Consider the following 43797-nt stretch of genomic DNA (forward strand, 5'->3'; position numbering starts at 1 on the left):
CGGTTTCGATCATTCCGCCGGGCACCGGGTAGTCGTCGCCGCCGGCGGTGAGGCGGCCGCGGACGAGACCGTCCTTGAGCTCGATGTTGCCGCCCTTGACGCCCCAGCGGATCTCCTCATTGAAGAACGGTGCGCGGCTCATCGACTCGACGCCGCCGGCAACGACGAGGTCGGCGAAACCGGCCGAGATCATCGCGTGAGCGTCGGCGATCGCCTGCAGGCCGGAGCCGCAGCGACGGTCGACCTGGCGGCCGGGAACGGTGATCGGCAGTCCCGCATTGAGCGCGACGACGCGGCCGATCGCCGGAGTCTCCATGTGCGGATAGCAGTTGCCGAGGACGACATCCTCAATGGCCTCGCCCGGCAGGTTTGTCTTCTCCAGCAGAGCTGTGAGGACCTGTCGGCCGAGCTCCTCATGCGGCACGTCCTTGAACTGTCCGCCGAATCCGCCCACGGGGGAGCGGAGAGGTTCGCAGATGACGATGTCTTCGGACACAGAGTCTCCCTTGGGTTGTGATCGAGCCGTCCTGCCGCGGCGGTGGGGCATCGAATTTTTCGGCATCACTGCCGATGCTGATATCAATACATTCTGATTGATGAACATATCCGAATAGATCGCCGGAGACAAGAGGTCGTCTCAATGAATGGGTATCCCGAGGCGCCTCAGATGGTCGGCGGACGCGTGCGCGGCGAACGATGGTGGGCTCGGTCGCATGGGCGACGGACGTGAAGATCCTCCGAACGGCAGTGAGACCGGCCGAGCTCAGCGGACTGTCGGCAGGACCGCCTCGGCGACATCGAGGACCGTGCTCAGGGCTGCATCCTGCTGGTCGAGGCGGTACGCGAGGTGCAACTGAGTGGCTTCGTTCGGCAGGTCGAGCGGCACCGCGGAGACCCGCGAGTCGTAGCCGGCGGCGACGGAGTCGAACGTGATCGTCACACCCATTCCGGCGGCCACGAGCGCAGAGATCGACTGCGAGTCGGGAGCCTCCTGGACCGTGCGCGGGCTGAACCCGGCATCGAGGCACAGTCGCATGGCGGTCTCGCGCAGGTTCGAATTCGGCCGCGCGGGCAGTAGGACGAAGGGCTCATCGGCGAGCTCGGCGACGCCGATCTTCTTTCGCTTCGCCAGTCGGTGTGAACTCGGCATAGCGACGCAGGGTCGCTCGATCGCCACGGGGCGTCCGGCGATGAGCGGGGGCCGCCGGCGCCAACGGACAAGGGCGAGATCGAGCGTGCCGTCCATGATCCTCTCGAGACCCTCGTCGGCATAGACGGTCGACTCGAGGTGGAAGGTGATTCCGGGACTGCATTCGTGTGAGGCGGCCACGAGGGTGGCGGCCAGGTCGCGGGAAGACGGGTGCGAATACCCGAAGCGAACCCGGCCGACCTCACCGCTGGAGGAGCGGTGGACGGATTCGATCGCGGCCTGTTGGGTCGCGAGCATGTGTTTGGCCGGCTCGAGCAGGGCCTCGCCTGCGGGGGAGAGGCTGACCGAGCGGGTCGTGCGTTGGAACAGGGAGGCGCCGAGTTCGGTCTCCAGAGAGCGGATGGTGCGGCTCAGCGGGGGCTGGGCCATGCCGAGGCGCTCGGCGGCACGGCCGAAGTGGAGTTCCTCGGCGACGGCGACGAAGGCGCGGATCTGCTGCAGCTCCATGGACGATCTCCCTCGTCGGGCGTTCAGGCGGTCGGACATGCGGATGGCCATCATTATTGCACGCTGGGTAATCAATGACTGAGCTGTTTTGTAGCGGTCGGCAATGGGGTGTGCGGCGCATACTCGAGCACGTCCGAAATATCGGACAGAACTTGATGCGGGCCACTTCCGCAATCTGGTTCAGCCGACAGAATGGATGGTGTAGTCAGAGCCGACAGCGCAGGGGAGTCCACACCTCGGCGCGACGGCGAAGCGGCAGCCAAGCATCCGCCTCGTCGGACACAGCGACAAGGAGAATCCCATGACCACCAAGCCGTCGTTCACCCAGCACGATCCGTCTCGCGTCATCCGCGCCGACCGCGGAACCGAGATCACCGCGAAGTCGTGGCAGACCGAAGCGCCCAAGCGCATGCTCATGAACAACCTCGACCCCGAGGTCGCCGAGCGTCCCGAAGACCTCGTCGTCTACGGCGGCACCGGCCGCGCCGCCCGCTCCTGGGAAGCCTACGATGCGATCGTGCGCACCCTCGACGACCTCGAGGACGACGAGACCCTGCTCATCCAGTCCGGTAAGCCCGTCGGCGTCATGCGCACCCACGAATGGGCCCCACGTGTTCTTATCGCGAACTCCAACCTCGTCGGCGACTGGGCCGATTGGGAGCACTTCCGCGAACTCGAAGCTGAAGGCCTGATGATGTACGGCCAGATGACGGCCGGCTCCTGGATCTACATCGCCACCCAGGGCATCCTCCAGGGCACTTACGAAACCTTCGGCGCCATCGCCCGCAAGCGCTTTGACGGCACCCTGGCTGGCACCCTGACCATCACCGCCGGCTGCGGCGGCATGGGCGGAGCCCAGCCGCTGTCCGTGACGCTCAACGGCGGCGCCTGCCTCATTATCGACGTCGACAAGACCCGCCTCGACCGCCGCAAGGGCAAGCGCTACCTCGACGAGGTCGAAACCGACCTCGACACCGCACTGGCCAAGGTCATCGAAGCGAAGAAGAACAAGCAGGCCCTGTCGGTCGGACTCGTCGGCAACGCTGCCGAGATCCTCCCGCTCATCCTTGACCGTCCCGAGGCTGCCGAGGTCGACATCGTCACCGACCAGACCTCGGCCCACGACCCGCTGTCCTACCTGCCGGTGGGCGTGAGTGTCGACGACTGGAGTGATGAGGCCGAGCAGGATGCGGAGAAGTTCACCATCCGCGCCGAGGAGTCCATGGCCACGCACGTGAAGGCCATGGTCGAATTCCAGGACCGTGGTGCCGAGGTCTTCGACTACGGCAACTCGATCCGCGACGAAGCCCGCAAGGCCGGCTACGACCGTGCCTTCGAATTCCCCGGCTTCGTCCCCGCCTACATCCGCCCCCTCTTCTGCGAAGGCCTCGGACCCTTCCGCTGGGTGGCTCTGTCCGGCGACCCGAAGGACATCGAGGTCACCGACAAGGCTCTCAAGGAACTCTTCCCCGACAACGAACACCTCCACACCTGGCTCGACGCCGCCAACGAATACGTCGAGTTCGAAGGCCTGCCGGCACGCATCTGCTGGCTCGGCTACAAGGAACGCCACCAGGCCGGTCTGCTGTTCAACCAGCTCGTCGCCGAAGGCAAGATCTCGGCCCCGATCGTCATCGGCCGTGACCACCTCGACTCCGGTTCCGTCGCCAGCCCCTATCGCGAAACCGAATCGATGCTCGACGGTACGGACGCCGTGGCCGACTGGCCGCTGCTCAACGCCCTGGTCAACACCTCCTCGGGTGCTACCTGGGTGTCGATCCACCATGGCGGCGGCGTCGGCATCGGCCGTTCCATCCACGCCGGCCAAGTGTCCGTGGCCGACGGCACCGAGCTGGCCGCTCAGAAACTGGCACGCTTGCTCACGAACGACCCGGGCATGGGCGTCATCCGCCACGTCGACGCCGGCTACGACCGCGCCTCCGAAGTGGCCGAAGAGCGCGGCCAGCGCGTGCCGATGATCCCGGAGCTCGACAAGCGCGACGAGGATTCCGCCGCGCAGTAAGGGCGCTGAATAGCTCGGAAAAAGTCGAGCAGCACACGTTTGAAACTGTGCTGCTCGACTTTTTGTGTGCCGCAGCGACTCACCGATAGCGGGAAGTCGGGTGAGTCGCCGATCGCGAGCAGTCGGCTGCGCCGCTGGAGCCTTGAGAGCTGCGCCTCTACCCGTCGAGGAAGAGGTCGAGTTCGAGGTCGTCGGGGCCGTGGCCGACCGAACCCGACCGCGACGGATCATGCGCGTAGACGGAGAAGTCCGTGACGCCCTGAGCCTGCAGCACCTCGTCGTCGATGAAGAAATTGCCGGTGACCTGGCGCGGATCCGAGGTGAGGATCGCCCACGCCGCCTCGGCCATGATCTCGGGCTTGCGGCTGCGTGCCATGAGCTGCTCGCCGCCGAGGAGGTTGTTCACAGCGGCCGTGGCGATCGTCGTCCTCGGCCACAGGCTGTTCGCCGCGACTCCGGCTTCGCGCTGCTCCTCGGCCAGCCCGAGCGTGACCAGGGACATCCCGTACTTCGCCATCGTGTAGCCCAGGTGCCTGCCCGCCCACACAGGGTTGAGGTTGAGCGGCGGCGAGAGAGTGAGGACATGAGCTGCGTCCGAGGCCTTCAGATGCGGCAGCGCGGTCGTGGCCAAGAGATAGGAGCCGCGTGAGTTGATCGAGTTCATGAGATCGAACTTCTTCATCGGCAGGTCCTCGACCGGGGACAGGTCGATGGCGCTGGCGTTGTTGACGACGATGTCGATCCCACCGAATGTCTCGACGGTCTTCGCGACCGCCTCGGCGACGGATTCCTCACTGCGGACATCACCGGTGATCGGCAGGGCCCTGCCGCCGGCCGCCTCGATCTGCTCGGCTGCCGTATAGATCGTGCCTTCGAGCTTCGGATGCGGTTCCGCGGTCTTCGCCAGCAGCGCGACGTTCGCCCCGTCGCGGGCGGCACGCAGCGCGATCGCCAGGCCGATTCCACGGCTGCCGCCGCTCATGAGAATCGTTCGTCCGGCCAGTGAGCGTCCGGGTTCTCTTTCTCCGAGGATGCTGTCAGTGGTCATCGTTCGTCTCCTTTGTCGATGGTTCGAAATCGGGGTGTTTGTGATGCAGACTATTCGGTGATTTGGCTCAATGGGGCGGCAGAGGCGGTGGGAGCATCCGCGCCGCCTCCCGCGCCCGCGGCCGCACCCGCGCCGACACTGTCAGCCAGGCTCGCATGACCGCCGAGGTCGGCGATGGCCCGCTGTGCGGCGAGGAAGCCGCACATTCCATGGGCGCCGGGACCCGGCGGCACCGCAGCCGAACAGAGATAGATCCCGTCGTCCGCACCGCGCGGGCTCAGCCGATATGGGTCGAAGCCGGGGGAGGGGCCGAGCACGAGCTGCAGCGGGTTCTTCCGCCCGGTGAGGATGTCCCCGCCGACGAAGTTCGCATTCAGCGCCTCGATCTCCGAGGTCCCGCGCGGCGTCACCGCCAGGATCCGGTCCCGGGTGCCGGGGGCGAAGCGCTCGATCTGAGCGAGGATCGCCTCGGTGGCATCGCCGTCGAATCCCTGCGGGACATGCGCATAGGCGTCGATGGGCACGACCGAACCCTGCCCGCGGCCGGGATCGGCCAGATGCTGCTGCGCCAGGAGCGCATACGGACGTTCGGGCATCCGCCCCCGCGCGACGGCCTTCTCCGCCGCGGCCACCTCGGCGTAGGTGCCGCCCAGATGGACCGTTCCCGCCAGCCGCGACGGTTCATGGGTCCAAGGGATCCCGCCCTCGATCGCGAGGGCCACCTTGAACGCTGCCGGGCCGGACTTCCACCGACCCAGTCCTGCGCGGGCGGCCCGGGTCAGGCACGCACCTGCGATCCGGTTCGCCTCCTCGGGGCCGGTGTCGAGCATGAGGATGTCAGGGGTGCCGAGATCGCGGACGTCGTCGATGCGCCGTCCGGTTTCGATCCGCCCGCCGAGGCTGCGCAACAGGGAGGCCATCGCCTCGGTGATCGTCCCGGACCCGCCGATCGCCACGGGCCAGCCGAAGTAATGGGCGGCCGAGGCCAGCGAGGTGCCGATCGCCGCGGACAGCGGCAGATCGAAAGGGCCGAAGGTGTGGGCGGCGACGCCGGCCCACAGGGCTTTGGCCTCCTCGGTGCGGAAGAGGCGGGCGACGGCCGCGGCGGGCAGAGCCGCGCGCATGCCGAGCGTGGCGAGGTGGACGGGGTGGCGGGGGATGTGGATGAGGGATTGGAGGAACTCGTCGGCCACGGTGGGCATCCGTGAGGCGACGGGGGAGAAGAAGCGACGGTACGAGTCGGCATCGGCACCGAGGCCGAGTGAGGTCTCGACGACCGACCGCAGGGCAGTGGCACCGCGGCCACCGTCGAGGGGATGGGAGAACTCGACCTCGGTGAATCCCCATTCCAGGCCGTGGGCGGCGAGGTCGAAGGTGCGGGAGAATTCGGCGGCGAGGCCGAACGGATGGTGGCTGGAGCATTCGTCGTGGATGAGCCCGGGCAGGGTGAGCTCGGCGCTGCGTGCGCCTCCGCCCACCCGGTCGGCGGCTTCGCAGACGGTGACCGAGACGCCGGCGGCGGCCATCGTAATGGCCGCCGCCAGTCCGTTCGGGCCACTGCCGATCACAGCAGCGGTCATCATTGTTCACTCCTCGGTCGGAATCCGGACCGGTGGTCGCCGGTCTCTGCAGACTATCGTCTTGCGGATTGTCGGTCTCTGTGTCGGGCGGGCGGTGGACGAAGTTTCCACCGGCCACGCCCGGGTGTGTCGGTCGGGCGGTGCCTTTCCGACGGTGCCGATCGAGCAGGTCCCTTCAGGACCGACCCGATCGGCGGCTGCCGATCAGCGCTCTGCCGGCATCAGCCGTTGCGGTCGGCCACCGAGGTCTCTGCAGCTGCCTCGGCGCTAGAGCTCACTGTCCTCTCGGTCGGCTGCTGAGCCGGACGCTCCGAAGCGGGGGTGTAGTTCGGATCCCGCCAGGTGACGTGAGTCGGGATGGGGCCGTTGGGCAACCAGGGCTGCTCGGCGACCGCGTCGGCGACATTCCACGTTCCGCGCTCCACGATACCCACCGCGGCGTCGATGACCATGTACTCCTGCGTGTTCTTGTGGATCGGCTGCGATTCGACCCACGCGACGATGAACTCGCCTGGCTCGAAATGGCACCGGCGCTGCAACTCGGCGATCAAGTGGTGATTGTGCAGATGACCGTCACCGAAATTGAACCCGACGAGTGAGTTGCACGCGAACTCGGCCTCACGGATCGTCGCCCGGTCAACGTCGCTGACGTGCATGTACATCAGGGACAATAGGCCGCGGCCCTGGCTGTGCATGGTCCTCCATCCCAGTGTCTGCTGAAGGGTGAGCTCAGCGGCTTCCTGCGGGAAGCCCATCTGCTGCAGCTGGTTGACCTGGTTCTTCGTGGGACGCGTGACGACTTCGAGTTTGTCCTCAGCGCCGGGCTGGAAGGCCCACAGGGCCGACGCCCAGTTACCTGCGTACTGACGCATCGACGGTGTGAACGCGACGAGGTCGGGGCGCAGATTGCCGAGCACGGGGAAGAAGAACAGCCCGGCCAGTGACACGATGACCAGCCATGGCGACGAGGCGTCATAGATGCTGTAGCCGTCAGCGTTGGGAAATCCGATGAACAGGAACCCAGCTGTGTAGGCGAACAGCAGGTTCCACTCCAGCGGGACCGCGAGCGGGAAGGTGGAGGTGATGAAGAGGTGGAAGCAGATCATCAGTCCAGCAGCGAGCAGTGCGACTGTGAAGTTCGTGGTGAAGAGCAGGACGATCGGGGTCGCGATCTCGACGAGGGTGCCGAGTCCGTGGCCGACGAGGACACCCATTCCGCCGGGACGCACATCCTCGGGGGCGTTGCGGTAGTGCATCCGCTTGACCATCTTGGACGGAATGAACGGCGAGTTCGAGATCATCGGTGGGATGACGAACGAAAAATGCTTGCCGAACTTTGACACACCGGCACCGACCCACACGGAGAAGATGAGCAGCTTGAGCATGATGATCATGTCGACGAAGCCGCCGGCGAACACCGGGACGAGGGCGAACATGAGTACAGCGGGGCCGTACTGTTCGGCGCGGGCAGCGATGAAGATGACCTTGTCGCGCAGTCCGATGAGGACGAGGAGCACGAGCGGAGCGATCATCATCACCGGAGAGACGAGATTGCCGAAGCCCTCGGGGTAGTTCGAAGCGACCTGCGCGCCAGGGGCTCCGGGCAGGATGATCGGCACGAACGTGGCCACGAGCAGCAAGGCGTAGAGTACGACATCGACGATGGTGCGGTTGAAGCCGTTGGTTCCCGGAAGTTTGCCTGGCCAGGGTGGCATCCGTATGGTGCCCGGACGCAGCCAGAACAGGTAGCCGCCGGTCATCGGCTTGAACTTGCCGGCCAGGGGACCCCAAGAACCGGCGACGCCGATGGTCTCGAGCAGCAGCGTCCACAGGACGAGTTTCTGGTAGACGATCGGTTCGTTCCACCACTGCATCACGTGCCAAGGAGCGCCCAGGCCCGACGTCAGTGTTGCCAAGGTGACGCCGAGTCCGATGTAGAGGACGGCGAGCTTCGCGATGTAGATGCAGTGGAACAGCAGCGGTGAGCCGAAGCCGAAGTCGACCCAGTGGAGGACGACGGCGCGGACGCGGTCAGACAGCGATTGTGACTGGAATGTCTCCATGTCGACCGGAGGTGGCACGGGTGTAGAGAACCCCATGGCGCTTCCTTTCTCGGCAGGTGCCCGACCTCGATGTCGAGCAGTGGACCTGAACCCAGATTAGGAATGATGTGACGCAGATCCCATGGCTGGAGAAGCCGAACCTCAGCGGTCCGCTTGTACCCGGAATACAAAGACGCGGTGAGGCTCAGTGCTCTGTGGGGATGAGGTAATGGTGTGCGCAGAGCGCGGCTTCGACCGTAAGGCGATCCACGCTCACGGCCATGCCGAGTTCGGCCTCGGCCATTTCGATGCGGTAGCGGATCGAATTCTTGTGCATCGACATTGCCGCTGCGGTCGCTGTGTAACTGAGGTCGTGGCGGAGGAATTCGCGCAGTGTCCGGCGATGTCGGGAATTGGCCTCAGTGTCTTCGGCGATGGGGCCGAGGACTGAACGCGCCCACGTTCGCGCCGCTTCGAGATCACCTGCGAGGAGGGACACGACACTCATTCCCCACTGGTCGTGGGAGACCAGCGGGGCATCGCATGAACCGGCGATCGACACGTGCTGCACTCGGACGGCTTCCTGGTGAGAGAGCCTGAACCCGGCTGTCCGCGGATGGGCCGAACCGATGGCAAGCTGCACCGATCCGTGTCGCGCGGTCAGTGTCCCCGAGGAGCCTGTTGTTGCTCTGCCGGTGAAGCCGGCGAGCAGGGCTGCGTCGAATGACCAGTCATCGGGCACGGAGATCCATCCCCACGCAGTGTTCTGATCCCGGCCGATGATGAGTACCGGACGCTTCGTCCCCAATGCTTGACCGAGAGCGCGGATTGCGGCTGTGAACCTCCCGAGCTGATCGGCCGTGTGATCGGCGCCCGGTGGAGTCCACGCGATGACCCCGATGTGCCGTGCAGACAGTCCGTAGCCGAGGATGCGTTCGGCCGATGACGGATCGACGTCGTCCCCGTTGATGATCCTGCGCACCTGCGTCTCACGCGCCGTGGCGCGGTTGGCCAACCACGATTCGCGTTCGACCTCATAGTGGTCGGCGACCTTCTGAGAGATCCAGTCGATGTATTCGGAGACCTCGTCGACTTGGAACTGGAAGACCGCTGTCACCAGCTGCGGCGGCAGATCGTCTTCGGCGATGACGACTTCGTAGACCCGTTGGAGGAGTCGCTGCTGCCCTAGGCGGTACGCCCTGACCAGGGCATTGACCGAGATTCCTCGCTGAGCCAGGGCCTTCGCATAGTCGAACGCTGCTTGTGGGGGGCGGAGATGGTCGGGGGAGAGTCGCTGTTCGAGAGCGGCGAAGACCGTTTCGATGTTCGACTCGATGCTTGCTCGCAACAGCTCCAGCAACGCCGTTTCCTTGCTCAGTTCTGTGATTCGGGTGGCCAGATAGTCGTAGACGAGTGCAGTGAACTCAGTGATGTGCGGTCGCATCTGCGCGGCCATCCGTGAGGTGTAGAGCTCCACCTCGGTCACCTGCCCGTCTTTGGGCGGGTACTTCTGCGTTTCGGCCATAGGAGCACCCTAGTGCGCCAGATCCCGATCAGTGAATGAATCTGCGCGCGGATCGGAAGGATTTTGTACTCTCGAACGAAAATGCTGGAGCTCTTTGGACGCCGCGGCCGGTGCTCGGGAGGGGTGATCGGCCTACGGTGTTTTCATGGCAACGACGGCATACAGCAATTCCCGCCCCGAGGCGGCCCTCGACCCTACGACGGAAGCGGCGCAGACTTTCAGTGTCGCCGAGGTCGTCGGCCTGCCCTTCACCCGTGCACACAGTGACCCGACCGGTCCGTGCCTGAGCTGGCCCGAAGGTCGACTCGACAACTCCGAATTCGCTGCGGCTGTGGCTGCGACCGCGCAGACCCTGCGCGATCGCCACGGCATCACCAGCGGCTCGGTCGTCGGTGTGCTGCTGCGCAACGTTCCCGAACTCATCACCACGATGTTCGCCACCTGGTCACTCGGCGCCGCACTGACGCCGATCAACCCGGCGCTGACCGATGAAGAAGTGCTCTTCCAACTCGATGACTCCGGGGCAAAAGCTCTCGTCGGTGAGGAGCGTGCGGATACGCTGTCCTTTGAACTCGGTCTCGGGCACCTGTCAGTGACTGATGAGTGCTTCCGCGCCGAGCCGGGCGCTGATCTCGCTGATGCTCCCGATGGCTCGGCAGTTCGGGATGACGACGCCGGGCTCATCGTCTACACTTCAGGTACCACTGGCCGGCCGAAGGGCTGTGTTCTCGAGCAGTCGAACCTCGCGGCTATGGTGTGGTCGATTCTCAACGGTCTCGACTTCGGTGACGATGTCCGCAGTCTGTTGGTCCTTCCGCTCTTCCATTGCAACGGCCTGCTGGCCGGAACGGTCACCCCGCTCATGCTCGGTGGCAGCGTCCACGTGCTGCCGAAATTCGAGGGTCGGACCTTCTGGGACGTCGTCGAGGAGGAGCGTCCCACCTATTTCTCCGCCGTTCCCACGATCTTCTCCGTCCTCGAGGCGCAGACGACCCGCGAGGTCGATACCAGCTCGCTGCGCTTCGTCATCTGCGGGGCGGCTCCGATGTCGAAGGACGCGATCGCGCGGTTCGAGACCAAATTCGACGTCGACATGGTCGAAGGCTATGGGCTGTCCGAATGCTCGGTCTGCGCCACCCTCAACCGCAACGACGGCACGGCCAAGCCCGGCACCGTCGGGCCTGCGCTGCCCGGCTTCGAGGTCGGCATCAAGGATCCCGACGGGAACCTGCTGCCGGCAGGGGAGGCCGGTGAGGTCGTCATCGCCAGCCGCACGATCATGCGCGGCTACCTCGGTCGCCCCGACGCCACCGCCGAGGTGCTTCGTGATGGTTGGCTGCATACGGGCGACGTCGGTTTCCTCGACGACGACGGCTACCTCACGCTCGTCGATCGGATCAAGGATCTCATCATCCGCGGCGGCGAGAATATCTACCCGAAGGAGATCGAGGACGCTCTGCTCGGCCATGATCAGGTTGTCGAAGCGGCCGTGGTCGGCGATCCCGACGAGAAGTACGGCGAGCTCGTCGTTGCCCATATCACCCTGCGCGAGGGGGCGACCACCACCGAGAGCGAGCTGCTGTCGTTCCTCGAGCCCCGGCTGGCTCGATACAAGCTGCCGACGACCATCCACATCCGCGACGGTTTGCCGAAGAATTCGGTGGGCAAGATCGTCAAGGGCGAACTCCGAGCGAGCTGAGCGCCCCGTCGCTCCTCTGTCCGAAATATCGGACGAATATCTGCGGGAGAGGTTCTGCCCCGCTTGCGGTCGGGCCATACTGAGAGGGACTCATTCTCGATCGGAAAGGCCCGACTCGCCATGCAGCTCATCACCGGCATCAGCGAACTCGTCGTCAACTACCTCGACACGCTCGGCGAATTGGGTGTCATCACCGACGCCGCGCTGCTCATCGACGACGGTCGGGTCGTCTGGTCGGGACCGTCCGCCCAGGCGGACACGGCAGTGGAGAGCCACCTCGGTGATGGAGGACTGAGCCTCAACGACGATGACATCGCCAACGGGGAAGTCACCTCGGCGAATGATCTCAGCGGACTCGAGACGATCGACCTCGGTGGGAAAGCCGTCATCCCCGGCTTCGTCGACAGCCACAACCACCTCATCTTCGCCGGTGACCGGTCCGAGGAATTCGCTGCCCGAATGGCCGGGCAGAAGTATTCGGCCGGCGGGATCGCCACCACCGTGGCCGCCACCCGCGCCGCCAGTGAAGCCGAACTCGAAGCCAACCTCGTCCACCTCCTCGACCAGGCGAAGCGGCAGGGAACGACGACGTTCGAGATCAAATCCGGGTACGGGCTGACCGTGACCGACGAGATCCAGGCCCTCGACATCATCAACCGGCACACCGAGGAATCGACCCTCATCGCCGCGCACGTCGTCCCGCCGGAGTTCAAGGACGAGCCGGAACGCTACGTCGACCTCGTCATCGACGAGATCATCCCGGCAGCGACCGGCAAGGCGAAGTGGATCGACGTGTTCTGCGAAACCGGTGCCTTCACCGAGGATCAGACGCGGCGGATCATCGAAGCCGGCAAGTCCGCCGGCATGAAACCGCGGCTGCACGCCAACCAACTCACCGAGGGCGGGGCGCTCAAGCTCGGCGCGGAACTCGGCTGTGTGTCCGTCGACCACGCGACCTTCGCCTCCGATGAGGACCTCGCCGTCCTCGCCGAGGCGGGCACCGTCGTCACCCTGCTGCCGAGCATCGAATTCTCCACCCGCCAGCCCTACCCCGACGCCCGCCGGTACGTCGATGCCGGGGTGTCGCTGGCGGTCGCCAGCGACTGCAATCCCGGTTCCGGGTTCTCCAACAGCATGCCCTTCGTCATCGCCATCGGCGTCCGCGACTTGCACTTCACCGTCGAACAGGCGGTGTGGGCCGCGACCGCCGGAGGAGCCAACGCCCTGCAGCGCACCGACGTCGGCCACCTCGGTGTGGGAGCCCGCGCCGACCTGGCCATCCTCGATGCACCCAGCTACCGCCACCTGGCCTACCGGCCGGGTGTCCAGCTGGTCGAGAGGGTCTACTCCGGCGGTGAGCTCATCGTCGACAACCGATCCCGCGATTGAACCACCTACGCACGAGCACGGCGCGTCGACGGCGAGGAACCACCTCGGCGCCGGCGTAGGAGAACTTCATCCACGACTCAGACATCACACTGACGCACTCACAGAAAGGCACACGATGACCGACTTCATCGATCTCGACCCCGATACGCTGACCTTCGCCGAGGTGGTCGACGTCGCCCGCCGCGACGCGAAGGTCACCCTGTCCGAGGCCACTCTGGCCCGGGTGAATAAGTACCGCGAGGCCATCGACGCCCTCGCTCAGGCGGAGAAGCCCGTCTACGGAGTCTCGACCGGATTCGGTGCGCTCGCCCAGCGCCACATCCCCGCAGAGCTGCGCACCCAGCTGCAGAAGTCCCTTATCCGCTCCCACGCCGCCGGCGTCGGTGAACCCGTCGAACGCGAGGTCGTGCGGGCGCTGATGCTGCTGCGCGCCCGGACACTCGCCACCGGTCGGGCCGGCGTCCGCGCCGAAGTCCTCCAGACCTATGTCGATCTGCTCAACGCCGGAATCACCCCGGTCGTCCACGAGTACGGATCACTCGGCTGCTCCGGAGATCTCGCACCACTGTCGGCATGCGCCCTCGTCGTCATGGGTGAAGGAGTCGCCGAAGGACCCGACGGTGTGGCCGGGCCTGCCGATGAGATCCTCGCGAAGGCCGGTATCACCCCGGTCACCCTGGCCGAGAAGGAAGGCCTCGCGCTCGTCAACGGCACCGACGGCATGCTGGGCATGCTCATCATGGCGCTGACCGACCTGGAGAACCTGCTCACCGCCGTCGACGTGTCCGCGGCCATGAGCATCGAAGGGCTCTTCGGCACCGACGCCGTCTTCGCCCCCGAACTTCACTACGCGCTGCGTCCGCACGACGGTCAGGCCGCCTCGGCGGCGAACATGCTCGCCGCGCTCGCCGACTCCGGCATCACGGCCAGCCACCGCGACTCCACTCACCTCGTCCAGGATGCGTACTCGATGCGCTGCGCCCCGCAGGTCAACGGTGCCGCCCGCGACGCCGTCGCCTTCGCCACCCAGGTTGCTGAACGCGAGCTTCGGGCCGCCATCGACAACCCCGTCGTGCTCACGAACGGAATGGTGTCCTCGAACGGCAACTTCCACGGTGCGCCGCTGGCCCATGCTTTGGACTTCCTCGCCATCGTCGCCGCGGACGTCGCCTCGATGTCCGAACGTCGCACCGACCGGATGATGGACGTCGCCCGCAACCAGAACCTCACCCCGTTCCTCGCCGATGACGCCGGCGTCGACTCCGGCCTGATGATCGCCCACTACACGCAGGCGGCCATGGTCTCCGAGGCCAAACGCGGCGCGACACCGGCCTCGGTCGACTCGATCCCGTCCTCGGCCATGCAGGAAGACCACGTGTCCATGGGCTGGTCGGCCGCACGCAAACTGCGCAAGGTCATCGACAACCTCGCCTCCGTCGTCGGCATCGAACTCTACGCCGCCTCCCGCGCCTGCGATATGCGTGACGCCGCACCGGCACCGGTGACCGGAGCCGTGATCGCAGCGATCCGCGAGACCGTCCCCGGTCCCGGCCCCGACCGATTCCTCTCGCCCGAACTCGCCGAGACCATCGCGAAGGTCAAGGACGGAGCGCTGGTCGCAGCCGCCGAGTCGGTCACGCCGCTGACCCACACCGTCACCGCCGCTGCCGGAACCTGGCAGCCGGAAGACGGCGGACCGGCCGTCAACGATCCCGAGTTCACGGCGCTGGGCAACCTCGAAGCCGCCGCCGAGGCTTCGGGCACGGACGCAGCCACGACGCACAAAGACTGAGACAGGGGCGGGGTCGGTCGCCGGCCGGCCCGACATCGGTCCTCTGACGCCGGGGCCGGCCGACCACGGGACCGACACATCACCGGGGCCGGCCGACCACGGCGCCGACACATCACCGGACCTGACCGATTTCGAACGGAGTGAACTGTTAATGAGCGATGTCGTCTCGCTGTTGAGCCAGATCGAGGACACCGGCCGCGACACCCGCGGGCCGGGCTACCAGCGGCCCGGATTCTCGGCCACCGAACGGGAGCTGCGTGAGTGGTTCCTCGCCGAGGCGGACCGCCGTGGCCTCGACACGGAGATCGACGCCAACGGCATCACGTGGGCCTGGGCCACCCCGCAGGGTGCGAACGCCGTCGTCACTGGTTCCCATCTCGACTCCGTCCCCGGCGGCGGCGAGTTCGACGGTCCCCTCGGCGTCGCCTCGGCGCTGGCGGCCTTCGACGTGCTCAAGGCCACTGGCGCGCTTGACCAGTCCACCCGGCCTTTCGCCCTGGGTGTGTTCCCCGAGGAAGAGGGATCACGCTTCGGCGTCGCCTGCCTCGGCTCCCGTCTGCTCACCGGTGCCATCGAGGCAGATCGGGCACTCGGGCTCAAGGACGCCGCCGGGGACACTTTCGCCGACGTCGCCCGTGGCTATGGCCTCGATCCTGATCGGATCGGGCGTGACCAGTCTCGGCTGGCCGGAATCGGTTCCTTCATCGAACTCCATGTCGAACAGGGCATCGGTCTGGCGGGCACCGATCAGGCCGTTGCCATCGGCTCCTCGATCATCGGCCACGGTCGCTGGCACTGCGCCTTCTCCGGTCAGGGCAACCATGCCGGCACGACTCCGATGAGCCATCGCGCCGACCCGGTAGTCGCGGCCTCCCGTGTGATCGGGGATATCCCGACCCTAGCGGCCGCCACTGACGCGAGCGCCGTGGCGACCGTGGGCCGCACCCTCATCCACCCGGGCGGAACGAACGTCATCGCCTCGTCCATGAGCTTCTGGCTCGACATCCGCCACCCTGACGACGCTGTCGTCAAGCAGGTGCTCGAGGCGATCAGCCGTCGTGCGAAGGACCACGGCGCCGATTCCGGGGTCGAGGTGACCATCTCGCAGGAGTCCTACTCGCCGACGACTCACTTCACCGCCGACCTCAACTCGCGCCTGACCTCGGTGCTGCCGGACGCACCGCTGCTGCCCTCGGGCGCCGGACACGATGCCGGAATCCTCGCGCCCCATGTGCCGTCGGCGATGCTCTACGTCCGCAACCCGACCGGCGTCTCCCACGCTCCCGAAGAAGCCTGCGAGGTCGACGACCAGAGGGCCGGAGTCGACGCGCTCGTCAAGGTGCTCGCCCGCGAACTCGGCATCGAACACGCCCTTGCCGGCAGCGTCGGAGGCCCGACGGCAGGAGGTGCACGATGAGCACCCGTTACTGGTGCGAATCCGCCTGGGTCGACGGAGCCGTCGCCAGCGGAGTCCTGCTGAGCGCCGACGACACAGGAACGCTCACCGCTGTCGAGACCGGGATCGACACTGCACCCTCCGACGCCGAGTCAGTGCACGGGTTCGTCTTCCCCGGCGGTGTCAACGCGCACTCGCACGCATTCCACCGGATGCTGCGCGGCCGCACCCACGGCGACGGCGGCACCTTCTGGACCTGGCGCGAAGTCATGTACTCCGTCGCCGCGAAACTCGATCCCCAGTCCTACGAGACCGTGGCCCGCGCCGTGTTCGCCGAGATGCTCGCCGGCGGCTACACCTCGGTGGGGGAGTTCCACTACGTCCACCACGCTCAGGACGGAACCCCTTACGGCACGGAACGTCCCCGCGGGGACGCGGCGGATCCGGTCGCCGAGGCGGACGACCACACCGAACGTCCCCGCGGGGACGCGAACGATGACGAACTGCGCGCCCACGCGATAGAACGGGCGCTGGCACGGGCGGCCACCTCGGCGGGGATCCGCATCCGACTCCTCGACACCTGCTACCTCACCGGCGCCATTGACGCGGAACTCTCGCCCGAACAGGCTCGTTTCGGTGACGGCACCATCGACGGGTACATGGACCGTCATGCCGGACTCACCGAAGCTTTCGCCGAGGAGTTCCCTGTCAACGCTCCAGGTGAGAGCTTCGTCCACGTCGGCGCGGCCATCCACTCGATCCGCGCAGTCCCGGCCGCGAACCTGCCGAGGTTCGCCGAACTCACCGGGCCCGTGCACGTGCACCTGTCCGAACAGCCCGCGGAGAACGAAGCCTGCCAGAGTGCGTACGGAGCCAGTCCCACCGAGGTGCTCGGACGCTCCGGAGTCGTCACCGACCGGCTCTCGGCCGTCCACGCTACCCACCTGAGCGAGGAGGACATCGCGATCCTCGGCGGCTCCCGGTCGACGATCGTCATGTGCCCGTGCACCGAGGCGGACCTCGCTGACGGCATCGGACCGGCCCGGGAACTCGCCGACGCCGGAGCTGTGATCTCGCTCGGCTCCGACCAGCACGTCGTCCTCGACGCCCTGCGCGAGACCCAAGGGCTCGAAGCCGGCGAACGCCTGCGCTCCGGTCAGCGCGGCCGATTCTCACCGACCGAACTCATCACGGCACTCACCGAAGGCGGGGCACGCAGCCTCCACCTGCCCGTCGGCGCGCTCGAGGTCGGGAAGGCGTGCGATTTCGTCGCCCTGCGCACCGACAGCATGCGCACCATGGGATCACTGGACGAACAGATCATCCTCACGGCCACCTCGGCGGACGTGTCCTTGACCGTCAGCGGCGGTCGAGTGCGCGTGCGCGACGGCGTGCACGCCGAACTCGGGGACATCTCCGAGCTCTACGCGCAGGCGTTCGCGGCGCTGGAGATGGAAGGCTGAATCGTGGCTGAGGTCGTTGCGGGCAGGCACGCCGGAGTTGCCGGGATCGGAAGTGGTCGCCGTGGCTGAGGTTCCCGCGCTGCGCAGGGCGATCGCGATCCTGCGGCACATGGCGGTGTCGAACCGGGCGATCACGGCCGGCGCGCTGGTCCGGTCCCTCGACATTCCGCGATCGAGCGCCTACGACATCCTCAACGTCCTCGAGGAGCTCGGACTCGTGGCGCGCACTGATTCCGGGTACGTGCTCGGGGCCGGCGTGCACGAGCTCGGGGCGTCCTACCTGCGGACGAACCCGCTGCAGCGGTTGGCGCAGCCGATCGTGCGACAGCTGGCCGAAGACACAGCCGCCACGGCACAGCTCGCGATCATCCGCGGTTGGGAGACCGAGTATGTGCTCAAGGAGCAGTCGCTGAAGTCGGTTGCCGTCATCACCGCCACCGGGGTGCGCATGCCCAGCTACCTCACCGCGACGGGGCGGGCGATCCTCGCGCAGCTGCCGAAGTCCGAGGTGCTCGCGATGTTGCAGTCCGAGACCGGATTCGTCACCCGCACCGGTAAGGGCCCGACCTCGGTCAAGGCCCTCAACGCCGTGCTCGCCCAGGAGAGGCGAGTCGGCTGGGCGATCGAACACGGAGAGGTGACGCCGGGCATCTCGACGATCGCGGCACCGGTGTTCGATGTGCTGGGACGCCCGATCGCCGCCGTCGGACTGTCAGTGTCCGACAGCGTGAAGGCCGCTGGAACGGGGGCGGATAAGGGCGCGGGGAAGGACCTGGATCAGGGGTCTGGGGTGGACTCCGATCCATTGGCGTCGCTGGTCGAGAAGGTCATCGCCACGGCCGCCGAGGTGACTGCGAAGCTGCGGTGAGGCGCATCGTGTCCGCCGGCAACGAGCGGGCAAATGCCATCCGAGGCGACGCTTGCCGAGGTGCGCATGGCCGAGGGTATGGCACGGCGTGAGTTTCCAACGCTGTGAGTCCTCCGTTCTCACTGCCGGCGCAGCAGGGCCGCGACCTCGAGGTGCTTCGTGTGCGGAAACATGTCGAAGATCCGCGCCCGCTCGACGGTATAGCTCGGCATCCGGGCGAGGTCCTTGGCCAGGGAGACGGGATTGCAGCTCGAATACACGATGTGCTCGACACCCGAATCCTCGAGTACAGACGACAGCTTGGCCCCGATCCCGCGCCGAGGGGGGTTGACGACCACGCAGTCCGGCCGTTCATCCGTGGCTAGGTGTTCCTCCGCTGACGAGGCGGAAGAGTCGACCAGGGGTGAGGAACCAGCACCACCCAGGTGCTCCTCGGCGAACTCTGTGGCATCGCCGGCGAGGAATCGTGCGTCGATGCCGAGTTCGCTGGCACTGATCTTCGCGGATTCGATCGCCTGCTCGCTGATCTCGACACCGGTGACGTGGCGGGAGCTGTCTGCACAGTAGAGCGCGAATCCGCCGACGCCGCAGTAGAGATCCCACAGGTTCTTGGCCTCCACTGAGTCCACCCATTCGGCGACCTGGTTGTACAGTCCGATGGCCACGGCGGTGTTCGTCTGAAAGAAACTCTGCGGTCGCAGATGCAGATCGACCCGATCAAGATTCATCCGCAGCGATTCGCCGCGGAACATCTCCTCGCGGCTGCCTTCGAGCACGGCCTTGTGCTCCGGCAGCAGATTCACCGACACCACGGACGCAGCTGGGACGAGTTCGAAGAGCGGACCCTTCCGCGATCGCAGCACATCGAGACCATGCTGAGTGCGGACGACGAACCGGATCATCAGCTCACCCGACGGTGCCGCGGTGACATGGACGAACTTCAATTCCCCGCGGCGCGCTACGACATCATAGGGCTCGAGTCCCGTGCCATCGAGGAATTCCGCGAGTACCGGAATCACTGCACGGATCGCGGGGGCCTGAATCCCGCAGTCACGCAGATCGACACCGTGGAACTCCTGATCGAGGATGCCCAAGGTGGCGTGCCCGGCTGACCCGCCGACGACGAGCTTCGCCCGGTTCCTGAAGTCCCGCACCCCGCCGGCGAAAGTTGGCAGCCATTCACGTGGAGCCGCCTCGGCGAGGGTCTCCCGGCACCAGGACTCCTTGCCCGTGATCTGCTGCCCATAAGGCGTCTCGATGAGCGCGCAGGAACGGCATTTCCCGCGCTCGAAATACCCGCAATGCAGGCGCCCATGATCCGCCGAGGCGAGGGAGAGCGGCAAGGTCGTCATTCCGCAATTCTAGTCGGTGATCGGCCCCCGGAATCGTTGGCTCGGACCGTCCGGCAGCCGTAGATAATTTCGGACAGTTCGTCGAAAAACGGGGTGAGTGTCGAGAAACGCATGCGCACACGCGTTCTTCGGCGCTCAGCCCGTTTTTCGGCGAAGTCGGGAGAGGCTCAGGCGGCGATGAAGGCGAGGGCGACGAAGGTGCCGAATGAAACGAACGGGGCGATCGCAGCGACGGCGATGGCGATGCTGCCGGGTGTTCGGCCCCGCCCGGTGACCGCGGCCGTGATGCCGAGAATGATGCCTGTGAGACCCAAGCAGGTGCACAGGCCCTGGACTCCGACGAGAACGGTCGCCAGGGTCTGATACCAATGCGGTGTGTCCGTGAAGTAGTAGCCGGACGCGGCCTCGGACGGCCCGACGGTCACGCCCAAGATCACCGAGGCGGCCAGGCTCAGGGCCATGGCGACGATCGAGAGCGCCACGGCCACCTTGCCCAGCGCCGGCGACTTCACCGAGGCGGCGCCATCCATTCGTGTGTTGACGCCGTTGTGCGCATCAGCCAGATCGTCGGGCCGCGGCGAGGCATAGACGGGATGGACGGGAGGGGCGGGGACTCGGGGCTGCTGTGCCGCGAGCTCATCGTCGGTGGGCTGGGGGTACGAGAAGTCCGTCGAAGTCATGCTTCGACGCTATCGACGCAGAAAGGCGGCGCCCCACCCTGCTATCCCAAGAGTGGGGTCGGGAAAACTACCCTGCAGGCAGCGCGAGTCAGGGTTTGCGGGCGACGATGAGGAACCTCTTCTGCGTGACTGTGATCGGCTCACTCGACTCGGCCAGGCGTCTGAGGACATCGAGGTTGGACCTGACGGAGAACCCGGGGACATCCCACGGGATGTAGGCGAGGTACTCGATGACCGCCTCGACGTCGGTGAAGCGCATCGTCCCCTGCCATTTGCGAGCCGCCTCGATCGACAGGCCCTGACTCTCGGCATCGCTGAGGCGCGGCTCGAGCTGTTGGCGCAGATCGCCCACCCCGCCGCCGAAGAAGTCGCGGAACTCCTGCGCCTCCGTGCCGTCGACCTGCTGGGTGAGGAACTGCCCGCCCGGGGAGAGCACGCGGGCCACCTCGGCGAGGTCATAGCTTTCGTGACGGTTCATCACGAGGTCGAACTCACCGTCGGCCCACGGCATCTCCGGGTGATGATCGCTGTCGTACCGGGTGACCTCGACCCCATAGTCCTCCAGCATCGAGGCGGCCAGGGGCACGTTGGGCTCCCACCCTTCGGTCGCGGAGATCGTCGGCGACGGTTCGCCGGGAGGCCGGGCCTCCTCGAGGCGATCGATGAGTTCGCCGAGGCGCTCGCCGCCTCCCGTTCCCATGTCGAGGCAGCTGTGTGAGTTGGCCATCGCGTCGAGGCAGATCTGGTCGAAGTCCCAGGGCGGGTCATCGGCGACGAGGCGGCCGGACAACGGTGAGAAGTCCCAGCCTGTCATCGACGCCGTCTCATGGATCCAGGCCCATCGCTCGTGGCGTTCTTGTGGAGTCTCGTCGCGCGTGCGACTGCTGTCGGCATATTCGGGCATGTCCACACTCCTCTGCCGGGTGGCTCGGCACCATCACCGAGCAGTTCTGCAACTCTGCCGGACGGCCGAACGCCGCGGTGGCGCCGATGCCGTACTTCGACTCTAGGCCAAAACGGGATCGAGGTGCGGGATGTGGCGAAGAATTCTCCGGACTGAGACATGGGATATTCAGAGGAAGCAGAGCACGAGCACCGCGATGCAGACGACGAGCATTCCCAGGCAATTGAGCCAGAAATCCCGACCGGCATACCTCGCTCGCAGGTGAGCGGCAGCGGCGCAGAGGAAGTAGACGACGAGGCCCGCCGCGGCTGCTGCGCCGAGCCCGGGAATCCAGATCCCCGTCACCAGTCCGGCCGCGGCGAGGAACTTCACCGCCGCGAGCACCCACCACCATTCACGTGGGAAGCCGACCCCGTCGAGGCAGGCGGCGATGGCGCGCGGCGGACGGAAGGTGAGCAGACCGTCGCCGGCGACGATGACCGCGAGGACGACGACCGGCCAGACCGGATCGGGCAGCAGGATCACGGTGAACCCCTCACAGCGAACCCCTGACGCGAGTGTGGAAGACGATGCTGGCCAGCATCGCCTCGACGGCGTCGTCGAGACTCATCGTCGTCGCCGCCCACCGGAAGAGGATGCCCAGGTACGAGTCGTAGAGAGCTGCGGCGCTCGCGCGTGCGTGGCCCTCATTGATCCCGATCGAGACCAGTGACTCGCTCAGACGGCTCTGCAGGTCCACGGCGAGGGTGTTGAATACCTCCGGCTCGCCCCTGACCCGCATCATCGCCGCCGCATAGTCGCGGGACAGATCCTCGTGTTCGGCGAAGAACTCGAGGAACGGCAGGAAGAGTTCGAGCAGATGACGCTGCACCGCCGAGGATGGTCGGGGCGGGCCCGTTGTTGCGCCGGCGTTCGTTTCCCGACGCGACAGGCTCGTGCGTCGCGCCGGTGGCGTGTACGTCCCGGCTTGCAGCTGACCGATCCACCGGTCGAAGCAGGCGACGAGGATGGCGTCCTTGTCGCCGACGGCCATCACCCGGCCGACCGACACCTCGGCGGCCCTGGCGATCGCCCGGATGGTCGTGGCTTTGAAGCCATGGTCGAGGAACAGTTTCGCGGCAGCGCCGATGATCCGATCCTCGGTCTGCCGGCGCTTGCCGGATCTCAGCTGAACGTGTTCACTGGCCATGCTCGAACTTTAAGCCCTTCCGTGTTCACTTTCCAGACCAAGTGTCGTGTTGTCTTCGGCAGGAAAGTTAATGTACCTTAACTTCATGAACGTCGATCCCTCAGCATCGGTGCGCACCCGCGAGCGTGGACTGAAGAAGCATGGCCGGAAGAAGATCTCCACGGCAGTGCTCCTCGGCCCGGCCTTCGTCGCGGCCATCGCGTATGTCGATCCGGGCAACGTCGCGGCCAATCTCACCGCCGGTGCGGAGTACGGGTACCTCCTCGTCTGGGTGCTCGTGGCTGCGAACCTCATCGCCGTTCTCGTCCAGTACCTGTCCTCGAAGCTCGGACTCGTCTCCGGGCAGTCGCTGCCGAGTCTGCTCGGTGATCGCCTCCGCAAGAGAAGCCGACTCGCGTACTGGGGGCAGGCCGAGATCGTCGCCATCGCCACCGACCTCGCCGAAGTCATCGGTGGGGCGATCGCCCTGAAGATCCTCTTCGACTTGCCGCTCCTCCTCGGGGGTGTCATCGTCGGGGTGGTGTCGCTGTTTCTGCTGTCGATCCAATCCACCCGCGGTCAGCGTCCCTTCGAGTTCGTCATCATCGGATTTCTGGTCATCATCGCCATCGGCTTTCTAGCAGGCCTGCTCGTCGGGGATGTGAACTGGGGGCAAGCCGCAGGTGGAATCGTGCCGCGGCTCGAGGGCACGAACTCCGTGGTCCTGGCCGCGAGCATGCTCGGCGCCACCGTCATGCCTCATGCGATCTACCTCCACTCGGCGCTCTCGGTCGACCGCCACCGCGACAATGCGACCACCTCGACCGGGCAGCTGCTGCGCGCCAGCCGCTGGGACGTCGTGCTCTCCCTCGTCATCGCCGGGTCGGTGAATATCGCCATGCTGCTGCTGGCCGCCGCGGCGCTGCGCGGCCAGACCGGCACCGACACCATCGAAGGAGCGCACGCGGTCGTCACGGCCAACCTCGGCGAGGTCGTCGGCCTCTTCTTCGGCATCGGACTGCTGGCCTCGGGGTTGGCCTCGAGCGCCGTCGGCTCCTATGCGGGCGCCTCGATCATGCAGGGTCTGCTGCGCGTGCACATTCCGATCGTGTGGCAGCGCGCGTTCACTATGATCCCCGCGCTCATCGTCCTCGCCATCGGCGTCGACCCGACGTGGGCGCTCGTGCTCAGCCAGGTCGTACTCAGCCTCGGCATCCCATTTGCGATGATCCCCCTGGTCAGGCTCACGAGCAGCCGCCGGGTGATGGGCGAATTCGCGAACGCACGCTGGATCACGCTCATCGCCGTGGCCGCCTCGGCGCTCATCATCGTCCTCAACATCGTCCTCATCGTTCTGCTCGCCCTCGGTGTCGACTGACCGTCGCCGAGGCGGGGCCTCGCACCGGCGTCACCGACGTCCCGTTGCGGAACGGAGAATCACCTCGCCGAGGCGGTTCGTCAGTCGGGGAGGATTCCCGACCGGGCGAGGACGGTGAGCCGGCGCGCGAACTCGGCAGCCTCCCCGGGGTCAGTGCCGTGCAGGCGGAACTCCGGCCGGGCCCGGAGCTGCACAACGGCGGTCGCATGCCCGCGATCGACTCGAGTGCTCGCCCCGACCACTTGATTCGGGGCCGCCTCGCCGATGATCTCCGTGCTTCCTGAGGCGGTCGCTCGGGTGTGGACCAGGCGGGAAGGTGTGACGAGGAGGAACTCGGCACCGCGCGGATTGCGGTTGCCGATCTTCAGCCACACCGACTCGTCTCGGTCGAGGGCATCATAGGGCGGCGGGGTCGGTCCACGGCGGCGGGCTCGCGCAGAGAGCTTCTCCTCACCGGCACTGCTGACGGCCATCCGGCGGGCTCCGAGCAGAGCGGCTGCGGAGACCGCCGCAAGTGGGATGGTGATTGCCGCAGAGATGACGGTGTTCGCGAAAGAGAGCCAGGCGAACAGAGCCCCGGCGCCGATGCCGAGGATGACATTGCCCGCCACCAGCCAGAGCGCCGGGCCGGTGAGGTTGCGCACCGCTACAGTGACTCCGGCCATCGCCAGTCCGAAATTCGTTGACGCGACGGTCGCCGTGCACAGAACGACGAAGGGTAGGGGCGAACTCGTGTAGTCACCCCATACTGTTCCTGGAGCGCCGGGTTCGGATGCGAATGTGCGCCACAGCAGAGCCGCCAAGCTGAAGCACAGCCCGAACAGAGGCCCGATGCTGGTGACGACGATGAGCGGGTCCCGAGCGAAGAGTCTGAGCGATCCGCGCGGGGCACCGGTGGGCTTGGCTTGCTGGCCCTCGTCGCGGTCGGTGCCGGTGAAGAAGATGATGGCCACGAAGGTCATGAGCCCGATGAATGCGAAGCTCAGAGGTCCGGCCGCCTCGGTGTCGACGATCACGTCCGAGGTCGCGGAGGTGCGCGCGAGCCCGGTGTTCCAGATGAAGAAGAGCACCGTCGCCAGGCCGCTGAGGGTGACGGCTCCGATTAGAGTGCGCGAGATGGCTCGTCGGCGTTCGCTCATGAGCGGTCAGTCCCTCCGCAGGTCGATCGGGCGGACGAGGATGCGCGGGTCCGAGCGCACCCACCACGGCTTCGGTTCTCCGGCAGCGACGGCGGCCTGCCGTTCGGCGCGGGTGGCATAGCGGTAGGTGAAGACGCGGACGCGGATGAGTTCGGGCGCGGCACCGTCGAAGGGGTCGGGACCCATGAGGCGGCGGATCTGCGGATCACCGGAGCCGATCGCGCGCACGAGCTCGGTGAACCACGTCTGCCGGTAGTCGCCGAGCGCGGCGAACCACATGAGCCAGTCGAGGCGCAGATGATAGGGCGCGACGACGGGCCCGCGACGAAGAACGTCACCGGGTTTGCCCTTGAACCGATACTCCCGCCAACCGGCGTCCGGGTCACCAGCGTCGGAGTCGGTGCTGTCGTCGCTGGAGCCAGAGCCGGCACCGGAGTCGTCGATCCACGCTTCGATGATGATCTCGTTGCGGGTCTCGGTCATCGACCCGAAGGCGCCGTAGGCGTTGCCGAGTCCGAGCCGATTGAAGCTCGCGTTCATCAGCTGACCAGAAGAGAAGAGGTTGCGCACTCCGGGCACGTTCAGCCAGGCCTGCCACGCGACGAATACGAGGACGATGATCAGCCACCACACGGGCATCGGCTGAGAGGGATCGGCGCCCACCGACGAACCGGCCGCCTCGGTGACGGTGGGATCGGTGACGATCGCGGCCACGGAATTCCATCCCCAGTCGGGGAACGGGCCGCCCGCGATCCACCGGAAGAATGTATCGCTGATTCCGGAGCAGGCGAGCAGGATCGTCGCCCAGTTCAGCCACGCATAGTTGCCGCTGAGGACGAGAGCGAGCTGGGTGATGATGATGGCGACAGCCGCGAAGGAGGCGATCGGCTGGGGCAGGAACAGCAGCCACGGGGCGGCGAGTTGGACGATATGGCTGCCCAGCGTCTCACTCTTGTGCCACCAGCCGGGCATGAGGTGGGCGAGTCGGCTGGCAGGGTTCGGCATCGGCTGGGTCTGATGGTGATAGTCCATCGCGGTGAGGTCGCGCCAGGATGAGTCCCCGCGCATCTTGATCATTCCGGCTCCGAATTCGACGCGGATGACGAACCAGCGCAGCAGCACGATCATCGCCCACGTCGGGGCCACCTCGTGGGAGCCGAGGAAGCCGATGAGGAATCCGGCCTCGAGCAGCAGCGATTCCCAACCGAATCCGTAGAAGCGCTGCCCGATCGACACGATCGAGAAGTACAGCGCCCACATGCCTAAGAACACCGGGATCGGCACCCATGCGGGACCGGCCTGGGGCAGCCCGATGATCGCCGAGGCGGCCAGAACCATTCCGGCCACGCAGACCAAGCGCAGCCGCCGGTCCGAATACGCAAACCGCTTCCAGCGGAAGATCGTCGGCGCCTGTCGGGCCGAGGTCAGAGCGATGAATCGTGGAGCAGGGGTGAGTCCCCGTTCGCCCAGCAGTGCCGGGAACTGGTTGAACGCGGAAGCGAAGGCGATGAGGAAGAGCAGCGCGATACCGCGTTGGATGATCTCGCGGGAGATCGTGTAGTCGCCAGCGGTGAGCAGAGCGACCACCTGGCTGAGGTCCATGGCTTAAGTATCCTCCTCCTGCGGAAGACGTCCGGTCGTCGCCAGTGAGGTCAGTGCCTCGGCGAACTTGTCTGCCTCGCTCGGGTCCCCTCCGACGAGCTCCATGTCAGGGCGGTCTCTGAAATGCACCGAGGTGGTGTGCCCGGCCGGGCGGAACTCAGTGCTGGCGCCGCGCAGCTGTCCGGGGTGAGCCTGGTCGAGAATGCGTGTTTGTCCCGGTCGGGCGGATCCGGCTCCGGGGCCGGCAGGTGCGGCCAGGAGGAGTCGCTGGTTCGTGGCGGCGAGAATCTGTCCGGCCGGGTTCTCTCTGTCGGCGAAGTGGAGCATGAGGTTCTCGCCCGCGGCGAGCGTCATCAGCAGAGACTGCATTCGAGCCTCGTGGGCCGCATCGATCCGGTTGGTGACGCGTGCGCGGGCAACGGCGAACAGACGGGCAGGGATCAGGGCGACCGTGGTGATGATGAGGCAGACGGCGGTCACTGCCAGAGCCGCGACCGGCGACATCGTGAGGATGTTCGAGGCCACGACGCCGATGGTGATGGCCAGGATCGCGATGAGGATTGAGACGATGAGGAAGATCGCCCAGAGCGTGCGGTGGAAGGCATCGGCGATCGCTCCGAGAGTGAGGCTGAGGTTGACGGTGGCCCACAGTCCGAACAGCAGGGCGAAGGCCGGCAGCGGGGACAATGTCAGGTCGCCCCAGACGGTGCCGGGCATGCCCGAGTCCTTCGCGAAGGCGTGCCAGACGAAAGCGGCGATGACTCCGCAGACGGCCCACACCGGTCCGACGGCGAACACTCGAGGCCAGGACCCCCGGACGAAGGCGGTTGGCGGCTGCTTGCGTTTCACCCCATGGAGATCCGCTGCCTGCTGTGTACGGGCGGCGCTGCTGCCGGCAGGCGACTTGTCCTCGTAGAAGGCGAAGGCGGCGATGGCGGAGAAGAAGAACAGGACCAGAATCCCGATGCTCGGCGCCTGGTCCGGATTGATCCCTCTGAGCACGTGGGTGCGGAGCGGATTGATACCGGCATTGGCAAGGAAGAACGGAATCGAGGCGAAGACGGCGAACCCGATCCCGAACACGAGCGTGGTGCGTGTGGAGCGTCTGTCCCTATTCATATCTCCATCCTTGCAGGAACTCTGCAACTCAAGGGGCGCGAAGATGTTTCGGATCCGTTGCGTCGGAACTACAAGTCTGGTCGAAGGAGTATGCCGGATCAGCGGGGAAGACGGCCCGTCCGAGCGAGGACGGTGATCGCCTCGGCGAAGCGACCAGATGCTTCCTCGGTGCCGCCTGTCACGCTCATCGGCTGCCGGCCGTTGAAGAGCACCGTCGTGATCACGTGGTTGCTGCGACGTTCCGATGCGCCGCCGCTCAGCTGACCGGGCTCGGCCTGTTCGAGGACGAATGTGCGCCCCGGCGCGATGATTGAGGCGCGAAAGATCCGTCGGTCAGTCAGCACCAGCATCTGCGGGTCGGCGGTGCTGCCGTTCGCATGGGCATTCGGCACCTCACCGAGGTAGGTGGTGAGGATCCGCTCTCCCGGTCGGAGGGCGTCTTCGGGCGGTTGAGCGGACCGGCCGGGACTTCGCCGAGTGCCGGCAGTCGGCCGTTCAGCGGAGTCGAAACGGTCGACTCGCCTGATCGCCCACCATCTGAGCGGGATGAGCAGAGCCGTCGAGACGATGAGACAGACCGCGCCGAGCAGAAAAGCGATGACTGTCGGAAGTGTGGCGAGTCCGAAGAAACCGAAGAGACCGGCCGTCAGACACCCCAGGCCGAGCCCGCAGGTGAGAATCGTGAGAGAGACCGGCCGACGATCTCGGCTGAACGCTTCGGCCAGTGACGACCAGGCGAAGGCCATGTTCGCCGTCGCCCAGCAGAGGAACACGATGGACAGGGCGGACAGCGGGTTGCCGGTGAGGTCTCCCCAGACTGTTCCGGGCAGGCCCGGGTCCGCAGCATAGGTATGCCCGATGAACAGTGCGACCAATGCGCAGACCGCCCAGATCGGACCGACGAGGAGGACCCGCGGAAGCGGAGCGCGGACGAACCGTGTGAACGACTCCGGCTGCCGTGAAGTGTGCGGAAACGCCTCGGCGTGGTCGGGACGATCGTCTTCGCTGACGATGGCCAGCGCCACGATCGCGACAGCATTCAAGGCAAGGAGGATTTCGAAGATCACGGACGGCGCCAAATACGGGTCGCCGCCGAAGTCATCGGGGCTGTGTTTCGATGCGACTCCTGCATTCGTCGACGTGAAGGCGATGAGTGCGATGCCGGCAATGAGCAGACCGAAGACGACGATCTTGCCGATGGTCGGATTCTTCAACTCAATGATTCGATTGTGTCACCGCCGACCTCGGCACCGATGGTGTCTCGGTAGCGGTCCCGACACATCTGAGCGGTCCCCGGTCAGATTCTCCGTCCCGACGCAGAAGGAGCGGTGACCATATCGGTCACCGCTCCTTCAATCGCTGTGCTGGCCCGTCACCGAGGCGGCTGTGCACGGGTAGGCACGGTCGCCTCGGCGAGGGCAGAGTTCAGTGCTTCGGCTCTTCGAGCTCCTCGACCTCACCCGCCGAGGTGGGCACCGCCGGAATCGAATCCGTGGTCGGTGGTGTGGGAGGGGTGACGACCGACTGGTAGGAGTGCTCGTGCGAATAGGCGAGGAACGACAGGTGGTTCTCATACCGGTCGAGCACGTCATCGATGATCTGCTGCGAGCTCAAGCCCATGAGGTCGTAGCCTTCCGAACCGGTCTGCGTGAAGACCTCGATGCGCAGGTACTTGTCGTCGCCGCGCGGGGCATTGCGGGCACCGAACGACGGCACATTCGCTTCGACGGCCGCAGCCTCATAGTGGAAGTCGCGCTGCTCGCCCATGTCGACATTGAGCGTGTTCGTCGTGATGCCGGTGTCCTCGTCGAGGGTCTGGAGGTGCTCGACGGTGTAGCCGAGTTCGCGGAACTCCGTGGCCACGGCATCCAGGGACGGTCCGACCACCTCGGCGACGAAGCGTTCGACGGACTTCTTCGTCGGATAGGACCGCAGAGTCGCCAAACGCTGACGCCAGGTCTTCTCCGGAGCACGACCGCCGTGAGCGGCAGTGGCGCGGCGACGACGGATCCGTCCCTCACGCTCGGCGCGCTCCATGCGCAGCACCTTCGAGAACGAGGCCATGACGAGGTAGGCGATGATCGTCACCGGCAGAGCGAAGATCAGCGTCGCGTACTCCATCGTCGTCACACCGCCGGCGACGAGCATGGCGATCGTGAGCACTGCGGTCACCAGCGCCCAGAAGATGCGCAGCCACTTCTTGCCGTCCTCTTCCGGATTGGGGATCGAGGAGGAGAAGTTCGACATCACCATGGCACCGGAGTTCGCGCTCGTGAGGTAGAACAGCAGACCCGACAGCGTGGCCAGCCCGATGAGGAACGTCGCTCCCGGGAACATCTCGAGCAGGTCGTACCAGCCCTGTTCCGGGGAGGCGATGGCTGTCTGTGCGAACTCGTCGTTGCCGTTGAACACCTCGGACAGGGCGGAGTTGCCGAAGATCGTGACGATGATGAAGTCACAGAGGACGGGCGCGGTGATTGCGGCGATGACGAACTCACGCAGGGTGCGGCCGCGGGAGATGCGCGCCAGGAACAGACCGACGAACGGACCCCAGGCGAGCCAGAAGGCCCAGAAGAACAGGGTCCAGCCGCCCATCCACTCGGAACCGCCGTCGACATAGGCGAACGTCGACAGAGTGCGTTCGGGAAGGGTGAAGATGAACCGGCCGATGTTCTCGACCATGGCGTTGAGCAGGAAGGCCGTCTTGCCGGTGACGAGGATGTAGAGCATCATCGCCGCGCACGACCAGAGGTTGAGCTCCGAGACGAGGCGGATGCCCTTGTCCACACCCGAGGTGCAGGCGGCGACAGTCATGACCACGGCCACGATGACCAGCGCGATCTGCAGGGCCAGGCCCTGTTCGAGGCCGAAGAGGGTGGCGAATCCGACGTTGAGCAGGACGACGCCGATGCCCATCGAGGTGGCCACTCCGAAGACGGTGCCGACGAGTGCGAAGATGTCGATGACGTCACCGGTGGTTCCGCGCACGCGCTTGCCCAACAGCGGGTAGAGGACCGCGCGGATCGACAGGGGCATGCCCCAGCGGTAGGCGAAGTACCCCATCGCCATGCCCAGCAGCGAATACATCGACCAGCCGGCGATGCCGTAGTGGAACATCGTCCACACCACGGCATCCTGGGAGGCCGCCGCCGATTCGGGGGAGGCGTTGACGGGGTTGAGGTACTGGGTGATCGGTCCGGTCACCGAGTAGAAGAGCATGTCGATGCCCACGCCCGCGGCGAAGAGCATGGCGACCCAGGTGAAGAGGTTGTACTGCGGGCGGGAGTGGTCAGGGCCCAGGCGGACCGACCCTTCCTTCGACAGTGCGACCCAGAGGACGAAGCCGATGACCGCGGTGACGGTGACGACATAGAACCAGCCGAGGTTCTCCGCGATCCAGTCGACAACGGTCTTCATCGTCGACTGTGCCGAATCCGGCATGGCCATCGCCCACACGGAGAACGCGAGGATGATGAGGGAGGCGACGATGAAGACTCGCCAGTTGACCCGGGAGCCGCGTTCGTCGGAGAGCTCCTCAGGGCCTTTGCTCATCTCCGAGCTGTCGATCGGAGCGCGCTTCTCGGGGTCGATGTCCCTGCTGATTCGCGTCGCCCGGTCGGTGCCGCCGAATCGCTCACGCTCGACGACTGGGCGCTTCAACTTCTCTTCGTTCGGATCCTGCACGCATCGACCTCCGGTAGACAAAAAGGGACAGGGCCCGAAAATGGGCCCGATCCATTCTACGAGTGGAGGTTTCTCACAAATTCAGCACCCCCTCTTCTCAGGAAGCTGACCAAGGGGCAGGGATACCAGGATCAGGCCCGTGAGCGGGCGGGGAACGGGGCTGCTCAGGTTCGGGAGACGGCGCTCAAGTCCGTGAGCGGGCGGCCACCTCGGTGAAGGTGTCGACGAAGCGCTGCGCCTCGGCGGGGGTGGTCTCCTCCAACCGCATCGACGATCCGACGTGCAGCTCGACGGTCACGGTCGCCCGTCCACGGGATTCTTCGGCACGGACGTCAGCTGCCTGCCGAGGCGTCGCTTCCGAGAGTTGGGCGATGGAACCCTGAGCGTCGGTGCGCACCCGCATGATCCGCACGTTGGTGAGGATGAGCAGATCGGTGTCGAACGGCGGCAGGCTCCGCAGCCGCGCGTATTCGATCTCGCCGGGGCGGAACAGGCCGCGTGCATTGAACCGCTCTGATCGTGGTCGCGGGCCGTCCGGGGCGGTGGGTCCCCGCTGGGCTGCTGGGCGAGAGTCCGTTCTGAGGGTCCTCGCCCAGCGGCGGAACGCACGGAACGGGAACCAGCCGTCCTCGGCGGGGGAGGGGCCGTCGGGGACGGCGGGGCGCACCGACTCCGGTCGGTCGGCGTCGTCGGCTGGGTGAACCGAGTCGGAGGGGAGGGAATGGGAGGTCATGAATGTGATTCTGGCAGGGCCGCCTCGGCGATGGGGTGGGTCGGTCGTAATCGTTTGGGAACATCTGTGCCCGATCGCTCACTTCGGGTGAAGTGCCGGGAGGGGCGATGCGTCCATGGGATACTGGGGACATGCGTGCAGGTGAAGTCTCCGAGGTCAGTCAGGACTACCTCAAGGCCATCTGGTCGGCCCAGGAATGGGGCGGGGACCCGATGACGGCCACCGAGCTCGCGAAGCGGTTCGGAACGACGAAGGCCAATGTCACCGAGGTGCTCAAACGACTCGACGAACTCGGTCTCATCACTCGCGTGCCCTACCGTCCGCCCGTGCTCACCGAGCAGGGCAAGGCGATCGCTCTGTCGATGGTGCGCAGGCACAGACTCATCGAAACGTTCCTCGTGAAGTCGCTCGGGTACGGCTGGGACGAGGTCCACGATGAGGCCGAGATCCTCGAGCACGCCGCCTCGGATCGGCTCATCGACCGCATCGACGCCTTCCTCGGCCACCCGACGTCCGACCCGCACGGCGACCCTATCCCGGGTGCCGATGGTGCCGTCGATTCCCATACTCCGACCCTCCTCGCCGAGGCGACCGCCGGGTCCTATGCGGTGCTGAGGGTCTCTGATGCCGATCCTGTTGTTCTCGGCAAGCTCGCCGAGGCGGGTGTGCTTCCCGATGTCGCGCTCGACGTCGTCGATCGCACCGATGACGCGGTGACCGTGGACATCGGCGGGAGGCGGGAGACGATCGCTGCCGCGCTCGCCGCGGCCGTATATCTGGATGCGGCCGCGGCGAGGTGACGGGGCGGGACCGGAGTCTCGCTTTCGTCGCGCGGGGTCAGGCACTCTCGCCTTCGCCGCGTGTGCGCGGGCGGGGGAACTTCGTTTCGGCACGCAGCAGGGTCAGCGCTGTGGCTGCGTGGGCGTCGAAGCCTTCGGCGAGGAAGAGCTTCGGCCAGTCGCCCCAGAGTTCGGATTCATACGGGGTGCCGGGCAGGTAGGTTCCGTGCCTGTTCTGTCGATGCCACGGGTGGGACCGGAACGCCGTCTTCGGAATGGTTCGCAGCGTTTCGAACAGGGTCTGATAGAGCACCGGTGTGAAGCCATCGCTGCGAGCGGCATCGGCCGTACTCACCCACCCCGGTCCGGCAATCGGAATGCCTCGTTTGATCGCCGAGCTCATCTGGGCTTTGATGCCGGCACGCTGCGGGTCGGGGGAGTGGTGGAGGAGCACTTTCGACCAGTGCAGGGCCTCCTCGGGGTCGAAACCCGGCCACCGTTCAGCGGCCCTGCGGCGGTTCTCGGCGTCGTTGTGGGAGTCGGCGGAGTCGTTGTCGAAGTCTGCGGACATGGCACACCGTCCTTCTCGGGCGCGCTTCGGCAGCGCTGACCCGGATCGAAGCTTGCCCGAGCGGTTGACACGGGCCCGTTCTTCCCCTGGGGCACCCGGTCGATGACGGGTTGCCGTGTGGCCGGCCAGGTACCGATGGCCACAACTCGCGAACGTGTACTCAGTGTAGCGGGAGGGGGTGACACGACTCTTCTGCTCACGATGCCTGCGGGGAGCTGCGGAGGCGAACCTATGGCCCGAGCGGTTGGCCATCGGGCAGCATTCCGAGCTGCCGAAGGCCCGAACCGGTGTCGACGATTTCCCACATCTCGACGATTCGGCCGTGGGCGATCCGGGCGAACAGAGCCTGATCCACTGAAACGCTCTTGCCGGTAGCTGTGAGTCCGAGGAACGGACCATTGTGGATGCCGCTGGCGCGTACGCGCACCGCGGCCAGATCGCCTGAGTGGAGTTCGGCGATGACCTGGTGGCGCAGAGCACCCAGTCCCCGATGCGCTGACGCCCAGGTCTGGAGGGTGTCATCGATCCCTGCGATCAATCCGCCTCCGGGCGAATGTGTGACGATATCGGCGTCGAGAAGCTCATGCAATCGCTCCTCATCACCGGAGTCTCCGGCGGCAAGGTACTCCTTGATCATGAGTCTTCCTCGCTGAGTCGGGTCGCGGTGACGATGACATACTCCCATTCCATGGACCCGTCGGCCTGCCAGTGCCGGTGCGCCAAGTCATCGATTACGTCCTCGAGCTCACGAGTGCGCGCCGCATCGTCAGACAGTCGCGCGAAGGCAGCGACCATCGGACCGTAGCTGTCGGCGAAGAATCGACGGAAGTCGGCAGGCTGTTCAAAAGCGGTCACCCGAACGACGTCCGTTCTGGTCGACAACGGCCCGAGTCGCTTCCCGACAAGTTCCCGGACATGATCGACATCGGCCCACAGCGCGGGAGGCTGTGCCCCCGGCGGAGGTTGGGGCACGAACGGTCGCATCGCCGCAAGCAGCTGTCCGATGAATCCCCTTCCGCTCCAGCTGAGCAGGCCCACGGTGCCGCCGGGACGGCAAACGCGCAGCAGCTCATTCGCTGCGGCGTGGTGGTGAGGGGCGAACATCACTCCCACGCAGGAGAGCACCATGTCGAAGACGGAGTCGGAGAACGGGAGGTCTTCGACGTCTGCAGGCACACAGGTCACATCGAGCCTCTCGGCCCGGGCGCGCTGGGCGCATGTGGCCAGCAGCGAGTCGCTGAGGTCGACCGCGGTGACTGTCGCACTCAGACTGGCTGCGGGCAGGGTGGCGTTGCCCGAACCGCATGCCAAATCGAGGACGTGATCGTTCGGTGACGGCGCGCAGGCATCGACCAAGGTCTCGCCGAGCCGTGGGATGACTGTATCGGCGACGGTTGTGTAATCGCCGCAGCTCCACATTGCGCGATGGGCGGCCTTGAGATCGTCAAGTTGCAGCAGAGTCTGGGATTCGTCCATCGGACTGTCCTCTCAGGAATGATCGTCATCGGTGGACTTCGATCATCGTCGTCGGGCCGCCGCTCGGACATCCGGGAGAATACGGAATCTGGAGCAGCATGGTGACGGCGTACGACATCGCTCACGATCGCACCTTGACGGCTTCGCCCAGGTCGACATCCTGGTACAATACGACTGCATGAGACCGTTGGAGAGTCTCAGAATTGCTGTCATGCCCGCAGCGGCTCCCAACAGCGTGGCGTGGGCGCTCAATCGCGTTCTGCGCCGTTCCCCGCGCGCCGATGTCACCGTCGTTCACAGCTGGGGAGCAGCAGATGATCTGACCGCTGTTCGGGACGGCGATCTCGACGCCGCGATCCTCGTCGGTCCGGTCGACTTCCCGGGCCTGCAAACATCGCCACTCCTCATGAGGGAGCGCTATGCCGTGGTGGCCGAGGACCATCCCCTCGCAGCCAAGCCCATTCTCCGATTCGATGACATCATCGACCTGCCGACCTTCCGCCGCCCCGAGCGTGTGTTGCCTGCCTGGCGTGCCTACTGGCTGAACGTCGAAGAACGCGGCACCGAACCGGCCTACCTCGGCAGCAGCCGTTGCGAATTCGATGCATTCGTCGCAATCGCCAACGGCCGCGTCGTTGGAGTGGCCCCCGATGGATGGGGTCGGCGTCCTGGCCTGGCGACCCGACTCGTCGCCGATCTGCCGGCCGTCGAGATCGTTCTGATCACTCGACGGGAGCGACCGAAGCCCCTGCTGAACGCATTCTCCAGGGCACTGCGGGACCATGCCGATCAGGAGCTGACGCTGGCAGAACGCCGTATCGCAGCGTTCGTCGCTCGCGGGTACACCGACCATCAGATCGCGAATTTCCTGCATCTGTCGGCGCGAACCGTCGAAAGCCATGTCGCCAACGCGCGGCGACGGCTCAACTTGCGATCCCGGGCTCACCTCGCGGTGCAGGTCACCGAACAGGCGGTTCTGCACCCCACCGGCGACGGTCCGTAACCGCAGGTCCGCGTGGCTTTCGTTTGAGAGACGCACCGCCATACGGGTGTCCAGTTCATGGGCGATCAGGGACGACCACCTCGGCGATGTCGAAACAACATTCGCCGAGGCGGTCCTTCGCCCCGTTCGGAGACTCACCTCCGCGGGAGGTTCCACCTCGGCTGGGGCTGCTGCGGTTTCTGATGCTGATTCATGAAACCACGTTCGGCCTGCAGATGACCCTTGTCATGGCTCTTCGCCTTCGGGTCGGTGCCCGGGATGGAGGCCTGCAGCTTCTCGGTCGTCGGTTTGGCGCCGACGATGGGCATCTCCCCGGTGATCAACGGTGTCTGAGGGGCCACCTCGGTGATGGGGTTCTGTTTGGGTGCTTTGCTGTTTCGCATGGTCTTTCCCTTCTTCGCATTCGTTTGATCTGATTCGGCGGCCAGTTCGGTGAACAGTCCGGTCCACTGGTCGGGGGTGAGGTCTTTGGGCAAGGTGTCTCCTCTGATGTCGTTGCGGTCCATGGTCGATTGCAGAGTGCGATGATCGGTGATGCTCATCTTCGAGAGGATTCCTTTCATTCCTCGCCCGCGACCGGTGAAGACCGAACGGACGAACTGTTGATAATCGGATCGAGCACCTTCTGGGATCGACCCGGTGGGACAGCGATCGATGGTGAGGATGCCGCCATCGACGCTGGGTTTCGGGGTGAACGCGTCGGCGGGGACGCGAGTGACGAGGCGGAAGTCGAACCATGGGGTCCACTGCGCGGTCATCATGGTCGATCCGCCGATTCCTGCGCGTTTGCGGGCCACTTCCCATTGGGTGAGCAGAATCGCCCGCTGCCAGCGCCCGGAACGCAGCAGTTTGCGGAGGATGGGAGTGGTGAGGTGGAACGGCAGATTGCCGACGATGACCGGCCGGTCGAGCCGGGTGGTCAGGATGTCGGCGTGCCGGACCTCGGCCCGCGGGTACGTGACTTCAAGGTGATCCAACCTCGTTTCGTCGAGTTCGACTAGCGTGAGCTCTCGCCCGAGCCGGTAGAGCTCGGCGGTGACTGCCCCATCGCCGGGACCGATCTCCATGATCGGTCCGGAGGTGGAACGAGCCAGGCTCGCAATCGTTGAGATGGTGGTGGATGAGCGCAGAAAGTTCTGGCCGAGTTCATGCCGTCCGCCGCGCTGTGACCGCGTAGCCGAGCGCGAATGGGACTGTCTGCGTGTCGAATGGTGTCGTGGCGTGTGGGATCGCAATGGGATGTGCTCCAAGAATCAGATGGAGGCACCCGAGGCAGCGCAATGGTGGTGAGTCAGATCGATCCGCGATGACCTGGTCGATCACTGATGATCGCAGTGGTCAGGGGATCGGAATGGGATCAGCCGATTGCCGCATCGCCCGGATGCCGAGGGCTCTCCGGGAGGACAACGCGCTTGCAGAGGTGATCAGGGTGACCGTCGTCGGTCAGCCGATCGCAGAAGAATCCGTCCGGCGCGCTGTCAGGCGCTGCGGAGACGAATGAAGAAGCAAGGCGCAGTCATTGCGCTGCTGTTCAATGTTCCCATGCCGAACAAGATAGCACAGGGAGTTTTGCCGAGACCAGGGTTCGGACGAAGAACGCCCCGCCGACTTCGTGTGGAAGCCGGCGGGGCGGAGGAGCGGATCCGTTCGACATGATGTCTCGAACGCGGTCCGGGGAACGCGTGCGAGCGTTCGTGTCAGTGGGTCAGCCTATCATGGTGCGCAGGGTGATGACGCCGATCGAACCGATGGCCGCGGCGGCCGGTAGGGTGATGATCCATGCCAGCGCGATCGGCTTCATGAGCTTCCAGTTCGCCGAACGGTTGACCAGACCGACGCCGATGATCGCACCGATGAGGATATGCGTCGACGACACCGGCAGACCACTCACCGAGGCGGCCATGACGATTCCCGCGGCAGCGAGCTCCGCGGCGAATCCGGAGGCCGGGTGGATCTCGGTGAGTTTCGTGCCGACGGTGGCGATGACCTTGCGGCCGATGAACCAGAGACCGACGATGAGTGCGATGCCGCAGGTGAGCATGGCTGCGAACGGCACGGTCGTCTCGCCGCTGATGCTGTCGGTGCGGAGCACATCGAGGACGGCGGCGAAGGGGCCGACGGCGTTGGCGATGTCATTCGACCCGTGGCTGAAGGCGAATGCGGAGGCGGTGAACACCTGCATCCAGGAGAACAGGATGTAGGTCGCACGGGGAACCGTCTGCTTGCGCAGGGTCTTGGCGAAGACGAACACGGCCAGCCACACGGCCGCGCCGATCATCGCCATGATGAGCAGGCCGCCGACCGTGGTCACGCTCATGTCGAGGTTCTTCAGACCCTTGAACAGCAGCATCGCAGTGATGATGACCGCGCCGGCGGCGGCGATGAGGGGAACCCACCGCTGCAGAGCCGAATGGGTGCCGATCGATCCTTCGCCGGTGGGGGCATCCTCGGTGGCGGTGTCGATCTGTGCGTCGACGGATCCCTCGGCTGCGGAGACCGGGGTGAGCATGTGCGGCTTGAGTGTGTGCGACAGTGACGTGCCGAGCACGTACTTCTTGATCAGCCCGTAGATGACGAACGCGGCGAGTCCGCCGAGTGCGGGGGACAGCACCCAGGAGATCGCGATCTGACCGACCTCGGACCACTGCACCATGGCGAGTCCGCCGGTGCCGGTGACGAAGCCGATCGTCAGAGATGCGCCGATGATGCCGCCGATGATCGAGTGCGTCGTCGACACCGGCCAGCCCATCCGGGTCGCCACGAGCAGCCACACTGCTGCGCCGAGGAGTGCCGCCATCATGATGAAGGCGAAGTCCATCGGATTGATCGCCACCCCGCTGAGGTCGACGATGCCGCTCTTGACCGTGTCGGTGACATTCCCGCCGGCCAGCAGGGCGCCGCTGACCTCGAAGATCGCGGCCACGAGCAGTGCCTGCTTCATCGTCAGGGTGCCGGCGCCGACGGAGGTGCCGAAGGCGTTGGCGACATCGTTGCCGCCGATGTTGAACGCCATGAAGGCGCCGAAGATGACCGTGGTGACGAGCACCATGCGGGGAGCGTCCCGGCCCACGAAGTCGAAGGACCACAGGGTGAAGGCGATGAGGGTGATCGCCAGCAGCCCACCGAAGGCCAGATGCCAGAGGCGGTCGTTGCTGCGGCCGACGGCCGGCGGCGGAGTGTGGCGCTCCGGGGCCAGAACCTGGGTCATTCGTTCTCCTAGCGGGATTCAGTCGATGAGGCAGTGTCTGTCTGCCTCCATGATTCGCAGGTCGAGTGACCGCCAGGTTACGGCGAAAGTGAATGGACGGTGAACACCGCGTCCGAGCCGCGCGAAATGCTCATGCACAGTCGGTAGGTTTGGCCGTCCGTTCACGTGATGTTCCAGGTCAGGTGCTATATCGGTGGGCCTTGTCGGGAGGTGTCACAGGGGTGTGCTGGGGCCAGGATTCGCTGTGTGACATTGACCACTGCAGCCCGAAATGTGGGCAAGATCGAGCCCGGATCCGCATCTGCGCGGACCCGGGCTCAAATGAAGTGGGAGAAGCTCGCCGAGGCGGCCGGAATCAGTCGATGATCTCCCCGCGGATGACATCGCCGCCGCCGTCGTCGGGACGATTGCGGTGCGGGTCGGTTCTCATCTGCCGGTCGACCCTGCGCAGGCGACGGCCGAGGGCGATGAGGGCGATGCCGACGAGGATGATGAATCCGGCAAGAGTGAAGATCAGCGCCGTCACTCCGGCACCCGGGGCGAAGAGGAAGAAACCGCCGAGGACGATGCCCAGCACCCCGATGGCGGTGAGCACCCACCAGGACCTGACACCCATCCGGCGGATGAAGAAGGACATGGTCAGGGCGAGGAAGCTGAAGAAGATGATCGCGAACCCGGTCAGCACCGTGACCATGGACGCGAACAGCATCGGGGTGAGGAAGATGAGCACACCGAGGAGGATGAGCAGAACCGCGCGTGTGACCATACTGCCTGTGCGGCCTCCTCGCGGTGCGAAGACGAGGGAGGAGACGGCGATGACGGCGAGCCAGCAGGCGAAGATCCGCACAACCACCTCGGCGGAGGAGCCGGGCCAGACCATCATCAGCGCACCCATCACGAGGGCGATGACGCCGTTGACGATGACTGTTCTTCCAGTGCGCTTGAGGTCCATATATACAGCCTAGTCCTTAGGGTTGGACAGACGCTGAAGACGTCAGGCGTGCCCGAGATGCTCCTCCTGTTCGACCGCGCCGGACCGGTCGGCCGACTCCGAGGTGGTCCGTTCCTGTTCCGGCATGTCCGAGGTCACGCGCTCCTGCTCGGGCATCAGCCCGGTGAGCTTGAGCGATTCGGACATGGCCTGGACGATGGCGTCGAGGTCGGCAGGCGCCTTCGACGTCGCGTCCGATTCGGACCGGTCGGCCGCCTCGGCGGGGGTGTCCGTCTCTGCTCCCGCGGTCGTGGCCTCTGCATTCGTGGACGGCTTCGATCCCGCCTCGGTGGTGGGAGGAGCGGCCGGGGTGTTGTTCTCGAGGAAGCGCAGCAGTTCGACGAGGAAGGGCAGGACCAGGGTCGAGTTCCGTTCCGCGGCGACCTCGACGATGGTCTGGAGCAGGCGCAGCTGCAGGGCGGAGGGCGTGTGGGCCATGGCCTCGGACGCCTGGGCGAGCTTGTTCGACGCCTGCAGCTCACCGTCGGCGATGATGACGCGGGAGCGGCGTTCGCGTTCGGCTTCGGCCTGGCGCGACATGGAGCGTTTCATCGTCTCCGGCAGGGCGACGTCCTTGATCTCGACGCGGTCGATGTGGACGCCCCAGTCGACGGCGGGGCTGTCGATCATGATCGCCAGACCCTGGTTGAGGCGTTCGCGGTTGGTCAGCAGGTCATCGAGCTCGCTCTGGCCGATGATCGAGCGCAGCGAGGTCTGGGCGACCTGACCGACGGCGAGCTGATAGTCCTCGACATCGACGACGGCCTTGCGCGGGTCGACGACCTTGAAATAGATGACCGCGTCGACGCGGACGGTGACATTGTCGCGGGTGATGCCCTCCTGGGCGGGGATCGGCATGGTCACGATCTGGAGGTTGACCTTCTCGAGTTTGTCGACGAAGGGGACGATCGCGGTCATCCCGGGCGGCCGGGGCTCGGCATTGACTCGGCCGAGGCGGAAGACCACCCCACGCTCGTACTGCTTGACGATCTTCAGGCTGTTTCCCAGCGTGATTGCTCCGAGTGCGACAAGTGCGGCGAGGATACTGAGCGCCAACATGTCGAATCGCCTCCTCTGACGATTGACTGTCCACCCCATTTTACGCCTGTGCGGCGCGGAAAGACCCGGCTCTGAGGGAATGTGGAGGGTGCGTACTCAGGCCTCTCGGGCCAGCAGTCGTTTGCCTGCCGGGTAGGCGTCCAGCGCCTGGGGGAGGCTGATGCGACGGCCGGACGCGAAGGTTGCGAGCACGCGTCCGGTGCCGTGCTGATCCTCGCCGACTCCGGCGGGTTCGAGGCCGATGCGGCGCAGGGTCTGTTTGGCCACCGGCATGGGGGAGTCGAAGACGGTCAGCGCTCCGGCTCGGGCGGCCATGATTCGGTCGGCGACGAGTCCGTAGTGGGTGCAGCCGAGCACCACGGTCTCCATTCCCGGTCCCATCTGAGTGAAGGCATCCTCGATGGCGGTGTCGATCTTCTTCAGATCGGCGACGTTGATGGCCTCGGCCAGTCCGGGACAGGCGACCTTGGCCACGTGCAGGTCCGCGGCGAAGGAGTCGATGAGGTTCTGCTGATACTCACTGCCAGTGGTCGCCGGCGTCGCCCAGATAGCGAAGTCCTGGCCGGTGCCGGCGGCCATCTTCACCGCCGGGACGGTGCCGATGACGGGGATGGTCGGTTCGTAGCGGGCGCGAACGGCTTCGAGGGCCTGCACCGAGGCGGTGTTGCAGGCGATGACGATGGCATCGGGTTCCCATTCGGCGAGCACCCCGGCCGAATGCAGGGCCCGCTGTTCGAGGGTGTCGGTGCTCAGGCTGCCGTATGGGGTGTAGTCCGGGTCCATCGCGAGGACGAGGTCAGCGTCGGGGGCGAGGTTGAACAGTGCGTCGGCGGTGCCGAGGAGTCCGAGTCCGGAATCGAGCAGGCCGATGCGCGTCATGAAGTCCCCTTCAGGTCGGATGTCGTCGGATCGCCGGTCCTGGCTTCGCTGGTCCTGGCTTCGTCGGTCTTTGGACTGCTGGCCTTCGGGTAGGCGAACTCCCGGATCTCCTTGAGATGGGCTTTCGTCAGGCCGTGGGAGAAGTCCGGGGCAATGAGTTTGAGGCGGTTGGACGAGTAGTGCTTGAGGAAGTATTCGCGGGTGGCCGGCCACGCCAGGTCGTCGTCGATCCAGATCGCACGCCCGTGCTCGTGGGTGGCCAGCCAGTTCTCCATGGCCCGGGCCTTCCACCACTGCTGCGGATCGTGAGCGAAGCGGTTGTGCGTCTCATCGGGCATTTCGATGACGTCGAAGGAGTTGCGCAGACCGAACTTCGGTTCGAGTTCGGACTTGCACCGCTGCGACCAGGTCGAGAGCCACACGACGTCGACTTCATGGGTTTCGACGATGCGGTCGAAGAATTCGACGACGGATGGCCGGTAGTGGAGTTCGTAGTGCCACGCGTGCAGCTTCTTCCGGCCCTCGGCCATGCCGCGCAGCTTGGGCACCGGGTAAGAGTTGAGGACGCCGTCGACATCGAGGAAGACGGTGACATGGCGAGCCTGCCTGCGCGCCGACACCGGCGCTGCTGATGCTGCAGCCATGGTTCCTTCCCGTGAGCTCAGTCGTTCGGTCCGCTGTCGGGACCGGTCGCGCGCTATTCTGGGGGCAGATCGCGCCGCCCGCACCAGATGAACACCGTCGAGTTTACCGCCGAGAGCATCAGGAGGCCGAGTCCATGTACCGAGAATCCCGGATCCCGCGCCTGCGGGCGAGCCTGTGGGTCTCGGTTCCCGACAAGGCCGATTCCCTCGCCGAGGCGGCCGATCTCGACCGTGGGAACCTCGCTTTCGGGCCGGATGCCGCGCATTCTCCAGCTCCCTCGCTCATCGTCCCCGACGGGTGCATGGACCTCATCGTCCTCGACGGACGGATCGTCATCGCCGGAGCCGATTCCACGGCACGGATGTTCCACGGTTCGGGCCCACCGACGGTGGGCCTGCGCTTCGACTCGGGCGTGCTTCCGCAGCTGTTGACCACCTCGGCGGGGGAGCTGGCCGATCGGGTGACGCCCCTTGACGCGGTGATCGGCGGCAGGCATGCCAGGGGTGGGGGAGTCGGTGAGGGCGGGGGCGCCTCGGTGACGGGCGCTGCCCGGGTGCTGCTCGACACAGCCGGCGGCTTGATGGACCGAGCCTTGCTGGATCCGCGTCCGATGTCCCTGGCTCGGGCCTTGGATGTGCGCTCAAGTTCGCCGGCCCAGACCGTCACCGAGGCGGCCGCAGAGTTCGCGTATTCACCGCGGCAGCTGCGCCGACTGAGCGCGGAATGGTTCGGTTACGGACCTAAGCACCTGGCGAAGATCCTGCGCTGGCAGGCCGCACGAGACCTCATCGAAGCGGGCCGCTCACGGACAGCGGCCGCGGCCGAGGTCGGGTATGCCGATGCCGCACACCTGCGGCGGGATGAGCGCTCGCTCATCGGGTGAGGTCACGTGCGGCCTGCGTTGGTCCGGTAAGTCCTCCCCGCCCAGAACTACCCGACGGCGGC

The 43797-nt window shown here is 65.9% G+C and carries 36 protein-coding genes, 1 pseudogene and 1 riboswitch (1 of these 38 cut by a window edge); of the genes and pseudogenes, 11 read left to right on the forward strand and 26 right to left on the reverse strand.

The window, feature by feature from the left end; genetic code table 11:
- Both AD89_RS0105090 and AD89_RS0105095 read right to left on the reverse strand, forming a co-directional pair.
- A protein-coding gene (locus AD89_RS0105090; RefSeq protein WP_025777531.1) for an acetyl-CoA C-acetyltransferase crosses the window boundary here: on the reverse strand, positions 1-496 show its 5' end (the start). Its footprint begins 728 nt before the window's first position; the window shows 496 of its 1224 coding nt (coding positions 1-496); it begins with the start codon at positions 494-496; the stop codon falls past the left edge of the window.
- Between the two features lie 267 nt (positions 497-763).
- The gene (locus AD89_RS0105095; RefSeq protein ID WP_025777532.1) at positions 764-1657 is read right to left on the reverse strand and encodes a LysR family transcriptional regulator; all 894 of its coding nucleotides are present in this window, start codon (positions 1655-1657) and stop codon (positions 764-766) included.
- A gap of 301 nt (positions 1658-1958) precedes the next feature.
- On the opposite strand from AD89_RS0105095, the gene hutU reads away from it, so the two are divergent.
- Entirely contained in the window at positions 1959-3680 is a 1722-nt protein-coding gene (gene hutU / locus AD89_RS0105100; RefSeq protein WP_025777533.1) for a urocanate hydratase, read from the forward strand.
- Positions 3681-3837: 157 nt separating this feature from the next.
- On the opposite strand, the gene AD89_RS0105105 is transcribed toward hutU, so the two are convergent.
- The 4 genes from AD89_RS0105105 to AD89_RS0105120 form a co-directional block, all read right to left on the reverse strand.
- Entirely contained in the window at positions 3838-4728 is an 891-nt protein-coding gene (locus AD89_RS0105105; RefSeq protein ID WP_025777534.1) for an SDR family oxidoreductase, read from the reverse strand.
- Between the two features lie 50 nt (positions 4729-4778).
- Entirely contained in the window at positions 4779-6311 is a 1533-nt protein-coding gene (locus tag AD89_RS0105110) for a phytoene desaturase family protein (protein WP_025777535.1), read from the reverse strand.
- Between the two features lie 218 nt (positions 6312-6529).
- Positions 6530-8407 (reverse strand): DUF3556 domain-containing protein, encoded by a 1878-nt coding sequence (locus AD89_RS0105115; RefSeq protein WP_025777536.1) that lies wholly within the window; start codon positions 8405-8407, stop codon positions 6530-6532.
- A 148-nt stretch (positions 8408-8555) separates the two neighbouring features.
- Entirely contained in the window at positions 8556-9875 is a 1320-nt protein-coding gene (locus tag AD89_RS0105120) for a PucR family transcriptional regulator (RefSeq protein WP_025777537.1), read from the reverse strand.
- Positions 9876-10020: 145 nt separating this feature from the next.
- Between AD89_RS0105120 and AD89_RS0105125 the strand changes: the two genes are divergently transcribed.
- From AD89_RS0105125 to AD89_RS0105150, 6 genes are all read left to right on the forward strand, one after another.
- Positions 10021-11574: a class I adenylate-forming enzyme family protein gene (locus AD89_RS0105125; RefSeq protein WP_025777538.1), complete on the forward strand. Its 1554-nt coding sequence runs from the start codon at positions 10021-10023 to the stop codon at positions 11572-11574.
- Between the two features lie 120 nt (positions 11575-11694).
- Positions 11695-12963 (forward strand): imidazolonepropionase, encoded by a 1269-nt coding sequence (gene hutI, locus AD89_RS0105130; protein ID WP_025777539.1) that lies wholly within the window; start codon positions 11695-11697, stop codon positions 12961-12963.
- A gap of 115 nt (positions 12964-13078) precedes the next feature.
- A complete protein-coding gene (hutH, locus tag AD89_RS0105135; protein ID WP_025777540.1) occupies positions 13079-14755 on the forward strand; it encodes a histidine ammonia-lyase in 1677 nt (558 codons plus the stop codon).
- Positions 14756-14906: 151 nt separating this feature from the next.
- A complete protein-coding gene (locus AD89_RS0105140; protein ID WP_025777541.1) occupies positions 14907-16172 on the forward strand; it encodes an allantoate amidohydrolase in 1266 nt (421 codons plus the stop codon).
- A complete protein-coding gene (locus AD89_RS0105145) occupies positions 16169-17614 on the forward strand; it encodes a formimidoylglutamate deiminase (protein ID WP_025777542.1) in 1446 nt (481 codons plus the stop codon). Before AD89_RS0105140 ends, AD89_RS0105145 begins: the two co-directional genes overlap by 4 nt.
- Before the next feature lie 61 nt (positions 17615-17675).
- The gene (locus AD89_RS0105150) at positions 17676-18482 is read left to right on the forward strand and encodes an IclR family transcriptional regulator (protein WP_025777543.1); all 807 of its coding nucleotides are present in this window, start codon (positions 17676-17678) and stop codon (positions 18480-18482) included.
- Positions 18483-18601: 119 nt separating this feature from the next.
- On the opposite strand, the gene AD89_RS0105155 is transcribed toward AD89_RS0105150, so the two are convergent.
- The 5 genes from AD89_RS0105155 to AD89_RS0105175 all read right to left on the reverse strand — a co-directional run bounded on the left by AD89_RS0105155 (position 18602) and on the right by AD89_RS0105175 (position 22607).
- Entirely contained in the window at positions 18602-19834 is a 1233-nt protein-coding gene (locus tag AD89_RS0105155; protein WP_051505066.1) for a methyltransferase domain-containing protein, read from the reverse strand.
- 167 nt (positions 19835-20001) lie between these two features.
- Complete coding sequence (locus AD89_RS18155) at positions 20002-20514, reverse strand: hypothetical protein (RefSeq protein ID WP_025777545.1); 513 nt, start codon at positions 20512-20514, stop codon at positions 20002-20004.
- 88 nt (positions 20515-20602) lie between these two features.
- Complete coding sequence (locus AD89_RS0105165; RefSeq protein WP_025777546.1) at positions 20603-21418, reverse strand: class I SAM-dependent methyltransferase; 816 nt, start codon at positions 21416-21418, stop codon at positions 20603-20605.
- Between the two features lie 168 nt (positions 21419-21586).
- The gene (locus tag AD89_RS0105170; RefSeq protein ID WP_025777547.1) at positions 21587-21943 is read right to left on the reverse strand and encodes a DoxX family protein; all 357 of its coding nucleotides are present in this window, start codon (positions 21941-21943) and stop codon (positions 21587-21589) included.
- Between the two features lie 10 nt (positions 21944-21953).
- A complete protein-coding gene (locus AD89_RS0105175; protein ID WP_025777548.1) occupies positions 21954-22607 on the reverse strand; it encodes a TetR/AcrR family transcriptional regulator in 654 nt (217 codons plus the stop codon).
- 70 nt (positions 22608-22677) lie between these two features.
- Here AD89_RS0105175 and AD89_RS0105180 point away from each other — a divergent pair, with 70 nt between their 5' ends.
- Positions 22678-23964, forward strand: coding sequence for an Nramp family divalent metal transporter (locus AD89_RS0105180; protein ID WP_155807374.1), 1287 nt, complete (start codon positions 22678-22680; stop codon positions 23962-23964).
- Positions 23965-24044: 80 nt separating this feature from the next.
- Here AD89_RS0105180 and AD89_RS0105185 read toward each other — a convergent pair whose 3' ends face one another.
- The 6 genes from AD89_RS0105185 to AD89_RS0105210 form a co-directional block, all read right to left on the reverse strand.
- Complete coding sequence (locus tag AD89_RS0105185; RefSeq protein ID WP_025777550.1) at positions 24045-25103, reverse strand: hypothetical protein; 1059 nt, start codon at positions 25101-25103, stop codon at positions 24045-24047.
- Positions 25104-25109: 6 nt separating this feature from the next.
- Complete coding sequence (locus AD89_RS0105190; protein WP_025777551.1) at positions 25110-26705, reverse strand: lipase maturation factor family protein; 1596 nt, start codon at positions 26703-26705, stop codon at positions 25110-25112.
- A 3-nt stretch (positions 26706-26708) separates the two neighbouring features.
- Positions 26709-27824, reverse strand: a complete 1116-nt coding sequence (locus AD89_RS0105195; protein WP_025777552.1) for a hypothetical protein — start codon at positions 27822-27824, stop codon at positions 26709-26711.
- Between the two features lie 98 nt (positions 27825-27922).
- Positions 27923-29038 carry a hypothetical protein gene (locus AD89_RS0105200; RefSeq protein ID WP_025777553.1) on the reverse strand — a complete coding sequence of 372 codons (1116 nt, stop codon included), beginning with the start codon at positions 29036-29038 and terminating at the stop codon, positions 27923-27925.
- 211 nt (positions 29039-29249) lie between these two features.
- Complete coding sequence (betT, locus tag AD89_RS0105205; protein WP_025777554.1) at positions 29250-31508, reverse strand: choline BCCT transporter BetT; 2259 nt, start codon at positions 31506-31508, stop codon at positions 29250-29252.
- Positions 31509-31692: 184 nt separating this feature from the next.
- On the reverse strand, positions 31693-32241 hold the full coding sequence (locus tag AD89_RS0105210; protein ID WP_025777555.1) for a hypothetical protein: 549 nt from the start codon (positions 32239-32241) through the stop codon (positions 31693-31695).
- A 131-nt stretch (positions 32242-32372) separates the two neighbouring features.
- Between AD89_RS0105210 and AD89_RS0105215 the strand changes: the two genes are divergently transcribed.
- Positions 32373-33041, forward strand: a complete 669-nt coding sequence (locus AD89_RS0105215; protein ID WP_025777556.1) for a metal-dependent transcriptional regulator — start codon at positions 32373-32375, stop codon at positions 33039-33041.
- Positions 33042-33078: 37 nt separating this feature from the next.
- Here AD89_RS0105215 and AD89_RS0105220 read toward each other — a convergent pair whose 3' ends face one another.
- The 3 genes from AD89_RS0105220 to AD89_RS0105230 form a co-directional block, all read right to left on the reverse strand.
- A complete protein-coding gene (locus AD89_RS0105220) occupies positions 33079-33591 on the reverse strand; it encodes a hypothetical protein (protein WP_025777557.1) in 513 nt (170 codons plus the stop codon).
- A gap of 43 nt (positions 33592-33634) precedes the next feature.
- Positions 33635-33745: riboswitch (SAM riboswitch) on the reverse strand.
- Between the two features lie 75 nt (positions 33746-33820).
- Complete coding sequence (locus AD89_RS19235; protein ID WP_025777558.1) at positions 33821-34228, reverse strand: ester cyclase; 408 nt, start codon at positions 34226-34228, stop codon at positions 33821-33823.
- On the reverse strand, positions 34225-35067 hold the full coding sequence (locus AD89_RS0105230) for a class I SAM-dependent methyltransferase (protein WP_025777559.1): 843 nt from the start codon (positions 35065-35067) through the stop codon (positions 34225-34227). The genes AD89_RS19235 and AD89_RS0105230 overlap by 4 nt, the downstream gene beginning before the upstream one ends.
- A 178-nt stretch (positions 35068-35245) precedes the next feature.
- Between AD89_RS0105230 and AD89_RS0105240 the strand changes: the two genes are divergently transcribed.
- Positions 35246-36070 carry a LysR substrate-binding domain-containing protein gene (locus AD89_RS0105240; RefSeq protein ID WP_081770348.1) on the forward strand — a complete coding sequence of 275 codons (825 nt, stop codon included), beginning with the start codon at positions 35246-35248 and terminating at the stop codon, positions 36068-36070.
- 434 nt (positions 36071-36504) lie between these two features.
- On the opposite strand, the pseudogene erm reads toward AD89_RS0105240, so the two are convergent.
- From erm to AD89_RS0105275, 6 genes and pseudogenes are all read right to left on the reverse strand, one after another.
- Positions 36505-37305: pseudogene (gene erm / locus AD89_RS19590) on the reverse strand (23S ribosomal RNA methyltransferase Erm); the annotation flags it as partial.
- 470 nt (positions 37306-37775) lie between these two features.
- A complete protein-coding gene (locus tag AD89_RS0105255) occupies positions 37776-39278 on the reverse strand; it encodes an inorganic phosphate transporter (protein ID WP_025777563.1) in 1503 nt (500 codons plus the stop codon).
- Positions 39279-39633: 355 nt separating this feature from the next.
- Positions 39634-40230: an HdeD family acid-resistance protein gene (locus tag AD89_RS0105260; RefSeq protein ID WP_025777564.1), complete on the reverse strand. Its 597-nt coding sequence runs from the start codon at positions 40228-40230 to the stop codon at positions 39634-39636.
- Between the two features lie 42 nt (positions 40231-40272).
- A complete protein-coding gene (locus tag AD89_RS18170) occupies positions 40273-41328 on the reverse strand; it encodes a slipin family protein (RefSeq protein ID WP_051505070.1) in 1056 nt (351 codons plus the stop codon).
- A gap of 96 nt (positions 41329-41424) precedes the next feature.
- Positions 41425-42207, reverse strand: coding sequence for a glutamate racemase (locus AD89_RS0105270; protein WP_025777566.1), 783 nt, complete (start codon positions 42205-42207; stop codon positions 41425-41427).
- A complete protein-coding gene (locus AD89_RS0105275) occupies positions 42204-42851 on the reverse strand; it encodes an HAD domain-containing protein (RefSeq protein ID WP_025777567.1) in 648 nt (215 codons plus the stop codon). The genes AD89_RS0105270 and AD89_RS0105275 overlap by 4 nt, the downstream gene beginning before the upstream one ends.
- A gap of 134 nt (positions 42852-42985) precedes the next feature.
- Here AD89_RS0105275 and AD89_RS18175 point away from each other — a divergent pair, with 134 nt between their 5' ends.
- On the forward strand, positions 42986-43735 hold the full coding sequence (locus AD89_RS18175) for a helix-turn-helix domain-containing protein (RefSeq protein WP_025777568.1): 750 nt from the start codon (positions 42986-42988) through the stop codon (positions 43733-43735).
- The last annotated feature ends 62 nt before the right edge of the window (positions 43736-43797 follow it).

Origin of the sequence: Brevibacterium sp. VCM10, assembly GCF_000583215.1 — a bacterium.
Classification (GTDB): Bacteria; Actinomycetota; Actinomycetes; order Actinomycetales; family Brevibacteriaceae; genus Brevibacterium; species Brevibacterium linens.

Bases quoted from the DNA above. Each gene is read 5' to 3' on its own strand.
- AD89_RS0105095 (WP_025777532.1), bottom strand. From the start codon at position 1,657: ATGGAGCTGCAGCAGATCCGCGCCTTCGTCGCCGTCGCCGAGGAACTC.
- hutU (WP_025777533.1), top strand. From the start codon at position 1,959: ATGACCACCAAGCCGTCGTTCACCCAGCACGATCCGTCTCGCGTCATC.
- AD89_RS0105105 (WP_025777534.1), bottom strand. From the start codon at position 4,728: ATGACCACTGACAGCATCCTCGGAGAAAGAGAACCCGGACGCTCACTG.
- AD89_RS0105110 (WP_025777535.1), bottom strand. From the start codon at position 6,311: ATGATGACCGCTGCTGTGATCGGCAGTGGCCCGAACGGACTGGCGGCG.
- AD89_RS0105115 (WP_025777536.1), bottom strand. From the start codon at position 8,407: ATGGGGTTCTCTACACCCGTGCCACCTCCGGTCGACATGGAGACATTC.
- AD89_RS0105120 (WP_025777537.1), bottom strand. From the start codon at position 9,875: ATGGCCGAAACGCAGAAGTACCCGCCCAAAGACGGGCAGGTGACCGAG.
- AD89_RS0105125 (WP_025777538.1), top strand. From the start codon at position 10,021: ATGGCAACGACGGCATACAGCAATTCCCGCCCCGAGGCGGCCCTCGAC.
- hutI (WP_025777539.1), top strand. From the start codon at position 11,695: ATGCAGCTCATCACCGGCATCAGCGAACTCGTCGTCAACTACCTCGAC.
- hutH (WP_025777540.1), top strand. From the start codon at position 13,079: ATGACCGACTTCATCGATCTCGACCCCGATACGCTGACCTTCGCCGAG.
- AD89_RS0105140 (WP_025777541.1), top strand. From the start codon at position 14,907: ATGAGCGATGTCGTCTCGCTGTTGAGCCAGATCGAGGACACCGGCCGC.
- AD89_RS0105145 (WP_025777542.1), top strand. From the start codon at position 16,169: ATGAGCACCCGTTACTGGTGCGAATCCGCCTGGGTCGACGGAGCCGTC.
- AD89_RS0105155 (WP_051505066.1), bottom strand. From the start codon at position 19,834: ATGACGACCTTGCCGCTCTCCCTCGCCTCGGCGGATCATGGGCGCCTG.
- AD89_RS18155 (WP_025777545.1), bottom strand. From the start codon at position 20,514: ATGACTTCGACGGACTTCTCGTACCCCCAGCCCACCGACGATGAGCTC.
- AD89_RS0105165 (WP_025777546.1), bottom strand. From the start codon at position 21,418: ATGCCCGAATATGCCGACAGCAGTCGCACGCGCGACGAGACTCCACAA.
- AD89_RS0105175 (WP_025777548.1), bottom strand. From the start codon at position 22,607: ATGGCCAGTGAACACGTTCAGCTGAGATCCGGCAAGCGCCGGCAGACC.
- AD89_RS0105180 (WP_155807374.1), top strand. From the start codon at position 22,678: ATGTACCTTAACTTCATGAACGTCGATCCCTCAGCATCGGTGCGCACC.
- AD89_RS0105185 (WP_025777550.1), bottom strand. From the start codon at position 25,103: ATGAGCGAACGCCGACGAGCCATCTCGCGCACTCTAATCGGAGCCGTC.
- AD89_RS0105190 (WP_025777551.1), bottom strand. From the start codon at position 26,705: ATGGACCTCAGCCAGGTGGTCGCTCTGCTCACCGCTGGCGACTACACG.
- AD89_RS0105195 (WP_025777552.1), bottom strand. From the start codon at position 27,824: ATGAATAGGGACAGACGCTCCACACGCACCACGCTCGTGTTCGGGATC.
- AD89_RS0105210 (WP_025777555.1), bottom strand. From the start codon at position 32,241: ATGACCTCCCATTCCCTCCCCTCCGACTCGGTTCACCCAGCCGACGAC.
- AD89_RS0105215 (WP_025777556.1), top strand. From the start codon at position 32,373: ATGCGTGCAGGTGAAGTCTCCGAGGTCAGTCAGGACTACCTCAAGGCC.
- AD89_RS0105220 (WP_025777557.1), bottom strand. From the start codon at position 33,591: ATGTCCGCAGACTTCGACAACGACTCCGCCGACTCCCACAACGACGCC.
- AD89_RS19235 (WP_025777558.1), bottom strand. From the start codon at position 34,228: ATGATCAAGGAGTACCTTGCCGCCGGAGACTCCGGTGATGAGGAGCGA.
- AD89_RS0105230 (WP_025777559.1), bottom strand. From the start codon at position 35,067: ATGGACGAATCCCAGACTCTGCTGCAACTTGACGATCTCAAGGCCGCC.
- AD89_RS0105240 (WP_081770348.1), top strand. From the start codon at position 35,246: ATGAGACCGTTGGAGAGTCTCAGAATTGCTGTCATGCCCGCAGCGGCT.
- AD89_RS0105255 (WP_025777563.1), bottom strand. From the start codon at position 39,278: ATGACCCAGGTTCTGGCCCCGGAGCGCCACACTCCGCCGCCGGCCGTC.
- AD89_RS0105260 (WP_025777564.1), bottom strand. From the start codon at position 40,230: ATGGACCTCAAGCGCACTGGAAGAACAGTCATCGTCAACGGCGTCATC.
- AD89_RS18170 (WP_051505070.1), bottom strand. From the start codon at position 41,328: ATGTTGGCGCTCAGTATCCTCGCCGCACTTGTCGCACTCGGAGCAATC.
- AD89_RS0105270 (WP_025777566.1), bottom strand. From the start codon at position 42,207: ATGACGCGCATCGGCCTGCTCGATTCCGGACTCGGACTCCTCGGCACC.
- AD89_RS0105275 (WP_025777567.1), bottom strand. From the start codon at position 42,851: ATGGCTGCAGCATCAGCAGCGCCGGTGTCGGCGCGCAGGCAGGCTCGC.
- AD89_RS18175 (WP_025777568.1), top strand. From the start codon at position 42,986: ATGTACCGAGAATCCCGGATCCCGCGCCTGCGGGCGAGCCTGTGGGTC.